Below are 54,377 nucleotides of genomic sequence, written 5' to 3' on the forward strand. Positions count from 1 at the left end.
CCTTACAGCCGTACAGCGGCAGACACATTGCGCAATCCACCATCACTGAGGGTGACAGACCCCACTGACAACGAGACCTCACCAGTGTGCAACACGCCCCGCGGTTCACTGACCGCACCCTCTGACGCACCGAACACCCATACGATATTGCCTATGCGGATCCCTGCGTGGACTGAGGACGAACTTGTGCTGGCCGGAGCCCTGGTCGTGAAGAACGGCTGGCGAGAGCTCCGCACCCACGACCGGGCGGTCCATGAGCTGTCGGAACTGCTTCGGTCGCTGCCGCTCCATGAGCCGGATGCCCTGGCCCTGCCAGGGTTCCGGTCGCCGGACAGCGTTAGCCGGAAGACATCGGACTTCGCGACGAACCACGTGTCGTACGCCGGTAAGGCCACGAGGTGCGGTAAGCCCACCTTGCTCATGATCGAGGCGTTCACCCAGCGGGAGGCTGAGATGCTGCAAGCCGCGCGGGCTATCGAGGAAGGCATCGGTTCTGGGGAACTGCAGCTCATTCCCCGACAGCCTGACGAAGTCGATGACACGGGAAGTACGGCTGTCGAAGGTCGTCTGCTGGTACGCCGCGCACTCGTCCGTGAGCGCGACCCGAAGCTTCGCGCGCTGAAGATCAAGCGAGTCCAGCGAGGTGGACGCCCGCTGAGCTGCGAAGTGTGCGGCTTCGACTTCTTCCGCGTCTACGGCAGCCTGGGCCAGGACTACATTGAGATTCACCACGTCACGCCCCTTCACGTGTCGGGCAGCAGAGAGACCCGGCTGGAGGATCTTGCGTGCCTCTGCGCCAACTGTCACCGGATGTGCCACCGGAACGCTCCTGGTGAATCCTGGCGCACTCCTGAGGCCCTGCGAGAGCTGATGCGCGTTTCCGCTGCGGGCCTGCAGTAAGCCGCCGAGATCAGGCAGCACTCGCTGGCCTGCGTCACGACGAGACGCTGGGCAGACGCGCCTCGTACCGCATCTGCGCCCGGTCCAGCACGTCGTCCGCGTCCCGCCCGCGGGCCCCTAGCCAGTGGAGGAGGTCGGTGATGACCGAGATCGCCGCCTCCTCCGCCTGGGCGGCTCCCAGTCTTCCGCTGCGGAGGCGGCCGGGCACGGGCGTCGGGTCGTAGAGGTCGATGACTGTCTCCGCCCTGGTCCGCCCCGTCTCCGTCCCCGGCGCCGACGCCGGCCACGGGACGTACTCCGTCACCGCATCGGGCACCGTCGCGATCTCGCACCACGTGACTTTCCGGTCGGCGTGGAGGTGGACGCCCCAGCGGTCGGTGAGCGCGGATACGAGGGCCATGCCGCGGCCACCCTCCGACTCGGTGTCCGCCGCGACGAGGGTCGGCAGCGCCCGGGGGTCGGGGTCGTGGACCTCGATGCGCAGGTACGCGCCGTTCATGAGCAGCGCCAGCGTCGTCGGTGTGCCGGTGCCCACGTGGCCGATGACATTGGCCACCAGTTCGCTGACGCAGAGCTGGACGTCGTCCGCGTGCTTCGGAAGCCCCCACTCGTCGAGGCGCGCCCGCACCCCGCGTCGCAGCCCCGACACCTCCTCCTCCGAGGCGACGAACTTCCGGACCCACGGGGTCCGCACCATGCACGTCTCTGGAATCACTGCGACCTCCGTCGCTCACGGGTCCGCACCGACGACCGGCTCCGGCGAGGAGCCCGCGTCGGTCGTCCTTCTCCGCCGCCAGAATGGCGTCCGCGAATCCCGATCTGCAATGTGCACGGAGAGAATCCCACTATCGGGTGACTGGTGGACGCCGGGTCCGCCAAGGAGACTGGAGGCCTTATCGCGCGAGGGAGTTGCAGTGGCGGGATCACCGACGGCACGCCGCCGTCGTCTCTCCATCGAGCTGAAGAAGCTCCGGGAGACGAACGGCTCGACCTGCGCCCAGGTCGGGGCCGCCCTGGACTGGAGCGGGTCCAAGGTCAACCGCATGGAGACCGGCAGCGGACGGGTTCAACCCTCCGACATCGACGCGTTGTGTCGGTTCTACGAGACCAGCGACGAGTTGAGGGAGTTCCTCAAGACGCTGGCTCGACAGGCCAAGACGCGTGGGTGGTGGCAGGTTCACGGTTCCGGTGTGCCCGAGTGGTTCTCCATCTACATCGGACTCGAACAGGACGCCTCGACAGTGCGGCAGCATCAGTGCGAGCTGGTGCCCGGCCTCATGCAGACCGAGGCCTACGCGCGCGAACTGCACACGTGCGGCAAGTACATGTCGCCCGAGGACATCGAACGTGCCGTACGCGTGCGACTGGAACGCCAGACCATGCTCACCAGAGCAGGCGGCCCGGACTGCTGGTTCGTCCTCAGCGAGGCAGCCCTGCGACGAGTCGTGGGAGACCGGCCGTTGATGCGGGCCCAGCTGGAGTACCTTCTGGACGTCGTGGAGCATCCCGGCGTGACGCTGCAAGTGCTCACCTTCGACGCCGGCACGAGTCCGGCCGTCGGCCCGTTCACCATACTCGGCTTCCCGGACCCCGAGGATCTCGATGTCGTGTACCGGGACGGCATCACCGACGCGATGTACCTGGAGGGTGAGCCGCATGTCCGCGAGTACACACACGCCTTTGATCAACTGAGGGCGGCGGCCCTGAGTCCTCGACGGACCGTCGAGTTCGTCAAGAAGGTAGTCAAGGAGTACGCACAATGAGCAACACGTGCCTCGTCGGTGCCGAGTCGCCGGATTCATGGATCAGGTCGTCTTACAGCAACGGCGCGGGAGGCGAATGCGTGGAGTGCGCTCGCGCCGGTGATCGCGTGCTTCTGCGTGACACGAAGGTCGGTGATGCACTCGTCGCGCGTGTAGGAGCATCGGCGTGGCGCTCCTTCGTGCACGCGGTGCGGCAGAGCCCCGATGCGGAGATCGCGTGAGCCCTGCAAGGGACAGGGAGCTGTAGGACACTGCACGTAGGGCATGGAAGGACCAAGGAGTAGATGATCATGAGCGCCCAGCACGCCGAGTCGGTCACCCCCGGACCCTTGCCTCTCAAGACTCTCGGCGACATAAGAGCCGCTCTGCGCTCCGGGCACGGGTTTCCGGGGGACCGTGAGTCCTTCGAGGCCGACCTGCAGCGTGCGTTGGAGGCGTCCTCGGAGACGGACCTGAAGGCGGTCGCCGACGTGATCGTCGATTACCGGGGCAGGATTCGGCTGTACCAAGACCCTGACTTCGACATCGCCGTCCAAGAGGGCATCGACCTAGCGGCCCGGCTCAAGCAGGAGGCTCGCGGCACGTGAGCGGCGTCATCGCGGCCGTCACGGAACGGGCCGCCCAACGGGTGAAGGAACTCGGCGCGGAGCAAGCGCTGGAGATGCTGCGGCAGGAGCTGGAGCTGGTTCCGAGGCTGGGTGTGCTGCTCGGCCCGCCGCGTCCGGACGGCATAGAGGTACGGAAGACACGGATCGAGCCCAGAGGCGATGTGCCGGGCCTGGCGATGGCCTACGTGTACACCCCGGCGCCCCCGCCCCCAACGGTGGCGATCATCTCCGCGACGCCGGACGACGGCGTACCCGGGTAGGCAGATCCACGGGAACGGGCGAGTCGGCGGAGCAGTGTGTCTGACATCATCCGCGGATGACTGCCGAAGCCGCGCGGCCTGGCCGCATGAAGCACGTCCTGTTCGACGTCGACGGCACCTTGATCGACGCGGTGAGCAACCAGCGGCGGGTCTGGGGAATCTGGGCGGAGCGGTACGGGCTGGACGCGGACGAGGTCTACCGGGTGGCTCTGCGGACGAGGCCGTCGGAGACGTTCGCTCGGGTCGCCGCGGGCCGGGATCCTGACGAGTGTCTGGCCGCGCTGCACGAGCTGGAGGACGAGGACGTACGATCCGGCGTCTACTCGGCCTTCGACGGCGCGGCCGAGCTGCTGCGGGGCCTGCCCGCTGAGCGCTGGGCGCTGGTGACGTCGAACTACGAGCATCGGGTGCGCGGTCGGTTCCTGCGGACGGGGCTGCCGGTGCCGGACGTGATCGTGGACGCGGCCGCGGTCGCGGAGGGCAAGCCCTCGCCCGTTCCGTATCTGCGAGCCGCCGAGAAACTGGGCGTCGGGCCGGAAGACTGCCTGGTCGTCGAGGATGCCCCGGCCGGCGTACGGTCCGGGCTGCGCGCCGGGATGACGGTCTGGGGAGTGAACGCCGCGACCGCGGTGGCAGGTGTTCACCGGCACTTCGTCAGCCTGCGCGAGGCGGTCCCGCACATCCTGGCCTTCGCGGCCGGGCCTCGCGGGGACGCCGCGCCCTGAGTGGTCCGTCGTCACCGGGTGAGCCGCAGGTCGATCCAGGGGACCGTCTCCCCCGGCAGCACGTAACGCTCCGTCTCGACGAACCCGTGTCGCTCGGCGAAGCGCAGGCCGGTCAGGTTCGTGGACAGTACGACCGTTTCTATGGTCTCCGCGCCCAGTTCGCGGGCGCGGGCCAGGCCGTGGACGTACAGCTCCTCGCCGTAGCCGCGGCCACGGTGGGCCGGGAGAACCCGGGCGATCACCGTGGCCGTGTCCGTGCCGTCCGTCGGTGGGCGCACCGTGCTGCTGCCCACCAGGACGTCATCGGCGTAGGCCACCGACAGGTGGTGGCGGCCCGCGCGGTCCCGTACGTCCTCCGCGGACAGGAGGTGGGTCGGGATGATCTCGTTGTGGACGTGTCGCCAGTCCGCGAGCGCGCCGGCGTCGGTCGGCCGCCGAATGTGAAGTCGAGACATCGCAGTAGGAGAACCCGGCGCCGCCCGGCGGTCAACCCGTTCACCGCGGCGTGATCGCGATCCCCTCCGGCTGGCGGCCCGTCGGCAGTGTCGTGCGGACCGTCGTCGTCGCCGCGTCGATGACCGAGACCGTGTCGGAGGCCTCGTTGGTGACCCAGACGCGGCCGCCGCCGGGGCTCACCGCCACGCCCTGCGGGGTGTGGCCGACGGGGACGCGGGCGAGGACTTCACCGGTCGCGGTGTCGATGACGAGGAGTTCGTCGGTGGCGGAGTCGGCGGCGTAGAGGCGGTCGCCGTCGGGGCTCACCGCCAGGCCGAGGGGGGCCTCGCCGACCGGCCAGGTCGCCGTCACCTCCACGGTCGCCGTGTCGATGACGGAGATCGTGCCGTCGCCGGTGTTGGCGACGTAGACCGTGTCGCCGCCGGCCGTGCTGGTGATGCCGCTGGGGAACGAGCCGACGGGGACCGTGGCGGCCACGGTGTTGTCGGGGGCCAGGACCGTGACCTCGCCGGCGCCGCTGTTCGTCACGAAGGCGCGGCCGTCGGGGATGGTGGTGATGCTGTGCGGCAGCGCGCCGACCGGCGTCGTCGCGACGACCGTACGGCTCTCCGCGTCGATGACCGTCACCGTGTCGCCGCCCCAGTCGGCGGTCAGGACGCGGGCTCCGTCGCGGCTGGGCATCGCGGCGAAGGGGTAGTCGCCGACCGGCACGGTCGCCACGACCGTGTGGCCGGTGGTCTCGATGAAGGAGACGGTGTCGGAGAGGCCGTTGGCCACGTAGACGTGGGTGCCGTCGGGGGCCGCGCCCACGCCGGTGGGGCCGTCGCCGACCTGGGTGGTGGTGATGGGGCGTTCCAGCGGGACGTCGTAGGAGGAGGCGTCGTCCGAGCCGCTGTTCGCCACGTACGCGATGAGCCGTGTCGGGTAGTCGCGGCCGCCGGCCGGGGGCGGCGGGTCGTCCGAGGCGGACGGCGCCGGGCCGGTGGCCGCGGCGCAGACCAGGGCCGCGGCCGTCGCGGCCAGTCCGGTGAGGGCACGTCTTCGGTGGGGGTGCGGGGAGCACCGGCGGGGCGGTACGGGCACGGGTTACTCCAAGGGCATGGGGCGGCGGGGCGGGCGGTGAGGCGGGCGGTGGGGAAACCGTACGCGTACATGTCTGGACAAACGTCCAGAGACTGGCACTTTGCTCGAATGCCCGCAGAAGTCTTCTTTTCGCACGGTACGGGGCACAGTGCGCCCCGTCACGCCCCATCACGCCCCATCACGCCCCACCGGCCTCCGGTGTCACAACCGCTTCTCGTGGTGTGGGGGAAGAGTTCGCCCGCCGCACCCCTCCCGTTAGCCGCGCCTGGCTACCTTCGCGGCCACGCCCGGTCCGGCACAGGAGAGGTACGTCCATGAGTACTCCGGTCCATCACGCTCCGGAACGGCAGTCATCGGTCGTGACGACCGTGGCGCGGCAGCGTCGGGAGCAGGGGCTGGACGGGAGTTCGTCCGCCACCTCGACGGAGCGCGCCCTCCTCCAGATGCAGGCCAGTGCGGGCAACCGGGCCGCGACCGTGGCGGTGCAGCGCGTCCGGGGTACGGCCCTGGCGACCATCCCCGAGGAGCGGGAGGAGACGTCCCGGCCCGGTACTCCGGATTCCTTCCACACCGCCTGGTCGGGCTCCACGCAGTCCTTCGAGACGGCCCAGGGGGGCGAGTCCGTACGGGAAGACGAGTCCGTACGGGACGAAGGGTCCGTCCGGGACGGAGAGGAAGAAGAGGAGATCCGGGCGGTCACCGACTCCAGGGCTACGGACGAGCTTCTCAAGCGGGCCACCGAACTGCTGGACCGGATCAAGAAGGACCTCGACCCGGTCGACAACATGTCCAAGGGCGCCCAGGCTCCCACCAGCGCCGGCCTCGGGCAGGCGGCCACCGCCTCGGGGGACACCGCCCTGAAGCACGACGCCGCCATCTCGGGCACCTCCGGCGCGTCCTGGAACCTCTTGACGGAGCTCACCGGCGCCGTGGTCAACGGCCTGGACACGCTCAGGAACCTGCGGGCGTCCCGGAAGAAGACGAGCGGGGCCGGGCACCACACGGCGCGGAAGAAGGTCAAGGTCAAGGGCGGCGACACGGCCGTCGGTGTCGCCAGTACGGGCGGCTACGGCGCCTCCGTCGCCAAGGACGGGGTCAAGCTCGCGGGGGCGGCGGACACCGTGACCGCCGCCGAGGTGAGCGGCATCTTCGGTGCCGTCACCGGTCTGTGGAAGGGCGCCCGCGCCGCGATGCGGGTCGGGTCGGCGGCCCGCAAGCACCACAGGATCAAGTCCCTCGGGGAGGCCGGCGCCACCCACGGCGAGATGCTCACCCGGCTGGCGGGCGAGGCGGACGCCGCGTGGCAGCAGGTCGACGAACGGCACGCGGAACTGCAAGCCGTCGTGGAGGCCAACCGGGGCCGCCGCCCCGGCCTGTGGTACCAGACCGCCCTCGCGGTCACCGACCGCCTCGACGCGGCGTACGCCGCTGCCGCGCGCGCCCGAGCCACCCACCAGCGCGCCGAGCAGGACGTCGAGATGCTGGGCACGGTGCAGGGCTACGCGAAGAAGAAGCAGCTCTTCAGGGGCGGCAAGGAGGTGCTGAACGCGGTGGGCGAGCCCGCCAAGGCCGCGGGCGGCATCGTCGTGGCGGTCACCGCGGCGGGCGCGCTGGGAAGCAACCCGGCCGGCTGGATCACCGCCGCGGTCGGCGCCGGACTGATCGCCGTCGGCGCCGGGTACAAGGGGGCCCGCGCGGGCTACAAGCGCTTCCAGGAGGCCCACCACCCCGAGCGTTACACGCCGGAGGGCGAGGAAGACGTGGCGCCCAAGAGCGTCGGAGAGTCGCTGAAGCACTCCCTGAAGGTCTGGAAGAAGGTGTCGAGGGGCGAGCGCCAGCTGATGGCGCACAGAATCTACAACCTGGCCTCCGGCGCCGGCACGACGCCGGAGGTCCAGGTCTCCGCACGGGAGCTGCTCGTCGCGCTCAAGGCGGGCCCGGAACAGCACAAGCTGGACCCGACGGCGTGGGCGGCGACCCTCGTCGACCCGGACCGCAAGGCCGACTGGATCAAGGAGATCACGGAGCAGCTGGCCTCCGGGTGATCCGCCCTGGAGTCCGGGAGTCCGGGAGGCCGGGAGGCCGGGAGGCCGGCCGCTCCGCGTCGTGTGACCGTCCGTCAGCCGAACATGCCCGGCTCGTAGGAGCCGGCCGGCTGGCGGACGATCACGTTGAAGCGGTTGTAGAGGTTGATGACGGCGATCAGGGAGACCAGCGCGGCGAGTTGGTCCTCGTCGTAGTGCTTGGCGGCGGCCGCCCACGCCTCGTCGGTGACACCGCCCGCCGCGTCGGCGATACGGGTGCCCTGCTCGGCCAGTTCCAGGGCGGCGCGTTCGGCGTCGGTGAAGACGGTGGCCTCGCGCCAGGTGGCGATCAGGTTGAGGCGGAGCTGGGTCTCGCCGGCCGCCGTGGCCTCCTTGGTGTGCATGTCGGCGCAGAAGCCGCAGCCGTTGATCTGGCTGGCGCGGATCTTCACCAGTTCCTGGGTGGCGGCCGGCAGGGCCGAGTCCGTGAGGACCTTGCCCGCCGTGTTGATGTGTCCGAAGAGCTTCCTGGTCACGGCGTTGCCGAACAGGTCGAGTCGGGCTTCCATCGCGGTTTCCTCCGGGTCGTCGGGTGCCGGTACGTACCGGCGGGTGCCGGCGCGTACACCGCCATGACGGAGGGGGCGGGCGGTGTGTGACAGCGCGGCGGACGTACGGGGTGTGGGCCGCGTCACACCTGGCGGTCGAGGAGGCGGAGCAGGGCCGCCGTCGACTCGGCCGGGCGCTCGTCCAGCAGCCAGTGGCCCGCGTCGTCCAGCATCGTCAGCTCGGCGTGCGGGACGCGGGCGGCCAACTCGGTGGCGATCTCGGGGTGGAGGTAGGTGTCCCGGCGGCCCCAGACGACCGCGGTCGGACACTCCACGAGGCCGAGGTGGCGGCGGATCTCGGGGCGGGGCGCGGGGCGGTAGTCCGCGAAGAAGTGCAGCAGCCTGCGGCGGCCCTCGGGGGTGTCCATCCAGTCGACGTACGTGGCGAGGGTCGCGGCGTCGAGGTGGCCCGCGCGGACCAGCGGCATCAGGAAGTGGCGGTGGAGGGCGGCGAAGGGGAAGGAGCGGGCCAGGGCGCGCAGTACGGGAATCCGTCCGGTGACCGTCAGGGCGGTGAAGACGAGGTACCAGCGCGTGACGAAGGACGACTGGGCACGGCTGTTGAGGATCGCGAGGCGCCGCACGCGCGCGGGGTGGGCCTCGGCGAAACCGAGGGCGAGGAAGCCGCCGTAGTCGTGTCCGAAGAGGTTGACGGAGTCGATGCCCAGGGCATCGAGGAGGCGGCCCACGCGGGCGACCTCGGTGACGTAGTCGAAGCGCAGGCGCGGGGGGTGGTCGGAGGCGCCCCAGCCGAGGAGGTCGGGGGCGATGACGCGGTGGGTGCGGGCCAGCGGTGTGATCTGGTGGCGCCAGGAGTGGTGGTTGGCCGGGTAACCGTGCAGGAGGAGGACGGGTTCGGCGTCGGGCGGGCCCGCTTGCCAGTAGGCCACGCGGGCGCCGTCCACCGTCGCGGTCCGGGGGGTGTGCGTGTCCCCTGTCTCCGTCGCGCTGCCGGGTTCCTGCGGGGACATGCGGTCTCCTCGTCGTCGTACGGTCGCGGGCTCGCCCGGAGGTGCAACGACGCGGGGACGTTCCGCACACGCCGTCATGGACCCGTTCGGGTGAACCGGCGGCCGAAAGGCAGCGCGGGGGTCCGTACGGGTCTTGTACGGGTCTGTACGGGTCTCGTACGGGTTTCGTACGGGTGGCGGGAGGCGTCGGAGGACTGTGCGGGCGGTGCGGTGTGGCGCGGGCGGGGGTGGTCGCCCCCGGTGGTCCGGCCGTGCTGGGCCGGGATTAGCCTCGGTCGCATCAGGCCGGTCGGTCGGTGGCGGGAGTCCCGCCGGGCGATCGCGGACCGGCCCGTTCGAGAGCAGCAGGAGGCAGTGATGGCCCGGGTTCCGAGCGCGGCGGTGGCCGCGGCAGGTCTCGTCGGCGGGTACGGGGTGGCCCGCTGGACCAAGAAGCGCCAGCTGGGCGGCGCGGTGCTCGCCGTCGCCGGGGCCGCGGCGGCGACGCAGTGGCGGCAGCGGGCCGGCGGGAAGGCGGCGGGGGCGCTCACCGCCGCGTACGTCGCGGCGTTCGCCGGGTCCCATCCGCTGGCCAAGAAGGTCGGCGCGTGGCCGTCGGTCTTCGGTGTCGCGGGCGCGGTGGCGCTGGCGTCGTGGGCGGTGGCGGACCGCCGGGGCTGAGGGGGCCGTGCATGCCGGGGGCGGGGTGGTGCGCATGCCGGGGGCCTGTGGGCCGTGCGTTCGGTGGGCGGGGTGCGTCCGGTGGGGTGCGTGCGGGTTTCGTTGTGGCTTGTCGCGCAGTTCCCCGCGCCCCTACGGGGCGCTGCCGGGTCGGCGCGCTCCGTCGCGTAGGGCGCTGTCGTAGCGGCGCGGGGTGGTGCGCATGCCGGGTGCGTGCGGGTTTCGTCGTGGCTTGTCGCGCAGTTCCCCGCGCCCCTACCGGGCGCTGTCGGGTCGGGCGCTACGGGGTTTCCTTCTGTGATGACAGTGGTTCCGCGATGTCCTCCAGGGAGCGCTGTTCCGCCCGTACCGCGAGGAACGCCGCCACGATGCCCGCCGCGCACATCAGGCCCGCGCCGATCTGGAAGGCGAGGACCGTGTCGCCGACGACGCCGGACTCCGTGAGGTCGGCGAAGAGCAGCGGGCCGCTGATGCCGCCGGCCGCCGTGCCGAGGGCGTAGAAGAAGGCGATGGCCATCGCGCGGGTCTCCATGGGGAACACCTCGGAGACGGTCAGGTACGCGCTGGACGCGCCCGCGGAGGCGAAGAACAGGACGACGCACCAGCACGCCGTCATCGTCGTCGCGGTCAGCGAGCCCCGGTCGAACAGCCACGCCGTGCCGAAGAGCAGCACGCCCGAGAGAAGGTAGGTCGACGAGATCATGATCCGGCGGCCCACCGTGTCGAAGAGCCTGCCCAGCAGCAGCGGGCCGAGGAAGTTGCCGGCGGCGATGACGGCGAAGTAGTAGCCGGTGTGGCCGGTCGGCACGTCGAAGAACGTGATCAGGATCGTGCCGAAGCCGAAGGTGATCGCGTTGTAGAGGAACGCCTGGCCGATGAAGAGGGAGAGGCCGAGGACCGCGCGGCGCGGGTACTTGCCGAAGACGGTCTTCGCGATCAGGCCGAAGCCGATGCTCTTGCGCTGGTGGATGGTGATCTCACCGGCGGGCGGCGGCAGCGCCCGGCCCTTCTCCTCCTCGATCTCCCGTTCGACGGAGTCGACCAGCCGGTCCGCCTCGTCGCCGTAGCCGTGGATGAACTGCCAGCGGGGGCTCTCCGGGACGTGCCGGCGGACGAGCAGGATGACCAGGCCGAGGACGACACCGAGGGCGAAGCTGAGCCGCCAGCCGAGTTCCTTGGGGAAGATGTCGGTGTTCAGCATGACGATGGACAGCAGGGAGCCGCCGATCGCGCCGAGCCAGTAGCTGCCGTTGATGATGAGGTCGACCCGGCCGCGGTACTTGGACGGGATCAGCTCGTCGATCGCGGAGTTGATGGCCGCGTACTCGCCGCCGATGCCGAAGCCGGTGAGGAACCGGAAGAGGAAGAACCACCAGGACTCGAAGGACAGGGCGGTGAGTGCCGTCGCCGCGAGGTAGACGACCAGGGTCGCCATGAACAGCCTCTTGCGGCCGTAGCGGTCGGTCAGCCAGCCGAAGAAGAGCGCACCGGCGCAGGCACCCGCCACATAAAGCGCGGCGGCGAGGCCGGTGATCTGCGCGGCGCTGATGTCCAGGCCGCTGCCGTCCTCGGCGATGCGCCCGGCGACGTTGCCGACGATCGTGACTTCCAGGCCGTCCAGGATCCAGACGGTGCCCAGGCCGATCACGATCATCCAGTGCCAGCGGGACCAGGGCAGCCGGTCCAGTCGGGCGGGGACGGCCGTGGTGACGGTTCCGGTGGAGGCGGGCACCGGGGCCGGCGACGAGTCTGCTGTCATGGGCTGCCTCTCCGACGAGGTTCCCGTCGGGCGGGCGCCCGGCGAACGCCTCCCTTGTGCCCTGGACCGGGGGGAACACGCCCGACGGAGGAGGAGCCGGAGGCTATGCCCCCAGCATGCGGGAGACCGTGTAGATCAGCAGCCCGGCGAGCGAGCCGACGACCGTGCCGTTGATCCGGATGAACTGCAGGTCCCGGCCGATGTTCGCCTCGATCTTCTTCGTCGTGTGCTCGGCGTCCCAGCCCGCCACCGTGTCGGTGATCAGCGAGGTGATCTCGCGCCGGTAGGTGGTGACGACGTAGACCGCGGCGCCCTCCACCCAGCGGTCGACCTTGCCCTGGACCCTGGTGTCGGAGGCCATCCGCGCGCCCAGCGACAGCAGCGAGGCGCGGACCCGCAGGCGCAGTTCGCTGCGCTCGTCCTCGGCCGCCGAGACGATCATGGACCGTACGGCCGTCCAGGCGGAGGCGATGAGGTCCTGGACCTCGCCGCGGCCCAGCACCTCCGACTTCAGCCGCTCCACCCGGGCCCGGGTCTCGGTGTCGGACTGCAGGTCGGAGGCGAAGTCGGAGAGGAAGCGGTCGAGGGCGCCGCGCGCGGGGTGCGCCGGCATGTCCCGCATCTCGGTGACGAAGCGCAGCAGTTCCTTGTAGACGCGCTCGCCGACCCGCTTGTCGACGAACCGGGGCGTCCAGCCGGGCGCCCCGCCCTGCACCGCGTCCATCACGGAGTCGCCGTGCAGGACGAGCCAGTCGTGGGCGCGGGTGACGATCAGGTCGACGGCCCTGCGGTGACCGCCGTCGGCGACGACCTTCTCCAGCATCTTGCCGACGCCCGGGGCGATCTCCTGGGCGTCGGCGCGGCGGGTGATGGCCTCGCCGACGACCGCCTGGACGTCGGAGTCGCGCAGCACGGTCAGGGCGCCGCGCAGCGCGGCGGACAGCTCGGCGGTGACGCGGTCGGCGTGCTCGGGGACGGCGAGCCAGGCGCCGAGCCGGGAGCCGATGCCGACGGCGCGCAGCCGCTGCCGTACGACGTCCTCGGAGAGGAAGTTCTCGCCGACGAACTCGCCCAGGGAGACGCCGAGCTGGTCCTTCTTCTTGGGGATGATCGCGGTGTGCGGGATGGGCAGGCCGAGCGGGTGGCGGAAGAGGGCGGTGACCGCGAACCAGTCGGCCAGCGCGCCGACCATGCCGGCCTCGGCGGCGGCGGAGACGTAGCCCGCCCAGGCGTCGGCGCCGCGGTGGGCGGCCCACTCGGCGAGGACGTAGACCACGGCGACGAAGAGCAGCAGGCCGGTGGCGGTGAGCTTCATGCGGCGCACGCCGCGCCGCTTCTCCTCGTCCGCCGGGCTGAAGGCGTTCATCGCGCGGTTCACGGCGGGGCCGGGACGGGCAGCCTGTTCCTGACCCGCGCCGGCGCCGATTCCGCCCCCTGCCTCACCCGTGCCACCCGGAAGCTCCGTGTTCGTCCGTTCCATCTGCTCCACCCGTCCGGTGATCCCTCACACATTGTCCCTTCCTGACCGACTCCTGGAACGGAACACAAGTTCCCGGCGTCTGTCCGAAAGGGGTGGTACCGCGGAGTCCCGCTCGCTCCCCCACGCCCATGACGCATCATGGGATGGTCGGACCGGAGCATCGACGCTCCCCTCTCCCGAGGAGAACAGCACCACATGACCCACGGTCATGACGGGGGTACGGGGGCACCCCCCACCGAGCGCGCCCCTGGGCCCGAGCACGCCCCCGGGCCCGAACGCGTCCCTGGTCCAGCGCGCGCCCCTCGGCAGCGCGCCCTGCTCGCCGCCGTCGTGGCGGCGGTCCTGGCCCTGTCCACCGCCATATACGTCGGCGTGGCCGCCGACGACGGAACCGTCGACCGCGCGGCGCGCGGCGGCGGCCACGCCCCGCCGGGCGCCGCCGCACCCGCCTCCACCGGCACGTGGGTCGGCGCCTGGTCCGCCTCCCCCGCCGCCGCGGAGCCGGGCACCCGGGCCGCCGGCCTGGCCGGCCGCTCGGTGCGCAACGTCGTCCACGCGGGCGTCGGAGGTACGAGTGCCCGCATCACGCTGTCCAATCTCTACGGCGCCACCCCGCTGACGGTCAGCCACGCCACGATCGCCCTGTCCGACGGCACGGGCACCGCCGCGGCGGCCGCCGGCACCATGCGCCGGCTCACCTTCTCCGGCAACACGCGCGTCGTCGTCCCGGCCGGCGCGCAGATCATCAGCGACGCCGTACGCCTCACCGTGCCCTACGGCTCCGACGTCCTCGTCACCACGTACTCCCCGACCGCCTCCGGACCAGTCACCTACCACCCGCACGCCCGGCAGACCAGCTACCTCGCCCCCGGCGACCTCACCGAGGACACCACCGGCCGCCTCGCCGGGGGCACCGCCGGCGGCGCCTGGACCGAGACGCCGTACTGGCGCTACCTGAGCGCCCTGGACCTGCTCAGCAACGAGGCCGAGGGCACCGTCGTGGTGCTCGGCGACTCCATCACCGACGGCGCGACCTCCACGGCGGACACCAACCGCCGCTGGACCGACGTCCTCGGCACGCGGCTGCGCACGGCGGTGGCGGACGGCCGGGACGTGCCGCGCTACAGCGTCGTCAACCAGGGCATCAGCGGCAACCGCGTCCTCACCGACGGCACCGGCAGCCCCGCCGACAACCCCAGCGGGCTCACCCGGTTCCCCCGGGACGTCCTCGGCCGGACCAACGTCAGGGCCGTCGTCGTCGACCTCGGCGTCAACGACATCCTGCGCACCCCCGGCACCGTCGACGCCGGTTCCGTCCTCGCCGGCCTGCGCTCCCTCGTCGACCAGGCCCACGCCCGGGGAGTGCGGGTGACCGGCGCGACGCTGATGCCGTTCGGCGGCCACCGCGGCTACAGCGACTCGCGCGAGGCCGTACGGCAGGAGATCAACGCCGAGATCCGCGCCGGGCGGGTCTTCGACGCGGTCGCCGACTTCGACAAGGCGCTGCGCGACCCGTACGACCCGCGCCGACTGCGCGCCGACTACGACTGCGGGGACCATCTGCACCCCAGCGACCGCGGGTACGCGCGGATGGCCGCCGCCTTCGACCTGGACGACCTCAAGGGCGCGGCCCCCGCCCAGCTCTGAGCCGGCGCACCGAGGCGGACGGCGCTCAGGCGCTCAGCCCTCGCGGTGATCGCGCCGGTCGTGACGGTCGCGGCGGTCCTCACCGTGCCGGTCGTGGCGGTCCTCAGGGTGCCGGTCGCGGCGGTCGCGGCCGTCGTCCAGGGCGCCGCGGAGCAGGTCCTTGTGGCCCTCCAGCATCCTGCGGTGGGCGTCCTGGAGGTCGTCCCGGTAGGAGGCGTGCAGGTCCTTCATGGCCTGCTTGCGGTCCAGCTTCTCCTGGCGCCGCTCCTCCTTCAGCCGCTGCCGCTCCGCCCTGGTCTGCTTGCGCTCCACGCCGACCCCGCCCCAGAAGGCGAACCCGGTCAGGATCACGCGCGGGGCACCCGGGTCCCCCGGCACGCCCTCCTGGCTGTGGTCGAAACCGCCCATGATCCCGATGCCACGGACGACCACCTCGATGCCGGGCGGCACGATCACGTTGACCCCGCCCATGATCGCCACGCAGTTGAGGACGGTCTCGCGGTCGGCGAAGTCCGCCTCGCGCAGGTCGATCTCGCCGCCGCCCCAGAACGCGAAGGACGTGAACTTCCTCGGCACCCGCCAGCGCCCCTTGCGCTGGAACCCGGACAGCACCGCCACCGCCCACGTCGAGGACCCCTCGCCGCCGGTGATCCGCCCCGCCCAGTCGCCCTGTCCCGCCGGCTCCTTGGTCATCGACACCTTCGGCGCCGACGCCGGCGCACCGACCGGCAGATCCTTGGTGATCGGCGCCAGCTCCCCGTAGGTACGGGCCGCGTAGGTGGCGTCCAGCCGCTCCTCGAACTCCGCCATGTCCAGCCGCCCCTCCGCGAGGGCGTCCCGCAGGACTTCGGCGACCCGTTCACGGTCGGCGTCGGAGGCGCGGAGTTCCGGTGCGTCGTCGGTCATACGTTCAGCCTACGAGTTCGCCGTCACCGGCACTACGCCCAAAGAGCCGCACCGACGGCACAGTTCACCCGACGGCACAGTTCACCGGCACTGTGCCCGAAGAGCCGCACCGGCGACCCGGTCCGCCCGGGGGCCCGCCGCGGACGACAGGCCTCACGTCCCCGCCCGCTCCGCGTACATCTTCGCGATCACGGCCTCGATGTCCGGCTCCCGCACCGACAGATCCACCAGCGGGTACGCGGACGCGATCGACGACACCAGGCCGGCCGCCGACGCGGAGGCCGGGAACGCCAGCCACTGCCGCGGCCCCTCCACCCGCACCACCCGGGCCGGGGGCGCCACCTCGATCGGCGGCAGCTCCCGCTCCAGGTCGACGACGAGGGTCCGCTCGCTCTCGCCGGCCTCGTGCAGCCCGGTCAGCGGGCCGTCGTACATCAGCCGGCCGTGGTCGATCACCATCACCCGGGAACAGAGCTGCTCGATGTCCTGGAGGTCGTGCGTCGTCAGCAGCACCGTGGTGCCGCGCTCGGCGTTCAGGTCCCGCAGGAAGCCGCGGACCTTCGCCTTGGAGACGACGTCCAGGCCGATGGTCGGCTCGTCCAGGTACAGCACCTCGGGGTCGTGCAGCAGGGCCGCCGCGATGTCGCCGCGCATCCGCTGCCCCAGCGACAGCTGCCGCACCGGCACGTCGAGCAGGTCACCGAGTCGGAGCAGGTCGACACAGCGGTCCAGGTTGGCGCGGTAGCGGGCGTCCGGGATGCGGTACATGCGGTGCATCAGCCGGTAGGAGTCGATCAGCGGCAGATCCCACCAGAGCGTCGTGCGCTGCCCGAAGACGACGCCGATCCGCCGCGCGAGGCGGGTCCGCTCCCGCGCCGGGTCGATGCCCGCCACCCGCAGCCGGCCGCCGCTCGGCGTGAGGATGCCGGTGAGCATCTTGATCGTCGTGGACTTCCCGGCACCGTTCGGGCCGATGTAGCCGACCATCTCGCCGCGCGCCACCGTGAACGACAGCCCGTCCACCGCCCGCACCTCACGGCGCTCACGGCGCAGGAACCCCGTTTTCTTCCGTACGTCGAAGACCTTCTCCACGCCGTCCAGCCGGATGAAGTCCTCGTCACGGCCCTCGCGGTCGTCCGTCACCGTCATCTCCTCAGCTCCCTGTACTCCGGTACGAACGCAGCCCCGCCCGCCACGCCACGCCCGCCAGCGCGCAGCACGCCACCGCCACCAGCGGCGGCGCGAACGCCGCCCACGAGGGCAGGTCCAGCGGGTAGGGCCGCTCCAGGACGTAGCAGGCGGGGATCCAGTTGACGAAGGCCAGCGGCAGCACGAACGTCACCCCGCGCACCATCTCCTGCGCGAACACCGCCGGCGGATACTGGAGCAGCGTCGCCCCGCCGTAGGTGAACGCGTTCTGCACCTCCGACGCCTCCTGCGCCACGAACTGGAACGCCGCCCCCGCCACGAACACCGCGCAGAAGATCGCACCCCCGCTGACCAGCATCACCGGCATCAGCAGCAGCTTCAGCGGCGTCCAGTCGACGTCCAGGGCGTGCAGCCCATAGCTCAGCACCAGGACGCCCTGCGCCACCCGGCCCAGCCGGCGCAGCGCGAACCGGTCGGCGGCCACCTGCGCGAGCACCGGCGCCGGGCGCACCAGCAGCGTGTCCAGCGTGCCGTCCCGCACCCGGTGCCCGAGCCGCTCCATCGAGCCGATCGCCAGGTCCGCCAGCCCGAACGACACCCCGCACAGGCCGTACAGGAACGCGATCTCCGGCAGCGACCAGCCGCCCAGCGCGTCGACCCGGGAGAACATCAGCAGGATCGCCGCGAAGTCCAGCGCGGTCACCGCGAAGTTCCCGAACGTCGTCATCGCGAACGACGCCCGGTAGGCCATCGTGGAGCGGATCCACATGCCGGCGATCAGTCCGTACGTCCGCAGGGCGAGGAGGACCCGGCCGCCGTGCTCCTCAGCCACCCTGCACCACCACCCGGCGGGTCGCCGCCGACTGAAGCAGCCGTCCGGCCGCCAGCAGCACCACCGCCCAGCCCGCCTGGAAGGCGAAGACACCGAGCGGGTCGGCCTCGCCCAGCAGCACGTCGGCCGGCGCCTGGAGCAGCGACGACCACGGCAGCAGCCGTACGGCCTCGCCGAACGCGCCCGGGAAGACGTTCAGCGGCAGCATCAGACCCGAGCAGAACAGCCCCGCCAGCGCCCCGATCTGCACCACACCCGCCCCGTCGAGCAGCCAGAACGTCGACACCGCCAGCAGGAACCGGATGCCGTAGCCGACCACCATCGCCAGCACCACCGCGACCAGGAACGCCACCCACGTCGACACCCGACCGGGCAGGCTCACCGGGAAGAACAGGCACCCGAACGCGAACGGCACCACGCCCCGCCCCAGCAACTGGAAGAGCGCCCGCCCCAGATCCGCCGCCAGCCACCACAGCTGGAGGTCGGCGGGACGGTAGAGATCGATCGCGATGTCACCCGTCCGGATGCGTTCCATCAGTTCGTTCTCGACGCCGCCGCCCCCGATGGCGAGCGTCGAGAGCAGCGCCTGCCCCACCCACACATAGGTGACGGCCTGCGCCTCGTCGTAGCCGCCCAGGCCCGGCCGCTCGTCCCACAGCGCCAGGTAGGTGTAGACCAGGATCAGTCCGAAGACGGTATTGGTGAAGACGCCCGCCGCCGTGGCCGCGCGATACGTCGCGTACCTGCGGAAACCACTCGCGACGACGGCCACGTACACCCGCCCCGCACCCACGCTCCACCCCTTACCCGCCGCACGGCACCGAAGCGCGGGAGCCTAGTACCGGGCGGGTGCGCCGTGCCACGGATTTTCCGCGACACGGCCCGGGGTGAGGGAACTGAACCACGGATGGGACAGTCTTCTTCTCAGGACACACAGAGCACAGAGTGCTCACAGCACCCACAGCGCACCAATGCCGCCGAAGGCGTACGGACACGGCGCACGGACACGACGTACGGACACGGCGCACGACGCACCGCATCACCACAGGAGCCACAGGCACACCATGAGCGACGAGCCGGAGCCGACACCGCAGACCCCGGGCTGGGCACGCAGCCAGGGCCCGAACAAGCCGGGCCCCGCCGACGGCGGACCGAAGCGCCCCCGGCGCACCGGCTGGCGCCGCCTGGTCCCCACCTGGCGCATGACGCTCGGCGGTGTGCTGACCCTCGCCGTGCTCGTGGTCGGCGGCTTCTTCCTCGGCTACTCGCTGGTGAAGATCCCGTCGGCCAACGCCATGGCCACCAAGCAGAGCAACGTCTACCTGTACGCCGACGGCACCGTCCTCGCCCGCGACGGCAAGGTCAACCGCGAGAGCGTCGGCCTCTCCGGCATCTCCAAGGACGCCCAGCACGCCGTCCTCGCCGCGGAGGACCGCGACTTCTACACCGAGTCCGCGATCGACCCGCAGGCCATGATCCGGGCCGGCTGGAACACCGTCACCGGCAAGGGCAAGCAGTCCGGCTCGACCATCACCCAGCAGTACGTCAAGAACTACTACCTCGCGCAGGAGCAGACCGTCACGCGCAAGGTCAAGGAGTTCTTCATCTCGATCAAGCTCGACCGGGAGAAGAGCAAGGACGAGATCCTGGAGGGCTACCTCAACACCAGCTTCTTCGGCCGCAACGCCTACGGCATCCAGGCCGCCGCCCAGGCCTACTACGGCAAGGACGCCGCCGACCTCGACCCGGCCCGCGGCGCCTACCTCGCCTCGCTCCTGAACGCCCCCAGCGAGTACGACGTCGTCGCCCACCCGGAGAACGCGGGCGCCGCGAAGGCCCGCTGGAACTACGTCCTGGACGGCATGGTCGACAAGGGCTGGCTCAGCGCCTCGGAGCGGGCCGGCATGAAGTTCCCCAAGCCGAAGGAGTCCAGCACCTCCACCGGCTTCTCCGGCCAGCGCGGCTACGTCGTCTCCATCGTCAAGGACCAGCTCATCCAGAACGACATCGTCGCCGAGGAGGAACTGGACCGGGGCGGCTACCGCATCACCACCACGCTCCAGAAGGACAAGCAGGACGCCTTCGTCAAGGCCGTCGACGACAAGCTGATGTCCAGGCTCGACAAGGAGAGCCGCAAGGTCGACGGCTACGTCCGGGCCGGCGGCGCCTCCGTCGACCCCAAGACCGGCAAGGTCGTCGCCATGTACAACGGCGTCGACTACGTGAAGCAGTACACGCCGAACGCCACCCGCCGCGACTTCCAGGTCGGCTCCACGTTCAAGCCGTTCGTCCTCGCCTCGGCCGTGGAGAACGGCTCCACCACCCAGGACGGCCGCCGCATCACCCCGAACGCCGTCTACGACGGCACCAACAAGCGCGCCGTCCAGGGCTGGAGCGGCGGGCGGTACGCCCCCGAGAACGAGGACCAGACCTCCTACGGCCAGATCACCGTCCGCGAGGCCACCGACAAGTCCGTCAACGCGGTGTACGCCCAGATGGCCGTCGACGTCGGCTCCGACAAGGTCAAGGACACCGCCGTCGGCCTCGGGCTGCCCGCCGACACCCCCGACCTGGTCGAGAGCCCGTCCATCGCGCTCGGCGTCGCCCAGGCCAGCGTCCTCGACATGGCCGAGGCGTACGCCACGCTCGCCAACCACGGCCGGCACGGCACGTACACGCTGATCGAGAAGGTCGTGAAGGACGGCGACCAGAAGGTCGAGCTGCCCGGCCGCAAGGAGAAGCAGGCGATCAGCCGCGAGGCCGCCGACACCACCACCTCCGTGCTGCGCAGCGTCGTGCAGAAGGGCACCGCGACCGCCGCGCAGGCCGCCGGGCGGCCCGCCGCGGGCAAGACCGGCACCGCCGAGGAGGACACGGCCGCCTGGTTCGCCGGCTACACCCCCGAGCTGGCCACCGTCGTCGCCGTGATGGGCCAGGACCCCGAGACCGCCGCGCACAAGTCGCTCTACGGCGCGACCGGCCTCGCCCGGATCAACGGCGGTGGCGCGCCCGCGGAGATCTGGGGCCAGTACACGCAGCAGGCCCTGGAGGGCGAGCCGGTCACCGACTTCGACCTGAACCTCCAGCGCGGCGCGTCCGAGGCCGAGGCGCCGTCCACCGACCCGTCGGCCAGTTCGTCCGCCTCGGGCTCGCCCAGCGGTGACGACAGCGGCGCTCCGGACGCCCCGGAGACCGGCGACTCCTCCCCCGGCTCCACCGCGGGCGTCACCCCGCCCGACACGGGGGACACGCCCGGCGACACGGCCGGCACCGAGACGGGCGGCGGCGGGGAGACCGGCGGCGACGACGGCAGCGGCGGCGGTGACACCGGGACCGGGGACGGCACGCCGCCGGGCGACGGGCCGACGGACGACGGGAGCGGGGACGACTCGTCGGGCTGGCCGTTCCCGGGCGTGACGCGCCCCGGTGAGTGACCCGGTGAAGTGAGGCCGGAGAAGCGCCCCGGTCAGTGACCGGAGGTCGCCTTGAGGCCCACCACGGCGACCAGCAGCAGGCAGACGAAGAAGATCCGGGCGGCGGTCACCGGCTCACCCAGTACGACCATGCCGAGCACCGCCGCTCCGGCCGCGCCGATCCCGACCCACACGCCGTAGGCCGTACCGATGGGCAGCGAGCGGGCCGCGTAGGACAGCAGCAGCATGCTGGCGACGATCCCGGCGCCCGTGAACAGGGACGGGACGAGACGGGTGAAGCCCTCGCTGTACTTCATCCCGATCGACCAGCCGACCTCCAGCAGACCGGCGACGATCAACAGGACCCAGGCCATGACGGCACCTCCGAAGCAAAGGGGAAACGGGGGTGCGTCGTCTTTGCGTGACCCGGTACGGCGCGTCTCGTCGGGATGTCTCCCAAGCTAGCAAAAGAAAGCCGCAGGGGCTGGTGACCATGGTCACCAGCCCCTGCGGCCTCCGTGCGGTGTCACAGATACAGACCGGTGGAGTCCTCCGACCCCTCGAAGCGGTCGGCCGCCACGGCGTGCAGATCGCGTTCGCGCATCAGTACGTAGCCCACGCCCCGCACCTCGACCTCGGCCCGGTCCTCCGGGTCGAACAGCACCCGGTCGCCGGGCTCCACGGTCCGGACGTTCTGCCCCACCGCGACGACCGCGGCCCAGGCCAGCCGCTTGCCGACGGCCGCTGTCGCGGGGATCAGGATGCCGCCCCCGGAACGCCGCTCGCCCTCGCCGGCGTCCTGCCGCACGAGCACGCGGTCGTGCAGCATCCGGATGGGCAGCTTGTCGTCCTGGGTGCTGTGGTCGTTTCTCTTGGCGCTCACGGCCCTGAACCTACCTGCTCCTGGTCAGCGCCCGCGTCGCCGGGTGCCGAGGGCGACCAGCCCCACCACCGAGACGACCACGAGCGCGACGGGCACGATCCGCTCCAGCCGGGGCGCGCCCTGCTCATCGACGAACCGTCCCCTGACATCACTCACGGCCCGGTTCACCTGCACGTACGCGCGCCCGAGCGTCTGGTCGACGCTCGACGCGACCTTGGCCTTCGCGTCGCCCACGATCGTCTTCGGGTGCACCCGCACCCCGATCTCGTCGAGCGTCTCGGCCAGCACCTCGCGGCGGCGCCTGATGTCCGCCTCGATCTGCGCCGGGGTTCTCGTGTCCGACGTGTCCGCCACCGTACGGCCTCCGATGTGAAGCTGATGCTGTCCTGTTTGCCTTCCGGACAGTCTGTCAGCTCTGCGGCCGACCGCACCGTCAGGACCCCCGGTTACGCTGTTCCGATGAGCGAGCGACTCCAGCCCGGGGACACCGCCCCCGCCTTCACCCTCCAGGACGCCGACGGCAACGAGGTCTCCCTGGCCGACCACAAGGGCCGCAAGGTCATCGTCTACTTCTACCCCGCAGCCCTTACCCCCGGCTGCACGAAGCAGGCGTGCGACTTCACGGACAACCTCGACCTGCTGGCCGGCGCGGGGTACGACGTGCTCGGCATCTCCCCCGACCGGCCCGAGAAGCTGGCCAAGTTCCGCGAGACGGAGTCCCTGAAGGTCACCCTCCTCGCCGACCCGGACAAGTCCGTCCTCGACGCCTACGGCGCGTTCGGCGAGAAGAAGAACTACGGCAAGACGTACATGGGCGTCATCCGCTCCACGATCGTGGTCGACGAGGAGGGCAAGGTGGAACGGGCCCTGTACAACGTCCGCGCCACAGGCCACGTCGCCAAGATCATCAAGGATCTGGGGATCTGAGGACGCTGCCCGGCCAGTAGCATGGCCGGGCAGTGCAGCGAGCGGCCGTGGTGGAATTGGCAGTCACGCTGGGTTTAGGTCCCAGTGGGGTAACTCCCGTGAGGGTTCGAGTCCCTCCGGCCGCACCAGTTCTCTTTCCGTCCGTCAGCCCAACAGCTCCCGCACCACCGGCACCAGCCCCCGGAATGCCTTTCCGCGGTGGCTGATCGCGTTCTTCTCGTCCGGGGTCAGTTCCGCGCAGGTCCGTGTCTCGCCGTCCGGCTGGAGGATCGGGTCGTAGCCGAAGCCGTGGGTGCCTGCGGGGGTGTGGCGGAGGGTGCCGGTCAGGCGGCCCTCGACCACGCGTTCCGTGCCGTCGGGGAGGGCCAGGGCCGCGGCGCAGGCGAAGTACGCGCCGCGGTGCTCGTCGGCGATGTCGCCGAGCTGGGCGAGGAGGAGGTCCAGGTTGGCCCGGTCGTCGCCGTGGCGGCCGGCCCAGCGGGCGGAGAAGATGCCGGGCGCGCCGTTCATGACGTCGACGCAGAGGCCGGAGTCGTCGGCGACGGCGGGCAGGCCGGTGGCCTGCGCGAGGGCGTGCGCCTTGAGCAGGGCGTTCTCGGCGAAGGTGACGCCGGTCTCCTTGACGTCGGGGATGTCGGGGTAGGCGTCGGTGCCGACCAGTTCGTGCGGGAGGCCGGCCGCGCCCAGGATGGCGCGGAGTTCGGTGATCTTTCCGGCGTTGCGGGTGGCGAGGATCAGGCGGGTCATGGGGTCCAGTATGTCGTCCGGTGACCCGCCTCCCTCGCGCGCCGGCTACGGCGTGCAGACCTTCGTCAGTTCGCCCGCCGCGTCGGTGACCGGGCTGATGTCGGGGGTCGCGTCGCCGTTCTCGACGGAGGTGCGGACGTTGTCGACGGCCTTGCCGAGGTCGTCCACGGCCTTGTTGACGTCGGCGTTGTCGGTCCTGTCGCCGATCTTGTCCAGGTTCTTGTCGATGGTGGTCAACGACTCCTCCAACTGCGTGGGGTCGTTCCCCGCGGCCTCGACGGCCTGCTGGAGCGCGGTGACGCTGTCGGCGATGGCGTCGGCCGTCTGGACGCAGTCCAGTGCCTTGTCGACGGCGTCGCAGCCGGTGGTCAGACCGGTGGTCAGGCCGACGGCGGCCACGGCGGCCACGGCGAGTGCGGTGCGGCGACGGCTTCGGCGTCGGGTCGCGGCCATGAGTACGGTCCTCCCCTTGGGACAGGGCCGCGGGACCGGCCCCCTGTGCGGTGCGCCGGACGTACGGCGGTGAAGCCGTACGTCCGTACCTCTAGTGACGCGGCGGAGGGCGGCACAGTTGCGTGCGGGGGCCGCCGTTCTTGGTGCGGTCTTTACCTTTCGAGGACCGTCGACAGGGCCTTGCGCTGGAGGTCGGCGAGTTCGGCGCACCCGGCGGTGGCGAGGTCGAGGAGGGTGTTCAGCTCGTCGCGGGCGAAGGGCTCGGCCTCGGCGGTGCCCTGCACCTCGACGAAGCGGCCGTCGCCGGTGCAGACGACGTTCATGTCGGTGTCGGCGCGGACGTCCTCCTCGTAGCGCAGGTCGAGCAGGGGGGTGCCGCCGACGATGCCGACGGAGACGGCCGAGACGGTGCCGACGAGGGGCTTGCGGCTGGGGCGGATCAGCTTGTTGGCCTGGCCCCAGGTGATGGCGTCGGCCAGGGCGACGTAGGCGCCGGTGATGGCGGCGGTGCGGGTGCCGCCGTCGGCCTGGAGGACGTCGCAGTCCAGGACGATCGTCGTCTCGCCGAGGGCCTTGTAGTCGATCACCGCGCGCAGCGAGCGGCCGATGAGCCGGCTGATCTCGTGGGTGCGGCCGCCGATGCGGCCCTTGACCGACTCGCGGTCGCCGCGGGTGTTGGTGGCGCGGGGCAGCATGGCGTACTCGGCGGTGACCCAGCCCTCACCGCTGCCCTTGCGCCAGCGGGGAACGCCTTCGGTGACGGAGGCGGTGCAGAGGACTTTGGTGTCGCCGAAGGAGACGAGGACGGAGCCCTCGGCGTGCTTGCTCCAGCCGCGTTCGATGGTGACGGGGCGGAGCTGGTCGGGCGTGCGGCCGTCGATGCGTGACATGCGGGTGAGCCTAGCGGCCCGGCGGGATGCGGAGGGGGCCCCTCCCATGCCGGGAGGAGCCCCCTCGGGCCCGGTGGGCACAGGATGTGCGCCGGGCTCACATCATGTCTTCGATCTCCGCGGCGATCGGGTCGGCGTCCGTGCCGATGACGACCTGGATCGCGGTGCCCATCTTGACGACGCCGTGGGCGCCGGCGGCCTTGAGGGCGGCTTCGTTCACCAGGGAGGGGTCGTTGACCTCGGTGCGCAGGCGCGTGATGCAGCCTTCGATCTCGTCGATGTTGCCGATGCCGCCGAGCCCGGCGACGATCTTCTCAGCCTTGGTGGCCATGTTCCTTCTCCCTGATCCGAACCGCTTTGTCGCAGTAACGCACGCCCGGCCCGCTTCCGCGAGCTTCTCCGTCCGTCAGCTGGTCTACACCTTACGGTTCACCAGCGTCCAGGATCGGTGCGGTGCCGGTGCTCCGGGGTGCGGGCGGAATTGTGGGTTCCTTATGTCGCCTACACCGTGTTAAAACAGGTCCGCACCACTGAGTGGTGTAGACCACCACCCGTGTTGGAGGAACCACGATGAGCACCGCCACCGCTTCGGCGGCTCCCGCGAGGAAGCGGGGACAGGGCCTGTTGCAGGGCCTGCAGAAGATCGGCCGCAGCCTGCAGCTCCCGATCGCCGTTCTGCCGGCGGCGGGCATCATGGTCCGGCTCGGCCAGGACGACATCTTCGGCAAGGACGGCCTGGGCTGGGACAGGGTCGCCGCGGTCTTCAACAACGCGGGCAGCGCGCTGACCGGTTCCCTGCCGCTCCTGTTCTGCATAGGCGTGGCCATCGGCTTCGCCAAGAAGGCCGACGGCTCCACCGCCCTGGCCGCACTCGTCGGCTTCCTGGTGTACAGCAAGGTCCTCCAGGCTTTCCCGGTCACCGAGGCGGTGGTCAAGAAGGGCGCGGACACCGCCGCGACGTACAACGATCCCGGTGTCCTCGGCGGCATCATCATGGGTCTGCTGGCCGCCGTGTTGTGGCAGCGGTACCACCGCAAGAAGCTGGTGGACTGGCTCGGCTTCTTCAACGGCCGCCGGCTGGTGCCGATCATCATGGCTTTCGTCGGCATCGTCATGGGTGTCTTCTTCGGGCTGGTGTGGGAGCCGATCGGCGACGCCATCGCGAACTTCGGCGAGTGGATGACGGGGCTGGGCGCGGGCGGCGCGGCGCTGTTCGGCGCGGTGAACCGCGGGCTGATCCCGATCGGCATGCACCAGTTCGTGAACACGGTGGCCTGGTTCCAGCTCGGCGAGTTCAAGGAAGCCTCCGGTCACATCGCGCAGGGCGACATCGGCCGCTTCCTGGCCGGTGACCCGTCCGCCGGTCTCTTCCAGTCCGGCTTCTTCCCGATCATGATGTTCGGTCTGCCGGCCGCCGCGATCGCCATCGCGCACTGCGCACGGCCCGAGCGCCGCAAGGCCGTGATGGGCATGATGGTCTCGCTGGCGGCGACCTCGTTCGTCACCGGTGTGACCGAGCCGATCGAGTTCTCGTTCATGTTCATCGCGCCGCTCCTGTACGTGCTGCACGCGGTCCTCACGGCCGTCTCCATGGCGGTGACCTGGGGGCTGGGGGTGCACGCCGGCTTCAACTTCTCGGCCGGCTTCATCGATTACGCCCTCAACTGGCATCTGGCGACCAAGCCCTGGCTGATCATCCCGATCGGCCTGGTCTTCGCGGTGATCTACTACGTGACCTTCCGCTTCGCCATCATCAAGTTCGACCTGAAGACCCCGGGCCGCGAGCCCGAGGAGGAGGTCGAGGACCTCACGAAGGCGTGAGACAGCCGCAGCGTGCGCGGAGGCCCCCCGGAACCGTCTGGTTCCGGGGGGCCTTTCCGCGGGTCACGGCGCTCGCGGCTCTCAGATCGCGTACACGGCCCGGGGGGCCGCCACCTCCGTCGGCCCGTCGTACACCGACCGGGCGTCCGCCAGGTTGGTGCGGGGGTCGGTCCACGGCGGGATGTGGGTGAGGACCAGGCGGCGCGCACCGGCGCGGGCGGCGGTCTCGCCCGCCTCGCGGCCGTTGAGGTGGAGGTCGGGGATGTCCTCCTTGCCGTGGGTGAAGGCGGCCTCGCAGAGGAACAGGTCGGTGTCCCGGGCGAGTTCGTCCAGTACGGCGGTGACGCCCGTGTCGCCGGAGTAGGTGAGGGAGCGGCCGCCGTGCTCGACGCGGATGGCGTACGCCTCCACGGGGTGGGCGACGCGCTCGGTGTGCACGGTGAAGGGGCCGATGTCGAAGGTGCCCGGCTTGACCGTGTGGAAGTCGAAGACCTCGCTCATCGACGAGGCGGAGGGGGTGTCGGCGTAGGCGGTGGTGAGCCGGTGCTCGGTGCCCTCGGGGCCGTAGACCGGGAGAGGGGCGCAGCGGCCGCCCTCGAACCGGTAGTAGCGCGCGACGAAGTACGCGCACATGTCGATGCAGTGGTCGGCGTGCAGGTGGCTGAGGAAGATCGCGTCGAGGTCGTAGAGACCGCAGTGGCGCTGCAGCTCGCCCAGGGCGCCGTTGCCCATGTCGAGAAGCAGCCGGAAGCCGTCGGCCTCGACGAGGTAGCTCGAACAGGCCGATTCCGCGGACGGGAACGACCCCGAGCAGCCGACGACGGTGAGCTTCATGGAGCAGAAACCTCCGCTGGCGGATGTGGAGAGACGGGGGTCGTGCGGTTAACCGAGCGTAAGGCGCAAAACCTCCGGTCGCTCCTCCGCCAGGGGCCGTTGTGGGCGAACTCACCTGTGGTGTCACCGGTTCGGCTGGAAGCGGGGCGCATGGGACCGACGAGGGGGCGCGCATATGCGGCGCGCGCCGGTAACGTCGCTCGGTATGAACACGTCCTGGTGGCTCGCGATCGCGGCGCTGGCCGTGCTGGGGTTGGTCGCCGCGCTCGTCGACGGCTGGGGGCGGGGCCGTCGGCCGGCCGGCCGGCGTCGCCCGCCGGCCCGGCCCGGGGAGCGGCCGCGGCCGCGGCCCGCGGAGATCTGGTGGGCGAACGTGCCCTACGAGGAGCGGCGGGGCGGCAAGGACCGGCCCTGTCTGGTGATCTCGGTGCGCGGGCGGCGCGCGGTCGTCGCGAAGATCACGAGCCGTGACCGGGACGGCCGTCACGGGGTGATCGCCCTGCCGCCGGGTTCGGTCGGCGACGCGCGGGGCCGGGCGAGTTTCCTGGAGACCGAGGAACTGCGTGAGGTACCCGTGAGCGACTTCCGCCGCCGGGTGGGAGTGGTGGACCCGGTCCTGTGGGACCGGGTCCGTCACCTCGCCGGGTAGCCGGCCCGGGACCCGGAGCCGGCTGGGGCCTCGGGCCCGGCCGTGGCCGGCCGTGGCCTCAGGCCCAGAGCCGGCCGTGGCCTCAGGCCCAGAGCTGGCCGTGGAGGGTCTCGATGGCCTCTTCCGTGGTGGGTGCCGTGTAGACGCCCGTGGAGAGGTACTTCCAGCCGCCGTCGGCGACGACGAAGACCACGTCCGCGCTCTCGCCTGCCTTGAGCGCCTTGGTGGCGACGCCGATCGCGGCGTGCAGCGCGGCGCCGGTGGAGACGCCCGCGAAGATGCCCTCCTGCTGGAGCAGCTCGCGGGTGCGGGTCACGGCGTCGGCGGAGCCGACCGAGAATCGGGTGGTCAGCACCGAGGCGTCGTACAGCTCCGGCACGAAGCCCTCGTCGAGGTTGCGCAGGCCGTAGACGAGGTCGTCGTAACGGGGCTCGGCCGCGACGATCTTCACGTCGGGCTTGTGCTCGCGCAGGTAGCGGCCGACGCCCATGAGGGTGCCGGTCGTGCCGAGGCCGGCCACGAAGTGGGTGACGGAGGGGAGGTCGGCGAGGATCTCGGGGCCGGTGCCGGCGTAGTGCGCGCCGGCGTTGTCCGGGTTGCCGTACTGGTAGAGCATCACCCAGTCCGGGTGCTCGGCACCGAGTTCCTTGGCGACCCGTACGGCGGTGTTGGAGCCGCCCGCCGCCGGGGAGGAGATGATCTCCGCGCCCCACATGGCGAGCAGGTCGCGCCGCTCCTGGGAGGTGTTCTCCGGCATGACGCAGACCATGCGGTAGCCCTTGAGCCTGGCCGCCATGGCGAGCGAGATGCCGGTGTTGCCGCTGGTCGGTTCCAGGATCGTGCAGCCGGGGGTGAGCCGGCCGTCCTTCTCCGCCCGCTCGATCATGTGCAGGGCCGGGCGGTCCTTGATCGAGCCGGTGGGGTTGCGGTCCTCCAGCTTGGCCCAGATCGAGACGTCGGCGGAGGGCGACAGCCGCGGCAGGCGCACCAGTGGGGTGTTGCCCACCGCGGCCAGCGGAGAGTCGTAGCGCATGCCTATCAGGCCATACCGCCGGCCACGGCCGGCAGGATCGTCACGCTGTCGCCGTCGCTCAGCTTGGTGTTGATGCCGTCGAGGAAGCGGACGTCCTCGTCGTTGAGGTACACGTTGACGAAGCGGCGCAGCCGGCCGTCGTCGACAACGCGGCCCTGGATGCCCGTGTGCCGGGTGTCGAGGTCGGCGAGGAGCGCGGCGAGGGTCTCTCCGTTGCCCTCCACCGCCTTCTGACCGTCGGTGTACGTGCGGAGGATGGTCGGGATGCGGACCTCGATGGCCATGGCTCAGGGCTCCTGTCAGGAAGTGTGGTCGGTTCTCTGGGCGCGCGGTCGGGCGCCGCGGCTCACGGCCGTACGGCGGCAGGGGGCAGCGTCAACAGATGGCGCTGGCGAGCCTGCACAGGTCGACGTGCAGCCGCGCCACGAGCAGCGTGCCCGGCGTCCTCAAGCTCACGTCGTGGAAAACCATGGGGTCATCGTATCGATTCCCGGTCCGGGTCCTGGAATGTGATCTCATCCTGCGGACGATGTTCATCCGCAGTGCGAGACCGCCCGGTCCGGACCGTCAAGTCCGGACCGCCTACGCCGGGACCACCTGGACCTCCTCCTCCGTGACCTCTCCCGCCACGATGCGGTAGGAGCGGAACTGGAAGTCGCCGGCGCCGTCGGTGTCGGCGGTGGAGACCAGCACGTAGTGGGCGCCGGGCTCGTTGGCGTAGGTGATGTCGGTGCGCGAGGGGTATGCCTCGGTCGCCGTGTGGGAGTGGTAGATCACCACCGGCTCCTCGTCGCGGTCGTCCATCTCGCGGTAGAGCTTGAGCAGGTCCTGCGAGTCGAACTCGTAGAAGGTCGGCGAGCGGGCGGCGTTCAGCATGGGGACGAAGCGCTCGGGGCGGCCCGTGCCCACGGGTCCGGCGACGACGCCGCACGCCTCGTCGGGGTGGTCCTCGCGCGCGTGGGCCACGATCTGGTCGTACAGGGCCTGGGTGAGGGTCAGCATGGGGGTCAGGATAAGCAGACGGGCCCCTCCGTACCGGTGGGTGGTACGGAGGGGCCCACATGCCGGACGGGTCAGCCGACGGCCTTCTCGAATTCCGGTTCGCCGCCCCGGTCGGTGGTCTTGGGGGTGCGGCTCTTGAGGACGGCCCAGCCGATGCCGAGGGCGGCGGCCCAGCCGGCCATGACGTAGAGGCAGACGCGGGCGTCGGCGTCGATGGCGATCAGCACGGTGACGAAGAGGAGGAAGGCGATCGCGATGTAGGAGCAGACGGAGCCGCCGGGTGCGGGGAAGGACGAGGCGGGCAGGCGGCCCGCGACGACCTGGCGGCGGTAGAGGACGTGGCTGATGAGGATCATCAGCCAGGTCCAGATGCCGGCGGCGGTGGCCAGCGAGGTGACGTAGCCGAACGCCTTCTCCGGGACGATGTAGTTCAGGACCACGCCGATGCCCATGAAGACCACCGAGGTGGTGATGCCGATCGCGGGGGTCTTGGTGGAGGAGAGGCGGTTGAAGACCCGCGGTGCCTCGCCGTTGTCGGCGAGGGTGCGCAGCATCCGGCCGGTGGAGTACATGCCGGAGTTGCAGGAGGAGAGCGCCGCGGTGAGGACGACGAAGTTGACGATGCCGGCGCCGGCGGGGATGCCGATGACCGCGAACGCCTTCACGAAGGGGCTCGCGCCGCCGGCGAACTCGGTCCACTTCACCACGCAGAGGATGACGGTGAGGGCGCCGACGTAGAACAGGGCGATGCGCCAGGGCAGGGTGTTGATCGCCTTGGGGAGGGTCTTCTCCGGGTTCTCGGACTCGCCGGCGGTGACGCCGACCAGTTCGACGGCGAGGTAGGCGAACATCACGCCCTGGAGGGTCATCAGGGACGAGCCGACGCCCTTGGGGAAGAAGCCGTCGAAGGCCCACAGGTTGGAGACGGCCGCGTCGGGTCCGGCCTGGCTGAAGCCGAAGGTGAGCACGCCGAGACCGATGACGATCATGCCGATGATGGCGGTGACCTTGACCATCGAGAACCAGAACTCGATCTCGCCGAAGAGCTTCACCGAGATCAGGTTGGCGACGAACAGCACGACCAGGAAGACCAGGGCCGTCACCCACTGCGGGACGCCCGGGAACCAGTAGTTGATGTAGATGGCGGCGGCGGTCAGCTCGGCCATGCCGGTGACCACCCACATCAGCCAGTACGTCCAGCCGGTGAAGTAGCCGAAGAACGGGCCGAGGAACTCACGGGAGTACTCGGCGAAGGAACCCGAGACCGGACGGTAGAGCAGCAGCTCGCCCAGGGCCCGCATGATGAAGAAGATGATCAGGCCCGCGAGGGCGTACATGACGATGAGGCTGGGACCGGCCTTGGCGATGTTCGCCCCGGCACCGAGGAAGAGGCCGACGCCGATGGCGCCGCCGATCGCGATCATCTGGACCTGGCGGCTGCCGAGTCCTCGCTCGTAGCCCTCCTCGGGGGCCTGGTCAGGGCCTTTGCCCGTGTCGACCTGCGCTGAGGTCATGGTGGTGCGCCTTTCTCCATACCGACCCGGGCCTCTCGTCGGCCGCGGACCGGATCTCGATCCCCCCGGATACTGGAGTGGAGCGGGCCTCACGTCCCGCTCGTGCCTGGCCGGCGGTCCGCCGGCTCGGTGGCGCACCCGGACGACATTCGGGTGGTGTCGGCCGGGCGATCGTGAAGATTTACCACGGTCGCCGAGCCGATCACAGGGCGCCTCTGTGGCACACAGCACAGACAGAATCAGACAAAGGGCCACCGACGGGTGCACAGCGGGGCGCCGTGGTGACGCGATCGTTATCCGGAATTGAGGCCCCGCTGAGCGGGGCACGCGGCAGTGGCGGCGCTACGGCAGCAGCGTGGAGACCAGCGTCTCCTGGAGCCCGCCCAGCCACAGGTACGCCATCACCATCGGCTTGCGCGGGTCCTCGTCCGGGAGGCGGTAGAGCAGGTCGGCGTCGTCCTCGTCGGCGATGTCCAGCCGGGAGGCGATGGCGAGCCGCAGGTCGTTCAGCGCGCCGAGCCACTGCCGCGACTCCTGCGCCGAGAGCTTCAGGACCGCCCCGCCCTCGCCGGCGGCGGCCGAGGCCAGCGTGTCCAGGGAACGGACCACGGCCAGGGCGTTCTCCCGCTTGCCGGCCCTGAGGTCGTTCTCGGTGAACCGGCGGAACTCCGAGGACCTCTCCCGCTGCTCCTCCGCCTCGGCGGCCTGCGGCGCGGCCTCCGGGTCGGTGTAGGCGTCCGGGAAGAGGCGGCGCAGCACCGGGTCGGAGGGCGGTTCGCTCGGGCCCTCGGCGAAGAGGTCGGCGAGCGGGTCGTCGGGCGCGTCGCCGCCGGGTCCGGGGCCGATCAGCTCCAGGAGCTGGACGGCCAGCGACCGGATGATGGAGATCTCGACGTCGTCGAGGGCGACGGCCGCGCCGCCGCCGGGGAGCGGTTCGAAGTGTCCTGGCATGAGCGTGTTTCAGCTACTTCCGGTCCTGCTGGAGGGTGGCCCACAGACCGTAGCCGTGCATGGCCTGCACATCGCGTTCCATCTCCTCGCGGGTGCCGCTGGAGACGACCGCCCGGCCCTTGTGGTGGACGTCGAGCATGAGCTTGGTGGCCTTGTCCTTGGAGTAGCCGAAGTACGTCTGGAAGACGTACGTGACATAGCTCATGAGGTTGACCGGGTCGTTGTGGACGAGCGTGATCCAGGGGACGTCCGGCTCGGGAACGGCGAAGGTCTCCTCGGCCGTCTCGGTGCGTTCGATCTCTACGGGAGCGGGTGACGTCACACCGCCCATGCTAGCCCGGCGGACTCGCCGGATCAGAAATCGTCAGACTGACGAAATGGGAGTACCATCCGACGCTATGAACACAGCGGACCTCGGGCTGCCGGTCGACGTTCCCTCGACGGCGCTCTTCACGGACCAGTACGAGCTGACGATGGTGCGGGCGGCCCTGGCGGCGGGCACGGCCGGCCGGCGCAGCGTGTTCGAGGTTTTCACCCGGCGGCTGCCGAACGGGCGCCGCTACGGCGTGGTGGCGGGGACCGGCCGGGTGCTCGACGCCGTGGAGAACTTCCGCTTCGACACCGGTGTCATCGACTTCCTGCGCGAGCAGGGCATCGTCGACGAGCCGACCCTGGCCTGGCTCGCGGAGTACCGATTCAGCGGTGACATCTGGGGCTACCCGGAGGGCGAGGTGTACTTCCCGGGCTCGCCGATCATGCGGGTGGAGGGCAGCTTCGCCGAGTGCGTGCTGCTGGAGACGGTGATCCTCTCCATCCTCAACCACGACTCGGCGATCGCCGCCGCCGCCTCCCGGATGGCGTCCGCGGCCGGGGACCGCCCGCTGATCGAGATGGGCGCCCGGCGCACCCACGAGCTGGCCGCCGTGGCCGCCGCCCGCGCCGCCTACGTCGGCGGCTTCACCACCACCTCCGACCTGGCCGCGGGGTTCCGGTACGGCATCCCGACCGTCGGCACCTCCGCGCACGCCTTCACCCTGCTGCACGACAACGAGCGGGACGCCTTCCGCGCGCAGGTCGACGCCCTCGGCCCGGGGACGACGCTGCTGGTGGACACCTACGACGTCGAGCAGGCCGTCCGTACGGCGGTGGAGGTGGCCGGTCCGGGGCTGGGCGCGGTACGCATCGACTCCGGCGACCTGCTGCTGGTCGCGCACCGGGTACGTCAGCAGCTGGACGAGCTGGGCGCGACCGGCACGAGGATCGTCGTCACCTCGGACCTGGACGAGTACGCCATCGCCTCGCTGGCGGCGGCGCCCGTGGACGCCTACGGGGTCGGCACCCAGCTGGTGACCGGCTCCGGGCACCCGACCGCGTCCATGGTCTACAAGCTGGTCGCGCGCGCCGAGTCCGACGACCCGAGGGCGCCGCTGCGGCCGGTGGCGAAGAAGTCCAGCGGCGGGAAGACGTCGATGGGCGGACGCAAGTGGGCCGCGCGGCGCCTGGACGCGGAAGGGAGCGCCGAGGCGGAGGTGGTCGGCACCGGTCCGGTCCCCGCCGCCCTGGTCGACCGGCAGCTCCTGGTCGAGCTGGTCAAGGGCGGTGAGGTGGTCGCCCGGGAGCCGCTGGACGTCGCCCGGGAGCGGCACGCGACGGCCCGCGCGAACCTCCCGCTCTCCGCCACCCAGCTCTCGCGAGGGGAACCCGTCCTTCCGACGGAGTACGCGCACGGGGGCTCGGGTAGCTAAAGCAGGTGCGCAGCGACCACTCCGGCGGGCCCCCCACCCACGGCGCCGGACGGCAGTACCCCCTGCGGTCCGTCCCCCGGGCCCGCACCCCGTCAGTTCCGACCCGCTAGTCGAAGGACACCGACCATGCGCCGCGCCTTGATCGTCGTAGACGTGCAGAACGACTTCTGTGAAGGGGGCAGCCTCGCCGTCGCCGGTGGCGCCGACGTGGCCGCCGCCGTCACCGAGCTGATCGGGCAGGCTCCGGCCGGCTACCGCCACGTCGTCGCCACCCGCGACCACCACGTCGCTCCCGGCGGACACTTCGCCGACAACCCCGACTACCTGCACTCCTGGCCGGCGCACTGCGTCGCCGGGACCGAGGGCGTGGGGTTCCACCCGAACTTCGCGCCGGCCGTCGCCTCCGGCGCGGTCGACGCCGTCTTCAGCAAGGGCGCGTACGCGGCGGCGTACAGCGGCTTCGAGGGCGCCGACGAGAACGGCACGGCGCTCGGGGACTGGCTGCGCGACCGGCAGGTCGACGAGGTCGACATCGTCGGGATCGCCACCGACCACTGCGTACGGGCGACCGCGCTGGACGCCGTGCGCCACGGTTTCCGCACCCAGGTGCTGCTCGACCTCACCGCCGGGGTGGCCGCGGCGACCACCGAGCGGGCGCTGGAGGAGCTGCGGGAGGCGGGCGTGGAGCTGACGGGCAAGCCCGTCGTGCAGTGAGCGACCGGCCCGGGTCCCGCGTGCCGTGAATCCGGGCCGCGGCCCGGGTCCCCGGGGTCCTACGTCTGGGCCGTGGGGCCTCTGAGCAGGGCCCGGATCGGGTGCCACAGCTCCTGGGCGAGTTCCGGCCCGCGGGCGGCGGTGCCCGTGGGGGCCGTGCGCCACAGCAGGCCGTCCGGGTGGTGCAGGACGGCGGTGATCTCGTCCGGCGTCGGCGGGGCGGCGTTGCCCCGCAGGTAGACCGCCCGCAGGCCCAGGTTGCGCAGCCTGGTCAGGGCGCGCGCCCGGTTGCGGGAGTGGACGAGCACGCGGACGCTGCCGGGTCCCGACGCGGCGGGGCTGGGCAGGTTCAGGGCCACCACCACCGTGCCGTTCGGCAGCTTGCAGAAACCTCCTGCGGCCATGCGGTCATACCCCCGTATCAGCCGGTGTCAATAAGAGAACCACAGGACGCACCTAAACACGGATCGGCGGCACCCCGCCAGGGGGGTACCGCCGATCACGCTCTGACCTGCGTAAACGTTCTTTACTTCACCGCGGGGCCGACTTCCAGCTCGATCGTGGAGCCGTCCCGGGCCTCCTTCGTGATCTTGATCTTGGTGTTGGTGTCAGTTGTCTCGACGCCGCCGGTCGGGTTCGACGGGTCGTAGTAGTCACCGGCGTGGTCGTCGAAGACGGGGACGCCCTTCGCGGACGGGACGCGGGTGACGACGCCCGCCTTGTGCAGCGTGAGCGCGTCGGTGCGGTAGGTGCTGAAGGGCGAGTCGTACGCCTGGAACCGGTTCCGCATCAGCGTGCCGTCGGACCACTTCAGCGCCGTCGGGTGCGCGTCGACCGGGAGGATCAGACCGGTGCCCGGGTGGTCGCCGGTGTTGTTGTCCGCCTGGGAGGTGTCCCACTTCCAGATCAGCAGGCCGTTCTGGTACGGGAAGTGCTCCACCCAGTCCGGGCGGGTCGTCGAGAAGCCGAAGTTGTACGGGCCCGTCCGCAGCGTGGTGTCGTACGAGACGTACTGGCGGTTCTCGGCGATGTAGTACTGCGCGTACTCCTTGGTGAAGGACGCGCCGACGCGGGAGAAGCCGGTGGCGGTCCACGCGGCGTCCGCGGTCTCGGCGTTGTCGGCGAAGAGCGCGCCGCCGTCGGCCGTCACGGTGATCTCGTCGGCGGTGAAGCCCTTCAACGCGACGCCGCCGTCGGTCTGGTAGCGGAAGCGGAGGTCGATCTCCTGGCCCGCGTAGGCGTCCAGGGAGTAGGCCAGCTTCCGGTGCGCGTCGACCGAACCGGTGAGGGCCGGCTTGTCGCTGGCGTCGCGCGGGATGGCGGTGCCGTCCGCGGTGCCGTCCAGCGGCGTCCAGTTCGAGCCGCCGTCGGTGGAGACCTCGGTGTAGAGGTAGTCGTAGTCGGACTCGATGTCCCACCAGCCGTCGAGGGTCAGTTCGGCGGCGGACTTCCCGGTGAGGTCGACCGTGCGGGTCAGGGTGTTCTTCAGGTCGTTGCCGCTGCCGCTCCACCACTGGGTGGCGCCCTCGGCGGGCTCGACGACCTCGGTGGTGACCTCGCGGTCCGGCAGGGTGACGACCAGCGCCTGGTCGTTCTTGGTGTTGTACTCCGCGACGCCGAGCTTGTGCTTCGACTTCTTCCCGGCCTCGGCGGTGGTGTAGTCGAGCCAGCCGAGCTGGAGCTTGTCCCAGGCGTTCATGTCGCCGGGCAGGTCGCCGATGGCGTCCTCACCGCGGCCGAGCCAGGAACCGGAGGACATCAGCGTCCAGAACCCGGTGGAGTTCTCGCCGCCGTTGGTGTCGTACTCGTCGGGCAGACCGAGGTCGTGGCCGTACTCGTGGGCGAAGACGCCGAGTCCGCCGTTCTCCGGCTGGATGGTGTAGTCGCCGATCCAGATGCCGGTGTCGCCGACCTGGGTGCCGCCGAGCTTGTTGGTGTCGGGGCCGGTCGCGCCGGCGTCCGTGCCGAACGCGTACCAGCGGTGCGCCCAGATGGCGTCCTCGCCCTGCGCGCCGCCGCCGGCCGACTCGTCCTCGCCGGCGTGCACGAGCTGGAAGTGGTCGATGTAGCCGTCGGGCTCGTTGAAGTCGCCGTCGCCGTCATGGTCGTAGCGGTCCCACTGGTCGAACTCGGCCAGTTCCGCCTTGATCTCGGCGGCGGTGGCGCCGGCCGCCTCGCGCTCGGCGACCCAGGCGTTCACGCCGTCCTCGACGGCGTTCCAGGCGCAGGTGTCGCAGTCGTTGGAGCCGTAGCGGGCCTCGTTGTAAGGGACCTTGACCCAGTCCGTGACCTCGCCGTCCACCGAGTAGCGGCCCGAGGACTGCTTCTCGTAGTACTTCTTGAGCGACTCGGTGTCCTTGCCCGTGCCGAAGTACAGCTCCTGGTAGTGCTCCTGGTCGTAGTCGGCCAGCCAGTCGGTGCTGTTGTCGACGGAGCGGTCCGGCTCGGCGATCTGGTTGTGCAGCGGGCCGGGGGTACCGCCGTAGCGGCTGTCGACCTCGTCGCCGAACTCGACCAGGATGGTGAAGATCTTGTCGGTCTTCTCCCGGCCCAGTTCGACGTACTTGGTGTCGCCCTTCTTGCCCTTGAGGCCGACGACGCGGGAGCCGTCCCGCTCGGTGGCGGTGGCCTTGCCGGATATCAGCTGGTCGAGGGCCTCCTGGCGCTGCGCGTCCTGCGTCTTGCTCAGGGGACCGTCGAAGTCGTGCTCCCGCTGCTTCTCCGGCTGCGGGTCCTGCCGGTCGACGGCGGCGGGCCGGGCGGGCGCGTCCGCCTCGGCCACCGCGAAGGTGGAGAACGTGGCGGTGGCGGCGGCGAGCGTGACACCGATCGCGGTCGCCCGGAACGTCCAGGGTCTGCTGGTCACTTGAGATCCTCCCCCGCGTCCCTCCGCGTGCGGTGCACGTGTTCAACGCGTGTAGTCAAGTGACGACATTTGACCGGAGGGGCACGAGAAAAGACAGACCTTGACTTGAACAGAACAACGGCGCTATGCGGAGGCCAGGTCCGGTAAACGGACACGCTGCCGCAACGCGGCAGAAACGAAACGGGCGCGTGTGACCGCCCGTTCAGGGCACCGCATGAATCCGTGCGCCCCCCGTGCTGCCGCACTGTTGGTCAGGTCACGCTTACTCACCGTTCCACTCGGGCATGCGACCGATTAGAGTCGCTTGGCGGAACGCCCGGTAGTCGGCGGAAAGCCAGGCCGACAGCACGCCTCACCCCCGAGATCACATCTTCCGAGGACACGATGGCCATGCCCCGTCCGACTGTCGCACAGCTCGCCTACGGTTCCCTCACCGTGATCCTCTCCACCGCCGCCATGCTGCTGCTGTCGCAGACCAGTTCCGGCGTGTGGATCTCCCTCGTCGCCGTGGTGGCGCTCGGCCTCGGGCTCCTGGTGGCGATGACCGTACCGACGCCCAGGCCGCGCCCGGTCGCGGTCGACCAGCCGTCCACCGCCACCGCCGACCCGGCGCCGGTCTCCGTGGCCCCCCGTGCCACCGACCGCACCGGCGAGACGATCGGCCGGCACGCGGCCTGACCGCGGCGCGCGACCGACGCACGACCACGTACGACCACGTACGACCACGCACGAGCGGACGCGAGGGCGTCCGGCGGATGCCGCACCGGTGTCCGCCGGACGCCCTCGCGTCCGTCAACGCGTGCTGACCACCACGGTCTTGGCCGCCTTGTCGTGCAGGCCCTGCTTGTAGGGCCGGTCGAAGTAGCTCCAGCCGCCGCAGATGATGGTCCACACGCAGGCGCAGCAGAACGCGAACGGGATCCACAGCACCGCGGCACGGATCAGCGCGGACTGCGGGGCGGGCGTGGCCCCGTTGTCGAGCCTGGCCACGCGCATGCCCAGCACCTTCTTGCCGAGCGTCTGGCCCGTCCTGCTGATCAGGAAGGTGTCGTAGGCGATGTACAGCACCGCCGCGATCACCGACTGCCAGAAGGAGGCGCCGACCCCCACCTGGTCGCTGTCCACGGAGTACGACTGGACCCGGAAGGCCCAGCTCAGCAGCCAGACGACGAGACCCACGAGGATCATGTCGATGATCCGGGCGAGCGTGCGGCGGGCGCTGTCGGCGAGCGGGGGCATACCGGCGAGGGGGTCGCCGGCGGGTCCCCCGCCCCCGCCGTTGTACGGCCCCCCGCCGCCACCGTTGTACGGGCCGCCGCCACCGCCGTTGTAGGGGCCGCCGCCACCGCCGTTGTACGGGCCGCCGCCGGGTGGCGGGGGCTGGTTGCCGCCGTACGGCGGAGGCTGCCGGCCGTCTCCGGGGGGCGGGCTGTCGTACGGAGAGCCCGTGCCGCCCGCGCCCGGACCGGTTCCGGGCGGCGGGGGCTGCTTCCGATACGGGTCGTCTTCGGGCGGCTGCCGGCCGGGGCCGGAGGGCGGTTCGCTGCTCATGGCCCGAGTCGACCGCGAACCCCTGTGCGGCGCATCCGGCGAGCGGCCGTCCGGGGTACGGATTCGGGTACGCCGTTCGGCGGAAGGCGTCAGCCCGCCACGAACGTACCGGCGGCCTTGTCGTGCCAGCACTGGCGCCACGGCCGGTCGAACACGCACCACGCGACGCCGACGACACCGACGGCCAGCAGGCCCGGGACGCTGTACACCAGCCAGCGGCGCAGGGCGGCGCCGAAGGACGGCGGCTGGTGCCCCTCGATGTCCCGCACCTCCAGACCGAAGAGCTTCTTGCCGAGGGTGCGGCCCCACTTGGCGGTCGGCAGCGCCTCGTAGACGACGCCGAAGAGGAGCAGGACGGCGAGGACGATGCCGAGGTAGACGGAGGTCGTGCCGTCGAGCAGCCACACGGTGACGGTCTCGCCGGAGAGCTTCGCCTCGTCGATCTTGTCGTTGATGTGGTCGGCGGCCTTGCTGCCCAGCGGCACGGCGGGCAGGGCGGTGACGGCCGCCAGGACGAGGGTGTCCACCAGGCGGGCGGCCAGCCGCTTGCCGAGTCCGGCGGGGCGCGCGGCCGCCTGGCGCCGGGCGGCGGCCTGGAAGGGGTCCTCGACGGGCGGCCGCCACGGCGCGACGGGCTGCTGCTCGTCCCCGGCGGCCCCGGCGAGCCGGTGCACCTGCTGCGCCCAGGAGGACTGCCCGCCGCCGGGTCCGGAGGTGAGGGGTGCGGAGGCGACGGCCGGTGCCGGTGCGGGTGCCGGTGCGGGTGCCTGGTGCGGGAGAGGGGTCTGTGCCAGTTGGGGGCCGGCGGGGGCCGAGGCGGGTCCCTGGGGCTGGTGGGCGGCGGGGACCGACTGTGCGCCCTGGTGGGCCGCCGGGGTGCCGGGGAGGTCGCGGGAGGCCGTCGGCGCCGGGGGCGTCGGTGCCGGGCGGCGGTTCCCGTCCGGGGAGACCGCACGGAACTTCATCGTGCCGGAGTCGTCGTCGGCGCCGGCACCGGCACCGGGCGCGGGTCCGGGGGCGGCCGGCCGGGGAGCCGGTGCGGACGCCGGGCCCTGCTGCGGGCCGCCGGTACCCGGTCGCCGGAAGAGGACCGTACCGCCGTCCCCGTCGGACCCGGTGCCCGGCCGGGCACCCGCCCCGGGTCCGCTCGCGGGCGACGAGCCGTCGGCGGGAGCGGGTCCGGTACCGGTGCCGTTGCCGGACGGGGCGCCACCGTACGCGGCGGGCGTGGCCGGGGAGCCGGTCCGGCCCGCCACCCTCGGGTCGTCGCCCTGGGGCGACGGCCAGGCGACGCGCTGCTCCTGGGCGGGGTCGTGACCCGCCCCGCGGGCCGGGGCGGCGCCCCACGCCGGCGCGGGTCCGGGCCGGCTGCCGTGCCGGTCCGCCGGTCCGTCGACCGGGTCCTCGTCGAAGAAGTGCGGGCCGGTCTCCTCCACCGAGGGGGCGGCGGGCCGCGCTCCGGGCGGCGGGGCGAGCGGCTCGCCGTCCTCCGGCGCCGGGCGGCTGGTGCCCGGCACCCAGGAGGCGCCGTTCCAGTACCGGACATATCCAGGAATGGACGGGTCCGGGTAGTAGCCCTCGCGGGGCTTGTCGTCGCCCGGGGCCGGGGTTGGGGCGCTCATGTCCGTCGTCCCGTATCTGCTCGGTGGTGGTATGGAGGGGTCCACATCTATCAGACGGGCGCATCCCGTACCGCCCGTCCCGCCGTACCCGCCCCTTTCCGGGCGACCTCGCGCACCGCCTTCACACCCGTGCGCCGTAGCCGTGACGAAAAGAAAATCCGCGAAGTCGCGTAACGCACACCGGCATCGGCGCTCTCTCCCCGTGCGGGCCGCCCGGCCCACCGTACGAGGAGAGGACACGCATCATGCGTCACACCGTCGTCGAGCGGGAGCTGGAACTGAGGCTCGTCCTGGCGCCCGACCACAGCATTCCGGTCCCGGCCCGGCTGGCCTACCGCACCGACGACCCCTACGCCGTCCACATCGGCTTCCACATCGACTCCGCGCACCCGGTGCACTGGACGTTCGCCCGCGATCTGCTGGTGGAGGGGGTGTTCCGGCCGTGCGGGCACGGGGACGTACGGGTGTGGCCGTCCAAGGCCGAGGGCCGCGCCCTGGTGCTGATCGGGCTGAGCAGCCCCGACGGGGACGCGCTGCTCCGGGCCCCGGCGGCGCAGGTGTCGGCGTGGCTGGAGCGGACGCTCAGGATCTGCCCGCCGGGGAGCGAGGGCGGGCGACTTGGCCTGGACGACGGCCTGGCGGGGCTGCTCGCCCGGTAGCCGTCCCGGGTCAGAAGAGTCAGAAGCAGTCAGAACAGTTTGCCGGGGTTGAGGATGCCCAGCGGGTCGAAGGTCTTCTTCACGGCCCGCTGCATCTCCAGCCCGACGGGCCCGAGTTCGCGGGCGAGCCACTCCTTCTTCAGTACGCCGACGCCGTGTTCGCCGGTGATCGTGCCGCCCAGCTCAAGGCCGAGCGCCATGATCTCGTCGAAGGACTCGCGGGCGCGCCGCGACTCGTCGGGGTCGGCGGCGTCGAAGCAGACGGTGGGATGGGTGTTGCCGTCGCCCGCGTGGGCGCAGACCCCGATGGTGAGGCCGTACTTCCCGGCGATCCGCTCGACGCCTTCGAGGAGGTCGCCGAGGCGGGACCGGGGCACGCACACGTCGTCGATCATCGTGGTGCCCTTGACCGCTTCGAGCGCGGTGAGCGACAACCGGCGCGCCTGGAGCAGCAGTTCGGACTCGGCGGCGTCGTCGGCGGGGACGACCTGGGTGGCGCCGGCCGCCTCGCACAGCGCCCCCACCGCGGCGAGGTCGGCGGCCGGGTCGGCGGTGTCGAACGCGGCGAGCAGCAGCGCCTCCGTGGTCTCCGGCAGGCCCATGTGCGCCATGTCGTTGACGGCCTTGACCGTCGTACGGTCCATCAGTTCCAGAAGGGAAGGGGTGTGGCCGCGCTCCATGATCCGGCAGACGGCGTCGCACGCGGCGGCGGCCGAGGCGAACTCGGCGGCCAGCACGAGCTGCTCGGGCGGCTTGGGCCTGAGCGCCAGCACGGCCTTGACGACGATGCCGAGCGAGCCCTCGGAGCCGACGAAGAGCCGGGTGAGGTCGTACCCGGCGACGCCCTTGGCGGTGCGGCGGCCGGTGGTCATCAGGCGGCCGTCGGCGAGGACGACGTCGAGGCCGAGGACGTACTCGGCGGTCACCCCGTACTTCACGCAGCACAGCCCGCCGGAGGCGGTGCCGATGTTGCCGCCGATGGTGCACATCTCCCAGCTGGAGGGGTCCGGCGGATAGGCGAGGCCGTACTCCCCGACCGCGCGGGAGAGGGTGGCGTTGACGACGCCGGGCTCGACGACGGCGATGCGGTCGACCGGGCTGATCTCCAGGATGCGGTCCATCTTCGTCAGGGAGAGCACGATCCAGCCGTCGTGGGCGTTGGCGCCGCCGGACAGGCCGGTGCGGGCGCCCTGCGGGACGACCGGGACACGGAGGGCGGTGGCGACCCGCAGGACGTGCTGGACCTCTTCGACGGTACGCGGCAGCACGACCGCGGCGGGGGCGCCGGCCGGGCAGAAGCTCGCCATGTCGTGGGCGTAGGAGGCCGTGACGTCGGGATCGGTGAGGACCGCGTCGGCGGGCAGCCCGCCGCGCAGTCGCTCCACGAGATCGCCGGTCTCCGCAGTGGCTCCGTCGCGACGCGCTTCGATACGGCTCATGATCACAGGGTGACACCGGGGGCCATCGGTGTGAACCCCGTCGGCACCGGCCTTCGCCTGCCCGGGTGGCGCAGCCGGATCAGCGCACAGTGAGCGGTATGACGATCCCACTCAAGCTGCGTCCGGTCCGTCGGCGGCGAGGGCCTGAACGGTCGCGGTGGCGCGGGTGGCCGGGGTGGCGCGGGCGGCCGGGACGGCTCGGGCCCTCGCGTCGGCGCGGGCGGGCGCGGTGGCGGTGGGTGGTCGTCTCGGCCGCCGGGTGCGCGGTGCTAGGCGGGGGCCTGGTGCTGCTGCCCTGGGACCCGGCCGCGGCGCCGCCGCCCGCGCCGGGTCCGGCGGCGGTGGCGCGCGGCGCGGTCGCGGCGGGGGTCCCCGCCGCACTCTCCGACCTGGCGGTGCTGATCGGCGAACACGAGACCCTCGTACGGGCCCGGCCGCTGGACGCGCCCGCCTGGGCGGTGCTCGGGACCGCCTACGTCGAGCAGGGCCGGCGCACCGCGGACCCGGCCTGGTTCCCGCGTGCCGAGGAGGCGCTGCGCACGGCGCTGCGGCTGGGCCACCCCCGGGACCCGGCGACGCTGGAGGGGCTCGCCGCGCTGGCGGTGGCGCGCCGGGACTTCCCGGCGGCGAAACGGTGGGCGGAACAGGCGCGGGACCTGGCGCCGAAGCGGTGGACCGCGCAGGCGGTGCTGATCGACGCCTGCACCGGGCTCGGCGACCACAAGGGGGTGGGGCGGGCCCTGGACCGGCTGATGGAGCTGGGCTCCGGGCCGGTCGTGGGGGCGCGGGCGGCGGCCGTCTACCGGGACCGGGGCTGGCGGGAGGACGCGGCGGCCCGGATCGCCGACGCGGCGGCGGCCGCCGAGGCGCCCGCGGAACGGGCGGCCTACCTGGAGCAGGCCGGGCGGCTCGCGTTCGAGCGCGGTGACCGGGAGGAGGCGCTGCGGTTCTTCCAGGAGGCGCTGCGCACCGATCCCGACCAGCGGGCCGCGCAGGCCGGGCAGGGGCGTGCGCTGGCGGCGCTGGGCCGGAGCTCGGAGGCGCTCACCGCCTACCAGGCGGCGCTCGCGAAGCAGCCGCGCCCCGCGGACGCGCTGGAGCTGGGTGAGCTGTACGAGTCGCTGGGGCTGGCGCAGGCCGCGCGGGTCCAGTACGACCTGCTGCGGGAGCGGGTGCGGGTGGCCGCCGCGGGCGGGGCGGACGAGGAGTTGGTGCTGGGGCGGTTCGAGGCGGACCACGGGGACGCGGGGGCGGCGGTGACGCGGTTGCGCGCGGAGTGGCGGCGGCAGCCGGGGGTCGCGGTGGCGGACGCGCTGGGGTGGGCGCTGTTCCGGGACGGGCGGGCCCGGGAGGCGTTGGGGTACGCGGTGCGGGCTACGGACGGGGACCGTGGGGGTGGTGTGCGGAGTGCGGTGTACGCGTATCACCGGGGGATGATCGAGCGGGGGGTGGGGAAGTACGGGGCCGCGCGGCGGCATTTGCGGGAGGCTCTGGTCATCAACCCCTATTTCTCGCCGTTGCATGTGCGGGAGGTGCGGGGGGCGCTGGACGCGTTGGGGGAACCGTCTTTCGACGGTTCGCCCTCGCGGTGAGGTGTTCGGCTTGCGCGCCGTCGTGGCTTGTCGCGCAGTTCCCCGCGCCCCTGACGGGGCGCTCCTGCTCGGGGCGGTCTACAGGTTGCCGCGTTTTTCCTGTTCCCGTTCGATCGCCTCGAAGAGGGCCTTGAAGTTGCCCTTTCCGAAGCCCATCGAGCCGTGGCGTTCGATGATCTCGAAGAAGACGGTCGGGCGGTCCTGGACCGGCTTGGTGAAGATCTGGAGCAGGTAGCCGTCCTCGTCGCGGTCGACGAGGATCTTCAGTTCGCGCAGGGTCTCGACGGGGACGCGGGTCTCGCCGGCCCACTCGCCGAGGGTGTCGTAGTAGGAGTCGGGGGTGTCCAGGAACCGGACGCCGGACGCCTTCATGGTGCGGACGGTGCGCACGATGTCGTTGGTGTTCAGCGCGATGTGCTGGACGCCGGCGCCGCCGTAGAACTCCAGGTACTCGTCGATCTGGGACTTCTTCTTGGCGACGGCGGGCTCGTTGATCGGGAACTTGACCTTGAGCGTGCCGTCGGCGACGACCTTGGACATCAGGGCGCTGTACTCGGTGGCGATGTCGTCGCCGACGAACTCCTTCATGTTCGTGAAGCCCATGACCTGGTGGTAGAAGCCGACCCATTCGTTCATGCGGCCGAGTTCGACGTTGCCGACGCAGTGGTCGACCGCCTGGAAGGTGCGGTGCGCGGGGGGTTCGACGATCGGGTCGGCGGCGACGTAGCCGGGGAGGTAGGGGCCGTCGTAGCCGGTGCGTTCCACCAGGGTGTGGCGGGTCTCGCCGTAGGTGGCGATCGCGGCGAGGACGACCGTGCCGTGCTCGTCCTTGACCTCGTACGGCTCGGCGAGCGAGCGGGCGCCGTGCTCGACGGCGTAGGCGTGCGCGGCGCGGGCGTCGGGGACCTCGATGGCGAGGTCGACCACGCCGTCGCCGTGCTCGGCGACGTGCGCCGCGAGGAAGCGGCCGTGGTCGGTGGACGGCTTGATGACGGAGGTGAACACGAAGCGGGCGGAGCCGTTCTCCAGGACGTACGCGGCGGTCTCGCGGGAGCCGTTCTCCGGTCCGGAGTAGGCGACCAGGCGCATGCCGAAGGCGGTGGAGTAGTAGTGGGCCGCCTGCTTGGCGTTGCCCACGGCGAAGACGACCGCGTCCATTCCCTTGACCGGGAAGGGGTCGGCCTGCCGGGCGGTGTCGGGGGTCCGGGGTGTGGTCTGCGTCATAGCGGCAGGGTCTCCCTCGTCGGCAAGGTGCGCAATAGTTCGCGTTTTCGCTGGGCAACCTGACCAGTGCGAGGACCGGCCGGTGCCGGTTTCTGTACAGGATGACCATCGAGGGGCGGGCTCATGGGGATCGACCGGCTGGACGGGCGGATCATCGTGCTGCTGGCGCGGGAGCCGCGGATCGGGGTGCTGGAGATGTCCCGGCGGCTGGGGGTGGCGCGGGGCACCGCGCAGGCGCGCCTGGACCGGCTTCAGTCGAACGGAGTCATCCGCGGTTTCGGTCCCGAGGTCGATCCGGCGGCGCTCGGCTACCCCGTCACGGCGTTCGCGACGCTGGAGATCCGGCAGGGCCAAGGGGCCGACGTACGGGCGCACTTGGCGACCGTCCCGGAGGTGCTGGAGCTGCACACCACGACCGGTACCGGGGACATGCTGTGCCGGCTGGTGGCCCGCTCCAACGCCGATCTCCAACGTGTGATCGACCGGGTCGTCGGTTTTGATGGCATCGTCCGGGCCGCCACGGCGATCGTCATGGAGAACCCCGTACCGCTGCGGGTCATCCCGCTGGTGGAACAGGCGGCGAAGGACGCGACGGCGACATAGGCGACGTGCGATGGGGTGGTGAGCGGCGGTGAACTTCTGGGAGTTCCTGGGCAACCGCCATCAGCAGCTGCTCGCGGACGCCGGGCAGCACGCCAGCGCCGTCTTCCAGTGCATGGTGGTGGCGACCCTCCTCGGCGTGCTGATCGGTGTCCTCACCTACCGCAGCGAGTGGGCCGGCAACCTGGCCACCCTCGCCACCTCCACCATTCTCACCATCCCCGCGCTGGCCATGATCGGTCTGCTGATCCCGGTCGTCGGGCTCGGGGTGGCGCCGACGGTGACCGCGCTGACGCTGTACGGGCTGCTGCCGATCGTGCGCAACGCGATCGTCGGACTGCGCGGTGTCGACCCGGCGCTGGTCGACGCGGCCAAGGGCATCGGGATGTCGCGGGCGGCCCGGCTGCTGCGGGTGGAGCTGCCACTGGCCTGGCCGCCGATCCTGACCGGCATCCGGGTCTCCACGCAGATGCTGATGGGCATCGCCGCGATCGCCGCGTACGCCTCCGGGCCCGGCCTCGGCAACGAGATCTTCCGCGGGATCGCCTCCCTGGGCAGCAAGAACGCGCTCAACCAGGTGCTCGCGGGCACGCTCGGCATCATCGTCCTGGCGCTGCTGTTCGACGCCGCGTACGTCCTGCTCGGACGGCTGACCATTCCCAGGGGGATCCGTGTCTGAGACAACTTCCGGGGCGACTTCCGAGACGGCTTCCGGGGCGGCTTCCGGGACGGCTCCGGCCGCCGCCGCGGGTGCCACGATCGAGCTGGAGAGCCTCAGCAAGCGCTACCCGGGCAGTGGGCAGCCCGCCGTGGACAACGTCTCCATGGAGATCGGCGCGGGCGAGACGGTGGTCTTCGTCGGCCCCTCGGGCTGCGGCAAGTCCACCACCCTGAAGATGATCAACCGGCTGATCGAGCCGACCGGCGGCCGCATCCGCATCAACGGCGAGGACGTCACCGACATCGACCCGGTGAAGCTGCGCCGCAAGGTCGGCTACGCCATCCAGTCCTCCGGCCTCTTCCCGCACATGACCGTCGCCCAGAACATCGCGCTGGTGCCGCGGATGACGGGCTGGTCCAAGGCCCGGACCAAGGAGCGGGTGGAGGAGATGCTGGACCTGGTGGGACTGGACCCCGGCGAGTTCCACGGCCGCTATCCGCGCCAGCTCTCCGGCGGCCAGCAGCAGCGGGTGGGCGTGGCGCGGGCGCTGGCCGCCGATCCTCCCGTCCTGCTGATGGACGAGCCGTTCGGCGCGGTGGACCCGATCACCCGGGACCACCTCCAGGACGAGCTGATCCGGCTCCAGCGGGAGCTGCACAAGACGATCGTCTTCGTCACCCACGACTTCGACGAGGCCATCAAGATCGGCGACCGGATCGCCGTGCTGCGCGAGCAGTCGCACATCGCGCAGTTCGACACCCCGGAGGCGATCCTCACCAACCCCGCCGACGACTTCGTCTCCGGTTTCGTCGGCGCGGGCGCGGCGCTGAAGCGGCTGAACCTGACCCGCGTACGGGACGTCGGCATCACCGACTACCCGACCGTCACCATCGACGACCCGCTCCAGCACATCTTCGACCGGCTGCGGGACAGCGGCAGCAACGAGATCCTGCTGCTCGACAGGCGCGGCCGGCCGTACAAGTGGCTGCGGCGCGGCGATCTGATGCGGGCCAAGGGCTCCCTGGCGCGCGCGGGCACGCTGGTGCACGACACGGTGACGCGGGACGCGACGCTGCGGGACGCGCTGGAGGCGGTGCTCACCGACAACGCCGGGCGGGTCGCGGTCACCGGGCGGCGCGGCGAGTACGAGGGCGTCGTCGACATGGAGATCCTGATGAACTCCGTGCACGAACTCCTGGAGGCGGACCGGCTGGACGCGCTGGGTCACCAGCACGACCTGGAGGAGTCGCGGTCCGGGCGGACACAGTCCGACCAGGAGGGCTTCGGAGGGGAGAGCCGGGCGTGATGAGTCCTTCCTCCCGCTTCACCCAGCCCCCTCCGGATCCGGAGACGTCCGTGGACTCCTCCGACATCGACGAGGACGAGGACGCGGCCCCGCCGCCGTCCCCGGCCGCCACGCGGAGCCGGGTCGGCTGGCGCAAGCTCACCTTCCTGCCCGCGGTGCTGGTCCTGGTCCTGCTGGCGACCTGGCTGTGGTTCCGGCAGGCCGACCTGGACGCGCTCAGCACGAACGCGCTGTCCAACGGGCAGGTCACCAAGGCGCTCTGGCAGCACGTGCAGCTGACGGTGATCTCCACCTTCTTCGTGCTGATCATCGCGATCCCGCTGGGCGTCCTGCTCACCCGCCGGATGTTCCGCAAGGTCACCCCGGTGGCGCTGGCCTTCGCCAACATGGGGCAGGCGACCCCCGCGATCGGTCTGCTGGCGCTGCTGGTGATCTGGCTCGGCATCGGCCGCCGGGCCGCCCTGATCGGCATCATCGTCTACGCGATCCTGCCGGTGCTCTCCAACACCATCGCCGGTCTGAAGGCGAACGATCCGACCCTGCTCGAGGCGGCCCGCGGCATCGGCATGTCCCCGCTCGGCGTCCTCGCCCGCGTCGAACTGCCCCTCGCCGTCCCGCTGATCCTGGCGGGCGTCCGCACGGCGCTCGTCCTCAACGTCGGTACGGCGACGCTGGCGACCTTCGGCGGGGGCGGCGGCCTGGGCGTACTGATCACCACCGGCATCACCAGCCAGCGGATGCCGGTGCTGATCCTCGGGTCGGTCCTCACCGTCGCCCTGGCGCTGCTGGTGGACTGGCTGGCCTCACTGGCGGAGCTGCTGCTGCGGCCGAGGGGTCTGGAGGCGGCGACATGAGACGGCCTGTGTCCCTGAGGGGCGCCGGGGCCCTGTGCGCAGTCGGCGCCCTGCTGGCTGCCGCCGGCTGCGGGCTGACCAGCGGCTCTCCCATGGTGGACGACGTGGAGCCGGGCACGGTCGGGCGCGGCGAGCCGCTGAAGGGCGCCGATCTCACCGTCGTCTCCAAGGAGTTCACCGAGCAGCTGATCCTCGGCGCGATCATGGGCATCGCGTTCGAGGCGGCCGGCGCGGACGTCCTGGACCGCACCGGCATCCAGGGCTCCGTGGGCACCCGCGCCGCCGTGGAGAACGGCGACGCCGACGCCACGTACGAGTACACCGGCACCGCCTGGATCACGTACCTCGGCAACAGCGAACCGGTGACCGATCCCCGCAAGCAGTGGGAGGCGGTGCGCGCCGCGGACGCGAGGAAGGGGCTGACGTGGCTGGCGCCGGCCGAGCTGAACAACACGTACGCGCTGGCCATGAACCAGGCCCACTTCGAGAAGTACGGCACGAGGACGCTCTCCGAGGTGGCCGAGCTGGCGAAGTCCGACCCGGGGGCGGTGACGCTGTGCGTGGAGGGCGAGTTCGCCAACCGCGCGGACGGGCTGCCGGGGCTGGAGAAGGCGTACGGGATGAGCATCCCCGCCGGGAACATCACACAGATGGACACCGGCATCATCTACACCCAGACCGCGAAGGGCGCCTGCGCCTACGGGGAGGTGTACACCACCGACGGGCGGATCAGGTCGATGAACCTGGTGGTGATGGAGGACGACAAGAAGTTCTTCCCCAACTACAACGCGGCGCCGATGGTGCGGACGGCCACCATGGAGAAGTGGCCGGCCATCGCCGAGGTCCTGGACCCGGTGACGAAGGCGCTGGACAACTCCGTCGCGCAGGAGCTGAACGCCAAGGTCGACGTCGACGGGGAGGACCCGCACCAGGTGGCGCTGGACTGGATGAAGGAGAAGGGGTTCGTGAAGGAGACCGGGTGAGCCGTTCCCCGGCGACCGTTCAGCAGCTCGGGACCTTCTTGCCCGCGTCCAGCGCGTGCAGCGCGTCGATCGCGCCCTTCAGGGTGGTCACCGGGATCAGCCGCAGCCCGTCCGGCAGCTCCGCCTGCGCGTCCGCGCACTCGTCCTTCGGCACGAGGAAGACGGTCGCGCCGTCCCGGGCGGCCGACTTCGTCTTCAGCGGTACGCCGCCCACCGCGCCGACCTCGCCGTCGTCGGTGATGGTGCCGGTCCCGGCGACGGTCCGGCCGCCGGTGAGGTCGCCGTCGTCGAGCTTGTCGACGATGCCGAGGGAGAAGAGCAGGCCGGCGCTGGGACCGCCGACGTCGGCGAGTTCCAGGGTGACGTCGACGTCCTTCGCGTCGAGGTCCAGGTAGTCCAGGGCGGCGGCGGTGGCCGAGTCCTGGGACTGGCGCATCTGCTCCGTGTTGTACTCCTCGATCTCCTGCTCGTCGTCGCCGCTCGGGTAGACGGCGTCGCGCGGCATGATCGCCCGGTCGGTGGCGAACCAGCCGTCGATGACCTCGCCGAGCGAGACGTTCGTCTTCGGGCCCGTCGCCTCGATGGTCGTCATCCGCAGCTGGCCGGTGGTCCCGTGGGTCGGGGCGCCCTTGATGGTGATCACCGGGGTGCCGCGGTTCTCGCCGAGGACGTTCGCCGTCATCCCGGGCTGCGCCACGGAGAACGGCAGCGGCGCGAAGATCACCGTGGCGAACAGCGCCACGACGGGCAGGGCGCAGACGGCCAGGGCCTGGGGACGCGTGAGACGAGAGAGCACGGAGTCAATCTAACGCGGCCGGCCGGCAAGCCCGGCCGCGCGTCACCTCGTCCGTCGCCTCAGCGCACAGCTCAGCGCTCACCTCAACGCATACCTCAGCGTTCACCTCAGCGCTTCCGCCACCTCGCGGGCCGCGTCCCTGACCCGAGGGCCGACCCGCTCGGGCACGACGTCCGAGAGCATGACCACGCCGACGCTGCCCTCGACGCCGGAGACGCCGACCAGCGGGGCCGCCGCGCCGCACGCACCGGCGTCCAGCTCGCCCTCGATCAGGGTGTAACCGGGGTCGGCGGTGGCCGGCTGCTGCCGGGCGGAGAGGATCGCGCGGCCCGCGGCTCCCTGCTCCAGCGGGTGCCGGTACCCGGCGCGGTAGGCCACGTGGTAGTCGGTCCACGTCGGTTCCACGACGGCGACGGCGAGCGCCTCCGCGCCGTCCACCAGCGTCAGGTGGGCGGTCGCGCCGATGTCCTCGGCCAGCGCGCGCAGCGCCGGCATCGCCGCCTCCCGTACCAGCGGGTGCACCTGGCGGCCAAGACCCAGCACCCCGAGTCCGACCCGGGCCCGGCCGCCGAGGTCGCGGCGGACCAGCGCGTGCTGCTCCAGCGTGGCGAGCAACCGGTACACGACGGTCCGGTTGACGCAGAGCCGGTGGGACAGCTCGGTGACGGTCAGCCCGTGGTCGGTCTCGGCGAGCAGCTTGAGGACGCGCAGTCCCCTGTCGAGCGTCTGAGAGGTCTCCGCGGTCACGACGCCCACTCCTTCGAGGTGAGGTCTGCGGCCCCCTCGCGGCGGATGCGCCGAGTCCCGTCGGCGACGCGCGTCAGAGGCCGCCGATCGGCCGGTGCGGCCCGGTGGCGTCCGGGCCCTTGAGTCGCTTCACGGCTGCGCTCCGCGGCGGCGCTGCCACGGGGCGTGTGCGTAGCCGGACAGTAGCGAGCCGGTCCGCTGAGCGGAAGGATCCGTCCAGAATCCGGTCACCGGCCGGGGGGAACTACCTGTGTTTGTCCGAATACGTACCGCACACGCGCGCGAAGCCTGTGGAACACCTGTCATGACGGGCGCCCCGCGGGCGTCACTTCATGCGGGTCGCCCACTCCTGCACCTTGGCGATCCGCTGCTTCAGCTGCCCGGCGGTGGCCTCGGCGCTCGGCGGTCCGCCGCAGGTGCGACGCAGCTCGGTGTGGATGACGCCGTGCGGCTTGCCGCTCTGATGGACGTAGGCGCCGACCATGGTGTTGAGCTGCTTGCGCAGCTCCATCATCTCCTTGTGGGAGACGACGGGCCGCCGCTCGGCGGGGACTTCGAGGAGATCGGCCTCCTCGTCCGGCTTCTTGCGGCTGTGCGCGATCTGCCGGGCCTGCCGCTTCTGGAGCAGCATCTGCACCTGGTCGGGTTCGAGGAGACCCGGGATGCCGAGGTAGTCCTGCTCCTCCTCGCTGCCCGGGTGGGCCTGCATGCCGAACTCGGCGCCGTTGTACATGACCCGGTCGAAGACGGCCTCGGACTCCAGCGCCTCGAAGGAGAACTGCTCCTGCTCGCCGGTGTCCTCGTCCTGTTCCCGGTTGGCCTCGTCCATCTCCTTCTCGGACTCGGCGTAGGGGTCCTCCTCGCCCTCCTTCTTGGGCTTGTCGAGGACGTGGTCGCGCTCGCGCTCCATCTCGCCCGCGAAGGTGAGCAGGTCGGGCACGGTCGGCAGGAACACGGAGGCGGTCTCGCCGCGCCGCCGGGACCGGACGAAACGCCCGACGGCCTGGGCGAAGAAGAGCGGCGTGGAGATGGTCGTGGCGTAGACCCCGACCGCGAGCCGCGGCACGTCGACACCCTCGGACACCATCCGGACGGCGACCATCCACCGGTCGGTACTGCCGCTGAAGGTGTCGATGTTCTTGGAGGCGCCGGCGTCGTCGGAGAGCACGACGGTCGCCTTGCTGCCGGTGATCTCCCGGATCAGCTTGGCGTAGGCGCGGGCGGAGTCCTGGTCGGCGGCGATGACGAGCGCCCCGGCGTCCGGGACGGCCTTGCGTACTTCGGTGAGCCGCTGGTCGGCGGCGCGCAGCACGGACGGCATCCACTCGCCGCGCGGATCGAGCGCGGTCCGCCAGGCCTGGCTGACCGCGTCCTTGGTCATGGGTTCGCCGAGCCGGGCGGCGATCTCGTCCCCCGCCTTGGTCCGCCACCGCATGTTGCCGCTGTAGTTCATGAAGATGACCGGCCGCACGACGCCGTCGGCGAGCGCGGAACCGTAGCCGTAGGTGTAGTCGGCGGCGGACCGCCTGATCCCGTCGTTCCCCTCCTCGTACACGACGAAGGGGATGGGGTTGGTGTCCGACCGGAACGGCGTACCGGTGAGCGCGAGCCGCCGGGTGGCCGGTTCGAACGCCTCCAGGCACGCCTCGCCCCAGGACTTCGAGTCACCGGCGTGGTGGATCTCGTCGAGGATGACCAGCGTCTTCCTCTGCTCCACCCGGTTGCGGTGCAGCATGGGCCGGACGCCGACACCCGCGTACGTGACGGCGATGCCCTGGTAGTCCTTGCCGAGCGGTCCGGCGCTGTACTCGGGGTCGAGCTTGATGCCGATCCGGGCGGCGGCCTCCGCCCACTGCTTCTTCAGGTGCTCGGTCGGGGCGACCACGGTGACCTGCTGCACGACGTGGTGGTGCAGCAGCCAGGAGGCCAGGGTGAGCGCGAAGGTGGTCTTTCCGGCGCCGGGCGTGGCGACCGCGAGGAAGTCGCGGGGCTGCTCCTGGACGTACTTCTCCATCGCCCCCTGCTGCCAGGCGCGCAGCTTGCCGGCGGTACCCCAGGGGGCCCGTCCGG

The 54,377-nt window shown here is 71.4% G+C and carries 58 protein-coding genes, 1 tRNA gene and 1 riboswitch (1 of these 60 running past the window's edge); of the genes, 24 read left to right on the forward strand and 35 right to left on the reverse strand.

Annotated elements, in window-relative coordinates:
• The first annotated feature begins 153 nt into the window (after positions 1–153).
• Complete coding sequence (locus tag UW392_RS50770) at positions 154–900, forward strand: HNH endonuclease (protein WP_320782207.1); 747 nt, start codon at positions 154–156, stop codon at positions 898–900.
• Between the two features lie 34 nt (positions 901–934).
• Here UW392_RS50770 and UW392_RS50775 read toward each other — a convergent pair whose 3' ends face one another.
• Complete coding sequence (locus UW392_RS50775) at positions 935–1,615, reverse strand: ATP-binding protein (RefSeq protein WP_320782208.1); 681 nt, start codon at positions 1,613–1,615, stop codon at positions 935–937.
• 199 nt (positions 1,616–1,814) lie between these two features.
• On the opposite strand from UW392_RS50775, the gene UW392_RS50780 reads away from it, so the two are divergent.
• The 5 genes from UW392_RS50780 (at position 1,815) to UW392_RS50800 (ending at position 4,256) form a co-directional block, all read left to right on the forward strand.
• Positions 1,815–2,663 (forward strand): helix-turn-helix transcriptional regulator, encoded by an 849-nt coding sequence (locus UW392_RS50780; protein WP_320782209.1) that lies wholly within the window; start codon positions 1,815–1,817, stop codon positions 2,661–2,663.
• Positions 2,660–2,884, forward strand: a complete 225-nt coding sequence (locus UW392_RS50785) for a DUF397 domain-containing protein (RefSeq protein ID WP_320782210.1) — start codon at positions 2,660–2,662, stop codon at positions 2,882–2,884. The genes UW392_RS50780 and UW392_RS50785 overlap by 4 nt, the downstream gene beginning before the upstream one ends.
• A gap of 69 nt (positions 2,885–2,953) precedes the next feature.
• The gene (locus UW392_RS50790; RefSeq protein ID WP_320782211.1) at positions 2,954–3,250 is read left to right on the forward strand and encodes a DUF6247 family protein; all 297 of its coding nucleotides are present in this window, start codon (positions 2,954–2,956) and stop codon (positions 3,248–3,250) included.
• Positions 3,247–3,531: a hypothetical protein gene (locus tag UW392_RS50795; protein WP_320782212.1), complete on the forward strand. Its 285-nt coding sequence runs from the start codon at positions 3,247–3,249 to the stop codon at positions 3,529–3,531. The genes UW392_RS50790 and UW392_RS50795 overlap by 4 nt, the downstream gene beginning before the upstream one ends.
• Positions 3,532–3,587: 56 nt before the next feature.
• Entirely contained in the window at positions 3,588–4,256 is a 669-nt protein-coding gene (locus UW392_RS50800) for an HAD-IA family hydrolase (RefSeq protein ID WP_320782213.1), read from the forward strand.
• A gap of 11 nt (positions 4,257–4,267) precedes the next feature.
• On the opposite strand, the gene UW392_RS50805 is transcribed toward UW392_RS50800, so the two are convergent.
• Together UW392_RS50805 and UW392_RS50810 are read right to left on the reverse strand one after the other, a co-directional pair.
• Positions 4,268–4,711 (reverse strand): GNAT family N-acetyltransferase, encoded by a 444-nt coding sequence (locus UW392_RS50805; RefSeq protein WP_320782214.1) that lies wholly within the window; start codon positions 4,709–4,711, stop codon positions 4,268–4,270.
• Positions 4,712–4,751: 40 nt separating this feature from the next.
• Entirely contained in the window at positions 4,752–5,795 is a 1,044-nt protein-coding gene (locus UW392_RS50810) for a beta-propeller fold lactonase family protein (RefSeq protein WP_320782215.1), read from the reverse strand.
• Positions 5,796–6,109: 314 nt separating this feature from the next.
• On the opposite strand from UW392_RS50810, the gene UW392_RS50815 reads away from it, so the two are divergent.
• Entirely contained in the window at positions 6,110–7,840 is a 1,731-nt protein-coding gene (locus UW392_RS50815; protein WP_320782216.1) for a hypothetical protein, read from the forward strand.
• 74 nt (positions 7,841–7,914) lie between these two features.
• On the opposite strand, the gene UW392_RS50820 is transcribed toward UW392_RS50815, so the two are convergent.
• Both UW392_RS50820 and UW392_RS50825 read right to left on the reverse strand, forming a co-directional pair.
• Positions 7,915–8,388, reverse strand: a complete 474-nt coding sequence (locus tag UW392_RS50820) for a carboxymuconolactone decarboxylase family protein (RefSeq protein WP_320782217.1) — start codon at positions 8,386–8,388, stop codon at positions 7,915–7,917.
• 122 nt (positions 8,389–8,510) lie between these two features.
• On the reverse strand, positions 8,511–9,398 hold the full coding sequence (locus UW392_RS50825) for an alpha/beta fold hydrolase (RefSeq protein ID WP_320782218.1): 888 nt from the start codon (positions 9,396–9,398) through the stop codon (positions 8,511–8,513).
• A gap of 357 nt (positions 9,399–9,755) precedes the next feature.
• Here UW392_RS50825 and UW392_RS50830 point away from each other — a divergent pair, with 357 nt between their 5' ends.
• Positions 9,756–10,058, forward strand: a complete 303-nt coding sequence (locus UW392_RS50830) for a hypothetical protein (protein ID WP_320782219.1) — start codon at positions 9,756–9,758, stop codon at positions 10,056–10,058.
• Positions 10,059–10,338: 280 nt separating this feature from the next.
• On the opposite strand, the gene UW392_RS50835 is transcribed toward UW392_RS50830, so the two are convergent.
• Both UW392_RS50835 and UW392_RS50840 read right to left on the reverse strand, forming a co-directional pair.
• Positions 10,339–11,817, reverse strand: a complete 1,479-nt coding sequence (locus UW392_RS50835) for an MFS transporter (protein WP_320782220.1) — start codon at positions 11,815–11,817, stop codon at positions 10,339–10,341.
• A gap of 103 nt (positions 11,818–11,920) precedes the next feature.
• Positions 11,921–13,297: a DUF445 domain-containing protein gene (locus UW392_RS50840; protein ID WP_320782221.1), complete on the reverse strand. Its 1,377-nt coding sequence runs from the start codon at positions 13,295–13,297 to the stop codon at positions 11,921–11,923.
• Between the two features lie 195 nt (positions 13,298–13,492).
• Here UW392_RS50840 and UW392_RS50845 point away from each other — a divergent pair, with 195 nt between their 5' ends.
• Positions 13,493–14,944: an SGNH/GDSL hydrolase family protein gene (locus UW392_RS50845; protein ID WP_320782222.1), complete on the forward strand. Its 1,452-nt coding sequence runs from the start codon at positions 13,493–13,495 to the stop codon at positions 14,942–14,944.
• Between the two features lie 33 nt (positions 14,945–14,977).
• Here UW392_RS50845 and UW392_RS50850 read toward each other — a convergent pair whose 3' ends face one another.
• The 4 genes from UW392_RS50850 to UW392_RS50865 form a co-directional block, all read right to left on the reverse strand.
• Complete coding sequence (locus UW392_RS50850; RefSeq protein WP_320782223.1) at positions 14,978–15,850, reverse strand: DUF1707 domain-containing protein; 873 nt, start codon at positions 15,848–15,850, stop codon at positions 14,978–14,980.
• A gap of 153 nt (positions 15,851–16,003) precedes the next feature.
• Positions 16,004–16,999, reverse strand: coding sequence for an ATP-binding cassette domain-containing protein (locus UW392_RS50855; RefSeq protein WP_320782224.1), 996 nt, complete (start codon positions 16,997–16,999; stop codon positions 16,004–16,006).
• A gap of 4 nt (positions 17,000–17,003) precedes the next feature.
• Entirely contained in the window at positions 17,004–17,768 is a 765-nt protein-coding gene (locus tag UW392_RS50860; RefSeq protein ID WP_414497545.1) for an ABC transporter permease, read from the reverse strand.
• 55 nt (positions 17,769–17,823) lie between these two features.
• On the reverse strand, positions 17,824–18,624 hold the full coding sequence (locus tag UW392_RS50865) for an ABC transporter permease (RefSeq protein WP_320782226.1): 801 nt from the start codon (positions 18,622–18,624) through the stop codon (positions 17,824–17,826).
• A 271-nt stretch (positions 18,625–18,895) separates the two neighbouring features.
• Here UW392_RS50865 and UW392_RS50870 point away from each other — a divergent pair, with 271 nt between their 5' ends.
• Positions 18,896–21,265, forward strand: coding sequence for a transglycosylase domain-containing protein (locus UW392_RS50870; protein WP_320782227.1), 2,370 nt, complete (start codon positions 18,896–18,898; stop codon positions 21,263–21,265).
• A gap of 32 nt (positions 21,266–21,297) precedes the next feature.
• On the opposite strand, the gene UW392_RS50875 is transcribed toward UW392_RS50870, so the two are convergent.
• The 3 genes from UW392_RS50875 to UW392_RS50885 all read right to left on the reverse strand — a co-directional run bounded on the left by UW392_RS50875 (position 21,298) and on the right by UW392_RS50885 (position 22,481).
• Positions 21,298–21,618, reverse strand: coding sequence for a DMT family transporter (locus UW392_RS50875; protein WP_320782228.1), 321 nt, complete (start codon positions 21,616–21,618; stop codon positions 21,298–21,300).
• A 31-nt stretch (positions 21,619–21,649) separates the two neighbouring features.
• A riboswitch (guanidine-III (ykkC-III) riboswitch) is annotated at positions 21,650–21,721 on the reverse strand.
• A 49-nt stretch (positions 21,722–21,770) separates the two neighbouring features.
• The gene (locus UW392_RS50880; RefSeq protein ID WP_320782229.1) at positions 21,771–22,127 is read right to left on the reverse strand and encodes a co-chaperone GroES; all 357 of its coding nucleotides are present in this window, start codon (positions 22,125–22,127) and stop codon (positions 21,771–21,773) included.
• A 24-nt stretch (positions 22,128–22,151) separates the two neighbouring features.
• Positions 22,152–22,481, reverse strand: a complete 330-nt coding sequence (locus tag UW392_RS50885) for a DUF3618 domain-containing protein (RefSeq protein WP_320782230.1) — start codon at positions 22,479–22,481, stop codon at positions 22,152–22,154.
• A 105-nt stretch (positions 22,482–22,586) separates the two neighbouring features.
• On the opposite strand from UW392_RS50885, the gene bcp reads away from it, so the two are divergent.
• Positions 22,587–23,054, forward strand: a complete 468-nt coding sequence (gene bcp, locus UW392_RS50890; protein WP_320782231.1) for a thioredoxin-dependent thiol peroxidase — start codon at positions 22,587–22,589, stop codon at positions 23,052–23,054.
• Between the two features lie 41 nt (positions 23,055–23,095).
• Positions 23,096–23,182 (forward strand) — tRNA-Leu (locus tag UW392_RS50895).
• A gap of 16 nt (positions 23,183–23,198) precedes the next feature.
• Here UW392_RS50895 and rdgB read toward each other — a convergent pair.
• From rdgB to UW392_RS50915, 4 genes are all read right to left on the reverse strand, one after another.
• Entirely contained in the window at positions 23,199–23,801 is a 603-nt protein-coding gene (gene rdgB / locus UW392_RS50900) for an RdgB/HAM1 family non-canonical purine NTP pyrophosphatase (protein ID WP_320782232.1), read from the reverse strand.
• 45 nt (positions 23,802–23,846) lie between these two features.
• Positions 23,847–24,254 (reverse strand): hypothetical protein, encoded by a 408-nt coding sequence (locus UW392_RS50905; protein WP_320782233.1) that lies wholly within the window; start codon positions 24,252–24,254, stop codon positions 23,847–23,849.
• A gap of 152 nt (positions 24,255–24,406) precedes the next feature.
• Positions 24,407–25,144 (reverse strand): ribonuclease PH, encoded by a 738-nt coding sequence (gene rph, locus UW392_RS50910; RefSeq protein WP_320782234.1) that lies wholly within the window; start codon positions 25,142–25,144, stop codon positions 24,407–24,409.
• A gap of 97 nt (positions 25,145–25,241) precedes the next feature.
• Entirely contained in the window at positions 25,242–25,475 is a 234-nt protein-coding gene (locus UW392_RS50915; RefSeq protein WP_320782235.1) for a PTS glucose/sucrose transporter subunit IIB, read from the reverse strand.
• Positions 25,476–25,714: 239 nt separating this feature from the next.
• Between UW392_RS50915 and UW392_RS50920 the strand changes: the two genes are divergently transcribed.
• Complete coding sequence (locus UW392_RS50920; protein ID WP_320782236.1) at positions 25,715–26,965, forward strand: PTS transporter subunit EIIC; 1,251 nt, start codon at positions 25,715–25,717, stop codon at positions 26,963–26,965.
• Between the two features lie 81 nt (positions 26,966–27,046).
• Here the strand turns inward: UW392_RS50920 and UW392_RS50925 are convergent, their stop codons facing one another.
• Positions 27,047–27,799, reverse strand: a complete 753-nt coding sequence (locus tag UW392_RS50925; protein WP_320782237.1) for an MBL fold metallo-hydrolase — start codon at positions 27,797–27,799, stop codon at positions 27,047–27,049.
• Positions 27,800–28,004: 205 nt separating this feature from the next.
• Here UW392_RS50925 and UW392_RS50930 point away from each other — a divergent pair, with 205 nt between their 5' ends.
• Positions 28,005–28,448, forward strand: coding sequence for a type II toxin-antitoxin system PemK/MazF family toxin (locus tag UW392_RS50930; RefSeq protein WP_320782238.1), 444 nt, complete (start codon positions 28,005–28,007; stop codon positions 28,446–28,448).
• An 82-nt stretch (positions 28,449–28,530) separates the two neighbouring features.
• On the opposite strand, the gene UW392_RS50935 is transcribed toward UW392_RS50930, so the two are convergent.
• From UW392_RS50935 to clpS, 7 genes are all read right to left on the reverse strand, one after another.
• On the reverse strand, positions 28,531–29,481 hold the full coding sequence (locus UW392_RS50935; RefSeq protein ID WP_320782239.1) for a cysteine synthase: 951 nt from the start codon (positions 29,479–29,481) through the stop codon (positions 28,531–28,533).
• Between the two features lie 5 nt (positions 29,482–29,486).
• Positions 29,487–29,765 (reverse strand): MoaD/ThiS family protein, encoded by a 279-nt coding sequence (locus UW392_RS50940; protein WP_320782240.1) that lies wholly within the window; start codon positions 29,763–29,765, stop codon positions 29,487–29,489.
• Between the two features lie 91 nt (positions 29,766–29,856).
• The gene (locus tag UW392_RS50945) at positions 29,857–29,952 is read right to left on the reverse strand and encodes a putative leader peptide (protein ID WP_320782241.1); all 96 of its coding nucleotides are present in this window, start codon (positions 29,950–29,952) and stop codon (positions 29,857–29,859) included.
• Positions 29,953–30,063: 111 nt separating this feature from the next.
• Positions 30,064–30,483, reverse strand: coding sequence for a M67 family metallopeptidase (locus UW392_RS50950; protein ID WP_320782242.1), 420 nt, complete (start codon positions 30,481–30,483; stop codon positions 30,064–30,066).
• Between the two features lie 71 nt (positions 30,484–30,554).
• Complete coding sequence (locus UW392_RS50955) at positions 30,555–31,997, reverse strand: amino acid permease (RefSeq protein WP_320782243.1); 1,443 nt, start codon at positions 31,995–31,997, stop codon at positions 30,555–30,557.
• 342 nt (positions 31,998–32,339) lie between these two features.
• Positions 32,340–32,948, reverse strand: a complete 609-nt coding sequence (locus tag UW392_RS50960; protein ID WP_320782244.1) for a DUF2017 domain-containing protein — start codon at positions 32,946–32,948, stop codon at positions 32,340–32,342.
• A gap of 13 nt (positions 32,949–32,961) precedes the next feature.
• Positions 32,962–33,279 (reverse strand): ATP-dependent Clp protease adapter ClpS, encoded by a 318-nt coding sequence (clpS, locus tag UW392_RS50965; protein WP_320782245.1) that lies wholly within the window; start codon positions 33,277–33,279, stop codon positions 32,962–32,964.
• Positions 33,280–33,346: 67 nt separating this feature from the next.
• Between clpS and UW392_RS50970 the strand changes: the two genes are divergently transcribed.
• Together UW392_RS50970 and UW392_RS50975 are read left to right on the forward strand one after the other, a co-directional pair.
• Positions 33,347–34,693, forward strand: coding sequence for a nicotinate phosphoribosyltransferase (locus UW392_RS50970; RefSeq protein WP_320782246.1), 1,347 nt, complete (start codon positions 33,347–33,349; stop codon positions 34,691–34,693).
• Positions 34,694–34,819: 126 nt separating this feature from the next.
• Positions 34,820–35,407 (forward strand): isochorismatase family protein, encoded by a 588-nt coding sequence (locus tag UW392_RS50975; protein ID WP_320782247.1) that lies wholly within the window; start codon positions 34,820–34,822, stop codon positions 35,405–35,407.
• Between the two features lie 59 nt (positions 35,408–35,466).
• On the opposite strand, the gene UW392_RS50980 is transcribed toward UW392_RS50975, so the two are convergent.
• On the reverse strand, positions 35,467–35,811 hold the full coding sequence (locus tag UW392_RS50980; protein ID WP_320782248.1) for a hypothetical protein: 345 nt from the start codon (positions 35,809–35,811) through the stop codon (positions 35,467–35,469).
• 122 nt (positions 35,812–35,933) lie between these two features.
• Positions 35,934–38,273 carry an immune inhibitor A domain-containing protein gene (locus UW392_RS50985; RefSeq protein ID WP_320782249.1) on the reverse strand — a complete coding sequence of 780 codons (2,340 nt, stop codon included), beginning with the start codon at positions 38,271–38,273 and terminating at the stop codon, positions 35,934–35,936.
• A 384-nt stretch (positions 38,274–38,657) separates the two neighbouring features.
• Between UW392_RS50985 and UW392_RS50990 the strand changes: the two genes are divergently transcribed.
• Entirely contained in the window at positions 38,658–38,951 is a 294-nt protein-coding gene (locus UW392_RS50990) for a hypothetical protein (protein WP_320782250.1), read from the forward strand.
• Positions 38,952–39,065: 114 nt separating this feature from the next.
• Here UW392_RS50990 and UW392_RS50995 read toward each other — a convergent pair whose 3' ends face one another.
• Positions 39,066–39,824: an RDD family protein gene (locus UW392_RS50995; protein WP_320782251.1), complete on the reverse strand. Its 759-nt coding sequence runs from the start codon at positions 39,822–39,824 to the stop codon at positions 39,066–39,068.
• An 89-nt stretch (positions 39,825–39,913) separates the two neighbouring features.
• Positions 39,914–41,446 (reverse strand): RDD family protein, encoded by a 1,533-nt coding sequence (locus tag UW392_RS51000; RefSeq protein ID WP_320782252.1) that lies wholly within the window; start codon positions 41,444–41,446, stop codon positions 39,914–39,916.
• 245 nt (positions 41,447–41,691) lie between these two features.
• On the opposite strand from UW392_RS51000, the gene UW392_RS51005 reads away from it, so the two are divergent.
• On the forward strand, positions 41,692–42,105 hold the full coding sequence (locus tag UW392_RS51005; RefSeq protein WP_320782253.1) for an SsgA family sporulation/cell division regulator: 414 nt from the start codon (positions 41,692–41,694) through the stop codon (positions 42,103–42,105).
• Positions 42,106–42,134: 29 nt separating this feature from the next.
• On the opposite strand, the gene UW392_RS51010 is transcribed toward UW392_RS51005, so the two are convergent.
• Positions 42,135–43,550, reverse strand: a complete 1,416-nt coding sequence (locus tag UW392_RS51010) for an FAD-binding oxidoreductase (protein ID WP_320782254.1) — start codon at positions 43,548–43,550, stop codon at positions 42,135–42,137.
• 233 nt (positions 43,551–43,783) lie between these two features.
• Between UW392_RS51010 and UW392_RS51015 the strand changes: the two genes are divergently transcribed.
• Positions 43,784–45,136, forward strand: a complete 1,353-nt coding sequence (locus UW392_RS51015; protein WP_320782255.1) for a tetratricopeptide repeat protein — start codon at positions 43,784–43,786, stop codon at positions 45,134–45,136.
• A 78-nt stretch (positions 45,137–45,214) separates the two neighbouring features.
• Here UW392_RS51015 and hppD read toward each other — a convergent pair whose 3' ends face one another.
• Complete coding sequence (hppD, locus tag UW392_RS51020) at positions 45,215–46,360, reverse strand: 4-hydroxyphenylpyruvate dioxygenase (RefSeq protein WP_320782256.1); 1,146 nt, start codon at positions 46,358–46,360, stop codon at positions 45,215–45,217.
• Positions 46,361–46,483: 123 nt separating this feature from the next.
• Between hppD and UW392_RS51025 the strand changes: the two genes are divergently transcribed.
• From UW392_RS51025 to UW392_RS51045, 5 genes are all read left to right on the forward strand, one after another.
• Positions 46,484–46,963 carry an Lrp/AsnC family transcriptional regulator gene (locus UW392_RS51025; RefSeq protein ID WP_320782257.1) on the forward strand — a complete coding sequence of 160 codons (480 nt, stop codon included), beginning with the start codon at positions 46,484–46,486 and terminating at the stop codon, positions 46,961–46,963.
• A 28-nt stretch (positions 46,964–46,991) separates the two neighbouring features.
• Entirely contained in the window at positions 46,992–47,639 is a 648-nt protein-coding gene (locus tag UW392_RS51030; RefSeq protein ID WP_320782258.1) for an ABC transporter permease, read from the forward strand.
• A gap of 79 nt (positions 47,640–47,718) precedes the next feature.
• Positions 47,719–48,927, forward strand: coding sequence for a betaine/proline/choline family ABC transporter ATP-binding protein (locus UW392_RS51035; protein ID WP_414497546.1), 1,209 nt, complete (start codon positions 47,719–47,721; stop codon positions 48,925–48,927).
• Complete coding sequence (locus tag UW392_RS51040; RefSeq protein WP_320782260.1) at positions 48,927–49,781, forward strand: ABC transporter permease; 855 nt, start codon at positions 48,927–48,929, stop codon at positions 49,779–49,781. The genes UW392_RS51035 and UW392_RS51040 overlap by 1 nt, the downstream gene beginning before the upstream one ends.
• Positions 49,778–50,764 (forward strand): glycine betaine ABC transporter substrate-binding protein, encoded by a 987-nt coding sequence (locus UW392_RS51045; RefSeq protein WP_414497543.1) that lies wholly within the window; start codon positions 49,778–49,780, stop codon positions 50,762–50,764. The genes UW392_RS51040 and UW392_RS51045 overlap by 4 nt, the downstream gene beginning before the upstream one ends.
• Positions 50,765–50,783: 19 nt before the next feature.
• Here UW392_RS51045 and UW392_RS51050 read toward each other — a convergent pair whose 3' ends face one another.
• From UW392_RS51050 to UW392_RS51060, 3 genes are all read right to left on the reverse strand, one after another.
• On the reverse strand, positions 50,784–51,560 hold the full coding sequence (locus UW392_RS51050) for a PDZ domain-containing protein (RefSeq protein WP_320782261.1): 777 nt from the start codon (positions 51,558–51,560) through the stop codon (positions 50,784–50,786).
• Between the two features lie 102 nt (positions 51,561–51,662).
• Complete coding sequence (locus UW392_RS51055; protein WP_320782262.1) at positions 51,663–52,307, reverse strand: IclR family transcriptional regulator; 645 nt, start codon at positions 52,305–52,307, stop codon at positions 51,663–51,665.
• A gap of 325 nt (positions 52,308–52,632) precedes the next feature.
• Positions 52,633–54,377, reverse strand: the 3' portion of a protein-coding gene (locus UW392_RS51060) for a DEAD/DEAH box helicase (RefSeq protein ID WP_320782263.1). The gene runs 52 nt beyond the window's last position; the window shows 1,745 of its 1,797 coding nt (coding positions 53–1,797); its start codon lies off the right edge, out of view — the gene reads right to left on this strand; the stop codon is at positions 52,633–52,635.

This window comes from Streptomyces sp. CRN 30 (assembly GCF_034105845.1).

Coding starts and splice junctions, on each gene's coding strand:
- UW392_RS50805 (WP_320782214.1), bottom strand. CDS start 4,711: ATGTCTCGACTTCACATTCGGCGGCCGACCGACGCCGGCGCGCTCGCG.
- UW392_RS50800 (WP_320782213.1), top strand. CDS start 3,588: ATGACTGCCGAAGCCGCGCGGCCTGGCCGCATGAAGCACGTCCTGTTC.
- UW392_RS50820 (WP_320782217.1), bottom strand. CDS start 8,388: ATGGAAGCCCGACTCGACCTGTTCGGCAACGCCGTGACCAGGAAGCTC.
- UW392_RS50915 (WP_320782235.1), bottom strand. CDS start 25,475: ATGGCCACCAAGGCTGAGAAGATCGTCGCCGGGCTCGGCGGCATCGGC.
- UW392_RS50830 (WP_320782219.1), top strand. CDS start 9,756: ATGGCCCGGGTTCCGAGCGCGGCGGTGGCCGCGGCAGGTCTCGTCGGC.
- UW392_RS51005 (WP_320782253.1), top strand. CDS start 41,692: ATGCGTCACACCGTCGTCGAGCGGGAGCTGGAACTGAGGCTCGTCCTG.
- UW392_RS51025 (WP_320782257.1), top strand. CDS start 46,484: ATGGGGATCGACCGGCTGGACGGGCGGATCATCGTGCTGCTGGCGCGG.
- UW392_RS50785 (WP_320782210.1), top strand. CDS start 2,660: ATGAGCAACACGTGCCTCGTCGGTGCCGAGTCGCCGGATTCATGGATC.
- UW392_RS50855 (WP_320782224.1), bottom strand. CDS start 16,999: ATGACGGTGACGGACGACCGCGAGGGCCGTGACGAGGACTTCATCCGG.
- UW392_RS50970 (WP_320782246.1), top strand. CDS start 33,347: ATGAACACAGCGGACCTCGGGCTGCCGGTCGACGTTCCCTCGACGGCG.
- UW392_RS50980 (WP_320782248.1), bottom strand. CDS start 35,811: ATGGCCGCAGGAGGTTTCTGCAAGCTGCCGAACGGCACGGTGGTGGTG.
- UW392_RS50840 (WP_320782221.1), bottom strand. CDS start 13,297: ATGGAACGGACGAACACGGAGCTTCCGGGTGGCACGGGTGAGGCAGGG.
- UW392_RS50975 (WP_320782247.1), top strand. CDS start 34,820: ATGCGCCGCGCCTTGATCGTCGTAGACGTGCAGAACGACTTCTGTGAA.
- UW392_RS50770 (WP_320782207.1), top strand. CDS start 154: ATGCGGATCCCTGCGTGGACTGAGGACGAACTTGTGCTGGCCGGAGCC.
- bcp (WP_320782231.1), top strand. CDS start 22,587: ATGAGCGAGCGACTCCAGCCCGGGGACACCGCCCCCGCCTTCACCCTC.
- UW392_RS50905 (WP_320782233.1), bottom strand. CDS start 24,254: ATGGCCGCGACCCGACGCCGAAGCCGTCGCCGCACCGCACTCGCCGTG.
- rdgB (WP_320782232.1), bottom strand. CDS start 23,801: ATGACCCGCCTGATCCTCGCCACCCGCAACGCCGGAAAGATCACCGAA.
- UW392_RS50790 (WP_320782211.1), top strand. CDS start 2,954: ATGAGCGCCCAGCACGCCGAGTCGGTCACCCCCGGACCCTTGCCTCTC.
- UW392_RS50920 (WP_320782236.1), top strand. CDS start 25,715: ATGAGCACCGCCACCGCTTCGGCGGCTCCCGCGAGGAAGCGGGGACAG.
- UW392_RS50960 (WP_320782244.1), bottom strand. CDS start 32,948: ATGCCAGGACACTTCGAACCGCTCCCCGGCGGCGGCGCGGCCGTCGCC.
- UW392_RS50815 (WP_320782216.1), top strand. CDS start 6,110: ATGAGTACTCCGGTCCATCACGCTCCGGAACGGCAGTCATCGGTCGTG.
- UW392_RS50850 (WP_320782223.1), bottom strand. CDS start 15,850: ATGACCGACGACGCACCGGAACTCCGCGCCTCCGACGCCGACCGTGAA.
- UW392_RS50925 (WP_320782237.1), bottom strand. CDS start 27,799: ATGAAGCTCACCGTCGTCGGCTGCTCGGGGTCGTTCCCGTCCGCGGAA.
- UW392_RS50860 (WP_414497545.1), bottom strand. CDS start 17,768: ATGTGGATCCGCTCCACGATGGCCTACCGGGCGTCGTTCGCGATGACG.
- clpS (WP_320782245.1), bottom strand. CDS start 33,279: ATGGGCGGTGTGACGTCACCCGCTCCCGTAGAGATCGAACGCACCGAG.
- UW392_RS50995 (WP_320782251.1), bottom strand. CDS start 39,824: ATGAGCAGCGAACCGCCCTCCGGCCCCGGCCGGCAGCCGCCCGAAGAC.
- UW392_RS50845 (WP_320782222.1), top strand. CDS start 13,493: ATGACCCACGGTCATGACGGGGGTACGGGGGCACCCCCCACCGAGCGC.
- UW392_RS51040 (WP_320782260.1), top strand. CDS start 48,927: ATGAGTCCTTCCTCCCGCTTCACCCAGCCCCCTCCGGATCCGGAGACG.
- UW392_RS51045 (WP_414497543.1), top strand. CDS start 49,778: ATGAGACGGCCTGTGTCCCTGAGGGGCGCCGGGGCCCTGTGCGCAGTC.
- hppD (WP_320782256.1), bottom strand. CDS start 46,360: ATGACGCAGACCACACCCCGGACCCCCGACACCGCCCGGCAGGCCGAC.
- UW392_RS50825 (WP_320782218.1), bottom strand. CDS start 9,398: ATGTCCCCGCAGGAACCCGGCAGCGCGACGGAGACAGGGGACACGCAC.
- UW392_RS50955 (WP_320782243.1), bottom strand. CDS start 31,997: ATGACCTCAGCGCAGGTCGACACGGGCAAAGGCCCTGACCAGGCCCCC.
- UW392_RS50930 (WP_320782238.1), top strand. CDS start 28,005: ATGAACACGTCCTGGTGGCTCGCGATCGCGGCGCTGGCCGTGCTGGGG.
- UW392_RS50935 (WP_320782239.1), bottom strand. CDS start 29,481: ATGCGCTACGACTCTCCGCTGGCCGCGGTGGGCAACACCCCACTGGTG.
- rph (WP_320782234.1), bottom strand. CDS start 25,144: ATGTCACGCATCGACGGCCGCACGCCCGACCAGCTCCGCCCCGTCACC.
- UW392_RS50990 (WP_320782250.1), top strand. CDS start 38,658: ATGGCCATGCCCCGTCCGACTGTCGCACAGCTCGCCTACGGTTCCCTC.
- UW392_RS50940 (WP_320782240.1), bottom strand. CDS start 29,765: ATGGCCATCGAGGTCCGCATCCCGACCATCCTCCGCACGTACACCGAC.
- UW392_RS50950 (WP_320782242.1), bottom strand. CDS start 30,483: ATGCTGACCCTCACCCAGGCCCTGTACGACCAGATCGTGGCCCACGCG.
- UW392_RS50835 (WP_320782220.1), bottom strand. CDS start 11,817: ATGACAGCAGACTCGTCGCCGGCCCCGGTGCCCGCCTCCACCGGAACC.
- UW392_RS50945 (WP_320782241.1), bottom strand. CDS start 29,952: ATGGTTTTCCACGACGTGAGCTTGAGGACGCCGGGCACGCTGCTCGTG.
- UW392_RS50875 (WP_320782228.1), bottom strand. CDS start 21,618: ATGGCCTGGGTCCTGTTGATCGTCGCCGGTCTGCTGGAGGTCGGCTGG.
- UW392_RS50870 (WP_320782227.1), top strand. CDS start 18,896: ATGAGCGACGAGCCGGAGCCGACACCGCAGACCCCGGGCTGGGCACGC.
- UW392_RS51000 (WP_320782252.1), bottom strand. CDS start 41,446: ATGAGCGCCCCAACCCCGGCCCCGGGCGACGACAAGCCCCGCGAGGGC.